At 36.3% G+C, this 57,671-nt stretch carries 57 protein-coding genes and 1 pseudogene (1 of these 58 only partly in view); 20 read left to right on the top strand and 38 right to left on the bottom strand.

What is annotated here, in order from left to right; translation table 11 throughout:
* Positions 1 to 68: 68 nt before the first annotated feature.
* Both ABH966_RS09705 and psiE read left to right on the top strand, forming a co-directional pair.
* Positions 69 to 293 (top strand): hypothetical protein, encoded by a 225-nt coding sequence (locus ABH966_RS09705; protein ID WP_370077845.1) that lies wholly within the window; start codon positions 69 to 71, stop codon positions 291 to 293.
* Between the two features lie 104 nt (positions 294 to 397).
* Positions 398 to 853: a phosphate-starvation-inducible protein PsiE gene (gene psiE, locus ABH966_RS09710; RefSeq protein ID WP_370077847.1), complete on the top strand. Its 456-nt coding sequence runs from the start codon at positions 398 to 400 to the stop codon at positions 851 to 853.
* Between the two features lie 19 nt (positions 854 to 872).
* Here the strand turns inward: psiE and ABH966_RS09715 are convergent, their stop codons facing one another.
* Complete coding sequence (locus ABH966_RS09715) at positions 873 to 2,129, bottom strand: GNAT family N-acetyltransferase (RefSeq protein ID WP_370077849.1); 1,257 nt, start codon at positions 2,127 to 2,129, stop codon at positions 873 to 875.
* A 399-nt stretch (positions 2,130 to 2,528) separates the two neighbouring features.
* Between ABH966_RS09715 and ABH966_RS09720 the strand changes: the two genes are divergently transcribed.
* Together ABH966_RS09720 and ABH966_RS09725 are read left to right on the top strand one after the other, a co-directional pair.
* Positions 2,529 to 3,536 carry a hypothetical protein gene (locus tag ABH966_RS09720; RefSeq protein ID WP_370077851.1) on the top strand — a complete coding sequence of 336 codons (1,008 nt, stop codon included), beginning with the start codon at positions 2,529 to 2,531 and terminating at the stop codon, positions 3,534 to 3,536.
* A gap of 162 nt (positions 3,537 to 3,698) precedes the next feature.
* Complete coding sequence (locus ABH966_RS09725; protein WP_370077853.1) at positions 3,699 to 4,835, top strand: SpoIIE family protein phosphatase; 1,137 nt, start codon at positions 3,699 to 3,701, stop codon at positions 4,833 to 4,835.
* A gap of 70 nt (positions 4,836 to 4,905) precedes the next feature.
* Here ABH966_RS09725 and ABH966_RS09730 read toward each other — a convergent pair whose 3' ends face one another.
* The gene (locus ABH966_RS09730; RefSeq protein WP_370077855.1) at positions 4,906 to 5,745 is read right to left on the bottom strand and encodes a CheR family methyltransferase; all 840 of its coding nucleotides are present in this window, start codon (positions 5,743 to 5,745) and stop codon (positions 4,906 to 4,908) included.
* Position 5,746: 1 nt separating this feature from the next.
* The gene (locus tag ABH966_RS09735) at positions 5,747 to 8,485 is read right to left on the bottom strand and encodes an ATP-binding protein (RefSeq protein WP_370077857.1); all 2,739 of its coding nucleotides are present in this window, start codon (positions 8,483 to 8,485) and stop codon (positions 5,747 to 5,749) included.
* Between the two features lie 206 nt (positions 8,486 to 8,691).
* Here ABH966_RS09735 and ABH966_RS09740 point away from each other — a divergent pair, with 206 nt between their 5' ends.
* The 8 genes from ABH966_RS09740 (at position 8,692) to ABH966_RS09775 (ending at position 14,665) form a co-directional block, all read left to right on the top strand.
* Entirely contained in the window at positions 8,692 to 9,882 is a 1,191-nt protein-coding gene (locus ABH966_RS09740) for a M14 family metallopeptidase (protein WP_370077859.1), read from the top strand.
* A gap of 619 nt (positions 9,883 to 10,501) precedes the next feature.
* Entirely contained in the window at positions 10,502 to 10,831 is a 330-nt protein-coding gene (locus tag ABH966_RS09745) for a PadR family transcriptional regulator (RefSeq protein ID WP_053482886.1), read from the top strand.
* The gene (locus tag ABH966_RS09750; RefSeq protein ID WP_370077861.1) at positions 10,828 to 11,235 is read left to right on the top strand and encodes a permease prefix domain 1-containing protein; all 408 of its coding nucleotides are present in this window, start codon (positions 10,828 to 10,830) and stop codon (positions 11,233 to 11,235) included. Before ABH966_RS09745 ends, ABH966_RS09750 begins: the two co-directional genes overlap by 4 nt.
* Before the next feature lie 3 nt (positions 11,236 to 11,238).
* Complete coding sequence (locus ABH966_RS09755; protein WP_370077863.1) at positions 11,239 to 11,898, top strand: hypothetical protein; 660 nt, start codon at positions 11,239 to 11,241, stop codon at positions 11,896 to 11,898.
* Positions 11,899 to 11,936: 38 nt separating this feature from the next.
* Complete coding sequence (locus tag ABH966_RS09760) at positions 11,937 to 12,968, top strand: alpha/beta fold hydrolase (protein ID WP_370077865.1); 1,032 nt, start codon at positions 11,937 to 11,939, stop codon at positions 12,966 to 12,968.
* Between the two features lie 186 nt (positions 12,969 to 13,154).
* Positions 13,155 to 13,568 (top strand): MarR family transcriptional regulator, encoded by a 414-nt coding sequence (locus ABH966_RS09765; protein WP_370077867.1) that lies wholly within the window; start codon positions 13,155 to 13,157, stop codon positions 13,566 to 13,568.
* 162 nt (positions 13,569 to 13,730) lie between these two features.
* Positions 13,731 to 14,387: a hypothetical protein gene (locus ABH966_RS09770; protein ID WP_370077869.1), complete on the top strand. Its 657-nt coding sequence runs from the start codon at positions 13,731 to 13,733 to the stop codon at positions 14,385 to 14,387.
* Positions 14,384 to 14,665 (top strand): hypothetical protein, encoded by a 282-nt coding sequence (locus ABH966_RS09775; protein ID WP_370077871.1) that lies wholly within the window; start codon positions 14,384 to 14,386, stop codon positions 14,663 to 14,665. The genes ABH966_RS09770 and ABH966_RS09775 overlap by 4 nt, the downstream gene beginning before the upstream one ends.
* Here ABH966_RS09775 and ABH966_RS09780 read toward each other — a convergent pair.
* The 6 genes from ABH966_RS09780 to ABH966_RS09805 form a co-directional block, all read right to left on the bottom strand.
* Positions 14,662 to 14,865 (bottom strand): hypothetical protein, encoded by a 204-nt coding sequence (locus ABH966_RS09780; protein ID WP_370077873.1) that lies wholly within the window; start codon positions 14,863 to 14,865, stop codon positions 14,662 to 14,664. The two genes, ABH966_RS09775 and ABH966_RS09780, sit on opposite strands and share 4 nt — an antisense overlap.
* Positions 14,866 to 15,089: 224 nt before the next feature.
* Positions 15,090 to 16,571, bottom strand: a complete 1,482-nt coding sequence (locus ABH966_RS09785; RefSeq protein ID WP_370077875.1) for a malate:quinone oxidoreductase — start codon at positions 16,569 to 16,571, stop codon at positions 15,090 to 15,092.
* A 468-nt stretch (positions 16,572 to 17,039) separates the two neighbouring features.
* Positions 17,040 to 17,807, bottom strand: a complete 768-nt coding sequence (locus ABH966_RS09790; RefSeq protein WP_370077877.1) for a nucleotidyltransferase domain-containing protein — start codon at positions 17,805 to 17,807, stop codon at positions 17,040 to 17,042.
* Between the two features lie 262 nt (positions 17,808 to 18,069).
* Positions 18,070 to 18,465, bottom strand: coding sequence for a MerR family transcriptional regulator (locus ABH966_RS09795; RefSeq protein ID WP_370077879.1), 396 nt, complete (start codon positions 18,463 to 18,465; stop codon positions 18,070 to 18,072).
* 6 nt (positions 18,466 to 18,471) lie between these two features.
* Positions 18,472 to 18,789: a hypothetical protein gene (locus tag ABH966_RS09800; RefSeq protein WP_370077881.1), complete on the bottom strand. Its 318-nt coding sequence runs from the start codon at positions 18,787 to 18,789 to the stop codon at positions 18,472 to 18,474.
* 202 nt (positions 18,790 to 18,991) lie between these two features.
* Positions 18,992 to 19,141 (bottom strand): hypothetical protein, encoded by a 150-nt coding sequence (locus tag ABH966_RS09805; RefSeq protein ID WP_370077883.1) that lies wholly within the window; start codon positions 19,139 to 19,141, stop codon positions 18,992 to 18,994.
* Positions 19,142 to 19,411: 270 nt separating this feature from the next.
* On the opposite strand from ABH966_RS09805, the gene ABH966_RS09810 reads away from it, so the two are divergent.
* A complete protein-coding gene (locus ABH966_RS09810) occupies positions 19,412 to 19,903 on the top strand; it encodes a hypothetical protein (RefSeq protein ID WP_370077885.1) in 492 nt (163 codons plus the stop codon).
* Between the two features lie 254 nt (positions 19,904 to 20,157).
* Here ABH966_RS09810 and ABH966_RS09815 read toward each other — a convergent pair whose 3' ends face one another.
* A complete protein-coding gene (locus ABH966_RS09815; protein ID WP_370077887.1) occupies positions 20,158 to 20,427 on the bottom strand; it encodes a hypothetical protein in 270 nt (89 codons plus the stop codon).
* 602 nt (positions 20,428 to 21,029) lie between these two features.
* Here ABH966_RS09815 and ABH966_RS09820 point away from each other — a divergent pair.
* Together ABH966_RS09820 and ABH966_RS09825 are read left to right on the top strand one after the other, a co-directional pair.
* Positions 21,030 to 21,347, top strand: coding sequence for a BRCT domain-containing protein (locus ABH966_RS09820; RefSeq protein ID WP_370077889.1), 318 nt, complete (start codon positions 21,030 to 21,032; stop codon positions 21,345 to 21,347).
* Positions 21,348 to 21,655: 308 nt separating this feature from the next.
* A complete protein-coding gene (locus ABH966_RS09825) occupies positions 21,656 to 22,078 on the top strand; it encodes an exosporium protein C (protein ID WP_370077891.1) in 423 nt (140 codons plus the stop codon).
* A gap of 203 nt (positions 22,079 to 22,281) precedes the next feature.
* Here the strand turns inward: ABH966_RS09825 and ABH966_RS09830 are convergent.
* The 3 genes and pseudogenes from ABH966_RS09830 to ABH966_RS09840 all read right to left on the bottom strand — a co-directional run.
* Positions 22,282 to 22,401: pseudogene (locus ABH966_RS09830) on the bottom strand (LysR family transcriptional regulator); the annotation flags it as partial.
* A 207-nt stretch (positions 22,402 to 22,608) separates the two neighbouring features.
* Positions 22,609 to 23,334 carry a Fic family protein gene (locus ABH966_RS09835; protein ID WP_370077893.1) on the bottom strand — a complete coding sequence of 242 codons (726 nt, stop codon included), beginning with the start codon at positions 23,332 to 23,334 and terminating at the stop codon, positions 22,609 to 22,611.
* A gap of 301 nt (positions 23,335 to 23,635) precedes the next feature.
* Positions 23,636 to 24,367, bottom strand: a complete 732-nt coding sequence (locus tag ABH966_RS09840) for a response regulator transcription factor (protein WP_370077895.1) — start codon at positions 24,365 to 24,367, stop codon at positions 23,636 to 23,638.
* Positions 24,368 to 24,502: 135 nt separating this feature from the next.
* Here ABH966_RS09840 and ABH966_RS09845 point away from each other — a divergent pair, with 135 nt between their 5' ends.
* Together ABH966_RS09845 and ABH966_RS09850 are read left to right on the top strand one after the other, a co-directional pair.
* Entirely contained in the window at positions 24,503 to 25,969 is a 1,467-nt protein-coding gene (locus tag ABH966_RS09845) for an amidase (protein WP_370077897.1), read from the top strand.
* A gap of 346 nt (positions 25,970 to 26,315) precedes the next feature.
* On the top strand, positions 26,316 to 30,029 hold the full coding sequence (locus ABH966_RS09850; protein ID WP_370077899.1) for a S8 family serine peptidase: 3,714 nt from the start codon (positions 26,316 to 26,318) through the stop codon (positions 30,027 to 30,029).
* A 119-nt stretch (positions 30,030 to 30,148) separates the two neighbouring features.
* Here the strand turns inward: ABH966_RS09850 and rlmH are convergent, their stop codons facing one another.
* The 8 genes from rlmH to yycF all read right to left on the bottom strand — a co-directional run bounded on the left by rlmH (position 30,149) and on the right by yycF (position 38,462).
* Entirely contained in the window at positions 30,149 to 30,628 is a 480-nt protein-coding gene (gene rlmH, locus ABH966_RS09855) for a 23S rRNA (pseudouridine(1915)-N(3))-methyltransferase RlmH (RefSeq protein WP_370077901.1), read from the bottom strand.
* Between the two features lie 90 nt (positions 30,629 to 30,718).
* The gene (locus tag ABH966_RS09860) at positions 30,719 to 30,883 is read right to left on the bottom strand and encodes a CxxH/CxxC protein (protein WP_049662644.1); all 165 of its coding nucleotides are present in this window, start codon (positions 30,881 to 30,883) and stop codon (positions 30,719 to 30,721) included.
* 590 nt (positions 30,884 to 31,473) lie between these two features.
* Entirely contained in the window at positions 31,474 to 32,781 is a 1,308-nt protein-coding gene (locus ABH966_RS09865; protein ID WP_370077903.1) for a S1C family serine protease, read from the bottom strand.
* A gap of 177 nt (positions 32,782 to 32,958) precedes the next feature.
* Positions 32,959 to 33,747, bottom strand: a complete 789-nt coding sequence (locus ABH966_RS09870; RefSeq protein WP_100542654.1) for an MBL fold metallo-hydrolase — start codon at positions 33,745 to 33,747, stop codon at positions 32,959 to 32,961.
* The gene (locus ABH966_RS09875) at positions 33,747 to 34,574 is read right to left on the bottom strand and encodes a two-component system regulatory protein YycI (RefSeq protein WP_370077905.1); all 828 of its coding nucleotides are present in this window, start codon (positions 34,572 to 34,574) and stop codon (positions 33,747 to 33,749) included. The genes ABH966_RS09870 and ABH966_RS09875 overlap by 1 nt, the downstream gene beginning before the upstream one ends.
* Positions 34,561 to 35,880: a YycH family regulatory protein gene (locus ABH966_RS09880; RefSeq protein ID WP_370077907.1), complete on the bottom strand. Its 1,320-nt coding sequence runs from the start codon at positions 35,878 to 35,880 to the stop codon at positions 34,561 to 34,563. Before ABH966_RS09880 ends, ABH966_RS09875 begins: the two co-directional genes overlap by 14 nt.
* Positions 35,877 to 37,742, bottom strand: a complete 1,866-nt coding sequence (gene walK / locus ABH966_RS09885) for a cell wall metabolism sensor histidine kinase WalK (protein ID WP_370077909.1) — start codon at positions 37,740 to 37,742, stop codon at positions 35,877 to 35,879. Before walK ends, ABH966_RS09880 begins: the two co-directional genes overlap by 4 nt.
* A 6-nt stretch (positions 37,743 to 37,748) precedes the next feature.
* Positions 37,749 to 38,462 (bottom strand): response regulator YycF, encoded by a 714-nt coding sequence (yycF, locus tag ABH966_RS09890; protein WP_049662630.1) that lies wholly within the window; start codon positions 38,460 to 38,462, stop codon positions 37,749 to 37,751.
* Between the two features lie 1,073 nt (positions 38,463 to 39,535).
* On the opposite strand from yycF, the gene ABH966_RS09895 reads away from it, so the two are divergent.
* Complete coding sequence (locus ABH966_RS09895; RefSeq protein ID WP_483308138.1) at positions 39,536 to 40,348, top strand: YitT family protein; 813 nt, start codon at positions 39,536 to 39,538, stop codon at positions 40,346 to 40,348.
* Between the two features lie 537 nt (positions 40,349 to 40,885).
* Here the strand turns inward: ABH966_RS09895 and ABH966_RS09900 are convergent.
* The 8 genes from ABH966_RS09900 to rpsF all read right to left on the bottom strand — a co-directional run bounded on the left by ABH966_RS09900 (position 40,886) and on the right by rpsF (position 49,288).
* Positions 40,886 to 42,178, bottom strand: coding sequence for an adenylosuccinate synthase (locus tag ABH966_RS09900; RefSeq protein WP_370077914.1), 1,293 nt, complete (start codon positions 42,176 to 42,178; stop codon positions 40,886 to 40,888).
* Positions 42,179 to 42,429: 251 nt separating this feature from the next.
* On the bottom strand, positions 42,430 to 43,791 hold the full coding sequence (dnaB, locus tag ABH966_RS09905) for a replicative DNA helicase (protein ID WP_370077916.1): 1,362 nt from the start codon (positions 43,789 to 43,791) through the stop codon (positions 42,430 to 42,432).
* A 13-nt stretch (positions 43,792 to 43,804) separates the two neighbouring features.
* Positions 43,805 to 44,251 (bottom strand): 50S ribosomal protein L9, encoded by a 447-nt coding sequence (rplI, locus tag ABH966_RS09910; protein WP_053482928.1) that lies wholly within the window; start codon positions 44,249 to 44,251, stop codon positions 43,805 to 43,807.
* Positions 44,248 to 46,221 carry a DHH family phosphoesterase gene (locus tag ABH966_RS09915; protein ID WP_370077918.1) on the bottom strand — a complete coding sequence of 658 codons (1,974 nt, stop codon included), beginning with the start codon at positions 46,219 to 46,221 and terminating at the stop codon, positions 44,248 to 44,250. The genes rplI and ABH966_RS09915 overlap by 4 nt, the downstream gene beginning before the upstream one ends.
* Before the next feature lie 12 nt (positions 46,222 to 46,233).
* Positions 46,234 to 47,175, bottom strand: coding sequence for a YybS family protein (locus ABH966_RS09920; RefSeq protein ID WP_370077920.1), 942 nt, complete (start codon positions 47,173 to 47,175; stop codon positions 46,234 to 46,236).
* 937 nt (positions 47,176 to 48,112) lie between these two features.
* Positions 48,113 to 48,349: a 30S ribosomal protein S18 gene (gene rpsR, locus ABH966_RS09925; RefSeq protein ID WP_004233359.1), complete on the bottom strand. Its 237-nt coding sequence runs from the start codon at positions 48,347 to 48,349 to the stop codon at positions 48,113 to 48,115.
* A gap of 38 nt (positions 48,350 to 48,387) precedes the next feature.
* Entirely contained in the window at positions 48,388 to 48,960 is a 573-nt protein-coding gene (ssb, locus tag ABH966_RS09930) for a single-stranded DNA-binding protein (protein WP_079563368.1), read from the bottom strand.
* 40 nt (positions 48,961 to 49,000) lie between these two features.
* Complete coding sequence (rpsF, locus tag ABH966_RS09935) at positions 49,001 to 49,288, bottom strand: 30S ribosomal protein S6 (RefSeq protein ID WP_053482932.1); 288 nt, start codon at positions 49,286 to 49,288, stop codon at positions 49,001 to 49,003.
* A 172-nt stretch (positions 49,289 to 49,460) separates the two neighbouring features.
* Between rpsF and ABH966_RS09940 the strand changes: the two genes are divergently transcribed.
* A complete protein-coding gene (locus tag ABH966_RS09940) occupies positions 49,461 to 50,021 on the top strand; it encodes a DUF3267 domain-containing protein (RefSeq protein ID WP_370077923.1) in 561 nt (186 codons plus the stop codon).
* 65 nt (positions 50,022 to 50,086) lie between these two features.
* Here ABH966_RS09940 and ABH966_RS09945 read toward each other — a convergent pair whose 3' ends face one another.
* The 4 genes from ABH966_RS09945 to ABH966_RS09960 form a co-directional block, all read right to left on the bottom strand.
* On the bottom strand, positions 50,087 to 51,127 hold the full coding sequence (locus ABH966_RS09945; RefSeq protein WP_370077925.1) for an acyl-CoA dehydrogenase family protein: 1,041 nt from the start codon (positions 51,125 to 51,127) through the stop codon (positions 50,087 to 50,089).
* An 83-nt stretch (positions 51,128 to 51,210) separates the two neighbouring features.
* Entirely contained in the window at positions 51,211 to 52,311 is a 1,101-nt protein-coding gene (gene ychF, locus ABH966_RS09950; protein ID WP_370077927.1) for a redox-regulated ATPase YchF, read from the bottom strand.
* Between the two features lie 228 nt (positions 52,312 to 52,539).
* Positions 52,540 to 52,740: a DUF951 domain-containing protein gene (locus tag ABH966_RS09955; RefSeq protein ID WP_370077973.1), complete on the bottom strand. Its 201-nt coding sequence runs from the start codon at positions 52,738 to 52,740 to the stop codon at positions 52,540 to 52,542.
* A gap of 1 nt (position 52,741) precedes the next feature.
* Entirely contained in the window at positions 52,742 to 53,626 is an 885-nt protein-coding gene (locus tag ABH966_RS09960) for a mechanosensitive ion channel family protein (RefSeq protein WP_370077929.1), read from the bottom strand.
* Between the two features lie 93 nt (positions 53,627 to 53,719).
* Between ABH966_RS09960 and yyaC the strand changes: the two genes are divergently transcribed.
* On the top strand, positions 53,720 to 54,352 hold the full coding sequence (yyaC, locus tag ABH966_RS09965; RefSeq protein WP_370077931.1) for a spore protease YyaC: 633 nt from the start codon (positions 53,720 to 53,722) through the stop codon (positions 54,350 to 54,352).
* On the opposite strand, the gene ABH966_RS09970 is transcribed toward yyaC, so the two are convergent.
* From ABH966_RS09970 to noc, 5 genes are all read right to left on the bottom strand, one after another.
* Complete coding sequence (locus ABH966_RS09970) at positions 54,269 to 54,985, bottom strand: DUF554 domain-containing protein (protein WP_370077933.1); 717 nt, start codon at positions 54,983 to 54,985, stop codon at positions 54,269 to 54,271. The two genes, yyaC and ABH966_RS09970, sit on opposite strands and share 84 nt — an antisense overlap.
* Positions 54,986 to 55,063: 78 nt before the next feature.
* The gene (locus tag ABH966_RS09975) at positions 55,064 to 55,918 is read right to left on the bottom strand and encodes a ParB/RepB/Spo0J family partition protein (protein ID WP_370077935.1); all 855 of its coding nucleotides are present in this window, start codon (positions 55,916 to 55,918) and stop codon (positions 55,064 to 55,066) included.
* Complete coding sequence (locus ABH966_RS09980; RefSeq protein ID WP_142510024.1) at positions 55,911 to 56,672, bottom strand: ParA family protein; 762 nt, start codon at positions 56,670 to 56,672, stop codon at positions 55,911 to 55,913. Before ABH966_RS09980 ends, ABH966_RS09975 begins: the two co-directional genes overlap by 8 nt.
* 732 nt (positions 56,673 to 57,404) lie before the next feature.
* Complete coding sequence (locus ABH966_RS09985) at positions 57,405 to 57,548, bottom strand: hypothetical protein (RefSeq protein ID WP_370077937.1); 144 nt, start codon at positions 57,546 to 57,548, stop codon at positions 57,405 to 57,407.
* 114 nt (positions 57,549 to 57,662) lie between these two features.
* Positions 57,663 to 57,671, bottom strand: the final stretch of a protein-coding gene (gene noc / locus ABH966_RS09990; protein ID WP_370077939.1) for a nucleoid occlusion protein. It continues 891 nt past the right edge of the window; only the last 9 of its 900 coding nucleotides appear in the window; the start codon falls outside the window, past its right edge — the gene reads right to left on this strand; the stop codon is at positions 57,663 to 57,665.

Consider the following 57,671-nt stretch of genomic DNA (forward strand, 5'->3'; position numbering starts at 1 on the left):
CGCACAGATAAAACATTTGCCGCTGACGCTTCACTTTCGCGCAGAGCAGAGCTTCCTGGGGGCGTCCGATGAGCCGCTTGGGCCAACATGATGTTGGTCACGAAGGCGTTATCACAGGACGTGATGTTTTTAGCCTTCGTTCCTCTATTGCTGATCCCCAAGGCGTCGCCCAGCCTTCACTCCAATCAACCTATATACATAACATACGTTTTAACAAATATCATCCACAGCTTTTGGCGATAATTCAATATATACCAAAACTTTACAAATCAAACCTAATACATTTACGATAAAATGTTATATTCAAATCATAAAACGAAGACGCTCAAACATATGATTATGTGTTATTTAGTTATTCATATTCACTTAGAACGATTTATAAGATTGGAGGAATTCGATGAACCATAAGGACTCGACTTATTTACAATTAATAAAGGCTATACCGAAAACTTTACAATTGTTTCTAAATGTTTGCCTTGTACTTCTAGCGCTCATTTTATCCTTCTTACTTTGCAAAGAACTCATCCAATTTCTTAAAATTCTAATATTCAACAACGATGGCGGAGACTATAAGCTTTTCCTCGCTAATATTCTTATTTTCTTTTTGTATTTTGAATTTATCACTATGATTATTAAATATTTTAAAGAGAATTATCATTTTCCACTAAGGTACTTTATATATATAGGGATTACAGCTATGATTCGATTAATTATCGTGGAACATGATCATCCCATTAACACCTTAATTTATTCACTTATTATTTTAATATTAATTGTAAGCTATTTTATTATTAATATTACGCCGCTGGAACGACCTGTACGCTCATCACTCTTTATGAAAAAAGAACAATAGCTTTATACTATTAATCTTCCTAAAAAGCTGTGATGCAAGTTGGTTTATCAAGGACAAAGAAGAAATGATGCAATGACTGTACGTATTGTTCATCACTAATCTTCACCTTGCTAAGCATAAATAATTCTTGTACTGTCACAACTCCCATGACAAGAGAAGAAAGCTCTGCGATATCAATCACCATTTCCACATCATAGTTAGTACTATTAGAAATGTTTATATTACCATCGATAGCCTCAATAACAATTTGATGATTATTTTCAGCTAATAACGAATCTTTTACAATTAACTTAAAAGTTAATGTTTGACCATTAAAATTATTTGTTGTGAGTTCCTCAAAAAAACCTTGAACATTAATAATGCGATACATTAAGCCAACACCTGATACAGCACTTGCATGGTAGACACTTGGGATTAAATGATTTGTTCCATTTCGTACATCTCCTAAAAAGAAGTGAATATTTTCTTCCTGTGTGTTCCATTCTATACGGTTCACTTGATCCACCTGACTATTTAAAAATGTACTGAACTCTAATAGAGCCTCTGGTGTTTCATAGATCCATTCTTTAATGACTAGATTATTAAGTAAAAAATTCGTTTCACTTTGCTTATTAAAGGAGAATACCATATAACCTTGTATTGAATCTCCCTTTTCAACAGCAATAATATAGTTTTGCGGGTTTTTAAAAATTGATGAAAGCTCCGATTCTGTTTTTAAAAACATACCATGCTTCCTCGATGCAACTCTTCTATAGCAATCTGCTAATTTTTGCTGATCTTGCGCTGTTAAAAAAGTAAGATGTTTTTTTGTTGGCCCCTTCGGAAAGCTTGATGGTTCCACTGAATATTGATGCATTTTCGGTCCGTATCCAAAGCCCATTTTTTTATAAAAGTCAGGTCTAAACGGATATAACGCAACAAAATGAACATTTTTCTCTAAAAAAACCTTGAAAAAATGATCTATTAATTCTTTGGCAACCTTTTCTTTTTTACGGAGTAAGTCAACTGCAACTAGTCCTACTCCCCCTATTGGAATCATTTTAGAGAAGAAATTCATTTCAAAATCATGGAGTCGCATGCCACCAATTAGTTTGTTATCTTCCCATAGCCCATAATAATGAATAGCTGCGTCATTGTTTTGATTGCGTATAAAAAGTGCCTTTAGCTGCTCTTTTGTTAGCTGTAAACTCCCCATCCTTCCTGGATAAGCACCAACCACAATATCAACAAAATGTATAAAATCCTCTTCCTTCAATAATTTCTCAACGACTTTCATATACATCCCCATCCTACACTAAATTATTTTAAGGCACGCTCTTTTTATAATTTTTTTCACATTAATTCCAGCCCTTGATAATAACATATATTACCACATACAAATAGTACGCGGTGAGCTCCTTATTAGATGTATACAGAAAGGAAGTATGAAGCGGAACATTTAGTGCTTGTTGTTTTTGCATACAATGCTTTATAACTACACCCTTATTCAGCTTCTCAAGCAAGTCGGCAGTAACTGAATACATTATTCTCGTTGGCTCGCTGATTAGGGCATCAGGAAGTGATTATAAGTGGGATAGGACTAAAGGTAAAGCTCAGAAATACGATGTGTTGCGCACACATATGACTCAACTAAAAAGGAATGGACTGCATGAATTATTGAAGGGAGACGGAAAGAGTGAATCTGATTGATGCATATATTCATGAAGTAACTAAAAGGATAAGCAAAGATAAGCGTGATAAAACCAGTCTAGAACTAAAATCTACTATTGAAGATATGTTACCTGAAGATTATTCAGAATCAGATATAAAGGACGTTCTTAAAAAGCTTGGAAATCCCATAGAAGTTGCAGCAAAATATCAAGATACACCACGATTTTTAATCAGCCCAATAGTGTTTGACGCTTATATTAGAACAATAAAATTAGTTATTCCTTGGGCAATATTAATTACAATTATTGTACAGATGATAGAAAGTATTGTGCTTTATAACGGAGAAGGTGCACTCCTGACTGCTATTATTAACACTATTTCTATAACTATCTCTCATATTATTTCAGTAATCATTTACGTACTGTTCTGGATTACAGTTGCTTTCATTGTCATCGAACGATCTGAAGGAAAAAACGTTCGAATCCCTCTTATAAAGAATCATCCAGAATGGACACCGGATGATTTAGCAAAAGTTAAAATAATCCCTAAAGAAAAAACTATTTCACTTAATGATAATATTTTAAGTTTCTTAGGCATTGCTATTTTCTCCTTTGCCTTTTTCAATGCTAATCACCTTTTAGGAATCTATACTTCTCACAATAAAGGCGGGTTGAAATTTGTTATGCCTATATTCAATCAGGATGTCTTACTGACCTTCGCTCCAATCGTTTTATGTTGTATCGTTTTAAGTGTCGCTTTAACATTATGGAAATTGAAGGCTGGTCAATGGACAATGTTAATCGCCGTAACTAATGCACTTCTTCAATGTACAGGAGTCATTGTTTTTATCCTCATGGCTATTCACCCTGATCTTATACACAGTCCAGCCGTACCTTATATCGCTGCAATTATGGGGACGACCTCTGCTAAGATTTTGTTTGCTATAGATCGAATATTATTCATAAGCATTGCAATTGCCATCATCGCAAATGCATTTGATATTTATAATGGCTTTAAAAAAGCTAGAATTTGAAAAGAACTATAAGTTTTTGAGAGCTGACTCTTTTTTGTTGGCTCTTTACTTATTCATATTCTCCTTCAAAATACCGTTATTCTCTAATGTTTTGTATAATAATAAAGTTAATACATTCATAAATAATCTGCACTAATTCAAACAGAATAAGGGGAAATAACTATGACCATTCTTCTTGTAGATGACAATCAGGTCAATCTATTTGTAATTGAAAAAGTATTAAAAAATGCAGGTTATGATAACTGTGTTTCTCTAACATCTGCCTATGAGCTTTTTGATTATTTACAGTTAGATGCACCAAATTCAACAGGAAATTCGGTGGATTTGATTTTATTAGATATTATGATGCCTGAAATCGATGGCATTGAAGCTTGTAAACGTATTAAGCAAAATGAACGATTAAAAGATATTCAAATTATCTTTGTCACAGCTCTAGAAGATAAAAACACGCTCGCCGAAGCACTTGATATCGGTGGAGTAGATTATATTACGAAGCCCATTAATAAAACCGAGCTTCTTGCTAGAATTCGAGTTGCTTTACGATTGAAAGCTGAATTAGATTGGCATACTCAGCAAGAAAAAAAAATACAATACGAATTAGATTTAGCCACACACGTACAAAGAAGCCTTTTGAGCGCCCCTTTAAATGAGGCTACTATTCAAATAGAGGTCTCTTATCTTCCTTCTTCTAATTTAGCAGGGGATATGTATTATTGGCATAAAATAAATGATCATCGATATGCTATCATTTTGCTTGATATGATGGGACATGGGATCCCTGCAGCGCTTGTTTGTATGTTTATCTCCTCTGTCCTAAGAGAAGCTGTTAAACAATTAGAAGATCCTGAATTAGTTATAAAAGAGTTAAACCGTTATATGACACTTTTACAAAACGGAAAAGAGGACAATCTTTTTTATTTCACAGCTATTTATTTAGTGATAGATACAGAACAAAAAACCATTGAATATGTGAACGCTGGTCATCCTTCTGGCTATGCTCTAGTTGACGAAAAGACGCTCGTACATTTAAATCAAGGAAGCTGTGCAGTCGGCTTTTTCGATGAGATCAACGTACAAAAGCAATGCATTCAATACAATGAGGAAGTACAAATTATTTTATATACGGATGGTGTGTTAGAGGCAATGGGACCATGTGAAATGGAATCCGAGAAGCATTTACAAACACTAATATCTACGAAATGGGATAATTCTCGACGTCTGATTGACCATTTACTACCCATGGAAAAACAAGGGAATCAACCAGATGATATGTGTGTATTAATGATACAGGCACGTTAAACTACATAAAAAGTGGCTGTTGCCTAAGTCTCTACTGTGGAGAGACTTGGACAACAGCCTATTTTTTATCTTACTTTATCTTCTGATATATTTTTTCATTGCCTACGATTTCTTTATATTTTGAAATAATATCTTCAAATCGGAGTGTCTCTTTATCTCCTAAGCATAAAAATCCAGTATCACTTAGACTTTCGGAAAACAAATGATGCACCTGGTTTTGTAACTCAGGTGAAAAATAAATTAAAACATTTCGGCACATAATGACATGAAATTCATTAAACGATTGATCTGTTACTAAATTATGCTGTGCAAATATAATGTTTTTTAACAGTGACGGATGGAAATAAGCATTTTGATAATCTGTTTTATAGTATTCAGAAAAAGCATGGATGCCGCCTGCAAGCATATAGTTTTTCGTATATGCCTGCATTTTGTTAATCGGAAATACTCCTTTTTTTGCCTCTTCCAATACTTGTTCGTTCATATCCGTAGCGTAAATAACGGCTTGATCCATTAACCCTTCTTCCTGTAGCAAAATAGCCATGGAGTATACTTCCTCACCCGTGGCACATCCTGCATGCCATATCCGAATTTCAGGGTAATCTCTTAGATACGGTACAACTTCTTGGCGAAAAGCCTTAAAAAAACTAGGGTTACGGAACATTTCAGTCACATTTATAGAAAAATCATTCAATAGTTGCTCTAAAAAATCATTTTCGTGTATTACTTTTTCAAGTACATGAGAAATGGTTGGAATATTACTCATCCTCATCCTACTATAAACCCTTCGTAATATAGAAGAACGATTATATTGTCGAAAATCAAATCCCGATAAACGATAAATAGCCTCAAGTAACAAATCAATTTCTAAATCTGTATGCTTTTTTTGCTGCAAAGGAAATCGGTCCATTTTATAAACTCCCTTTAGAAACTAGCCATACTCTTAAAACGGATATTAATTGCTCTAAATTTAATGGCTTACTTATATAATCTGAAGCACCAGCCTCTAATGTTTTATCTCGGTCATTTTTCATGGCCTTCGCTGTTAAAGCGATAATCGGTAAATCCGTAATCTTCATTTGTTTGCGTATAATCGACATCGTTTCATAGCCATCCAAATTCGGCATCATAATATCCATCAGAATAAGATCAATTTCATCATTAGCTTGCATAATATCTAAACACTCTATCCCATCTTTGGCAACTAAGATATTCATACCTCGTTTTTCGAGTGCGTTTTTTAATGCATATATATTACGGTAATCATCGTCTACAATTAAAATATTTTTTCCTTGAAAAACTTCTACCTCTTGTTGAGAGAAGTCCTGAGTTTCCGATAGTACTTCCATTAGCTCTTCTAATTCATTAGTAGCCCCTACTTCATGAATAGCAAATTCATTACGTTTTTGCTCTTCGATGCCATTTGGCAAGCTTGGGATTGTTAGTGTGAATGTACTACCTTGCCCTTCACTACTTTGTAAAGAAATCCAGCCGCCAAGTAATCCCGCAAGCTCTTTACAAATGGACAAGCCAAGACCTGTTCCACCGTATTTACGTACTGTTGCCCCATCAGCCTGTTGGAATGATTCAAAAATAAGTTGATGCTTGTCCTTCGGAATCCCTATTCCTGTATCGGAAACTATGATCTCTAACCAGTCAGCACTAACATCCTGCATATTATTTGTTAACTGTTCTTCACTAAGCTGTTTAATGTCAAGATGAACTGAGCCTTGTTTTGTAAATTTAAAGGCATTTGATAATAAATTTTTCAATATTTGCTGGAATCTTTGTTCGTCAGTATAGAAAATATCGACTACATTTTCGTCTTTCGAAATATAGAATTGTAGATTTTTTTTCGTTGCTACAGGCGCAAAGGTTTGCTCGATTTGTACAGGAACCTCACTCATATTCATTTCATCAAAACTAATATCCAGCTTGCCTGCCTCTACTTTTGATAAATCTAAAATATCATTAATTAATGCCAGCAGATCTTCCCCTGAAGAATGGATAACCTTTGCAAATTCAGCTTCCTCTTCTGATAAAGTATTTTGGCTATTTTCAGCTAACATTTCAGATAAAATTAATATGCTATTCAGTGGCGTTCGTAATTCATGTGACATATTGGCTAAAAACTCAGATTTATAATTTGAATTTAGTAACAGCTGTTCCGCACTTTCCTCTAATTCTTTTTTAGCTTGTTCTAATTCTCTCGACTTTAACTCTGCCTCTTTTGTTCTTTCTTCCAATTGGTCATTAATCATTGTCAGTTCCTCTGTTTGCATCTGCAATTCTTCTGATTGTGTCTGAAGCTCTTCAGATTGTGCCTGTAATTCCTCTGTCATAGCTCTTGACTCGTTCAATAAACGGACAACTTCCATACGCCCTAGGACACTATTGATCGTTAATCCGAAGGTTTCGATAACTTGCTTCACTAATTCCTGCTGCAGTTCATTAAAGCTAGTTATTGTAGCTAATTCAACGACAGCGATTACGTTATTTTCAAATATAATAGGGACGATAAAAATACCCTTTGGTGGTATTTTCCCTAAACCAGTGCCTACTAAACGGAAATCTTCTGGAATATCGTTATAAATTAAAATCTTTTTTTCTAAAGCACATTGTCCAATTAAGCCTTGTCCCAGTTTAAAGCTCTCAATTCCAACGTTATCCGTTGCTTCCGCAAAAGCAGCCTTTTTTACAAACTGTATATGATTATCAGTAGTTTCACGAACATAAAATGCGCCAAGGGAAGACTGCGTTTTTTGCGCTATTTCTGAAAGGAAGGTTTCAGCTAATTTTGTTATAGCAGAAATACCTTGATATTTTGTGACAATTTCTGCGATATTCAACTGTAGCCATTCTCTTCTCTCAAGCGCATCCAACAACTCATTTGTAGCAGCTGCAAGAGCATTGATTTCATCATTTGTTCTAACATGAATTCGTCCTTTTTGATTACTCTTGGAAGCAGTGATTTCTTGGATTGTTCGAGTAACCTCTGTTAACGTTTTTACGATTGAACGAGAAATACCACTTGCAATGATAATCGCAACAACTGAGATAAATACAAGTATGCCAAGCAGTGTAAGTGTTACTATACTATTTTTTTTGTCCAACTCGTTTACTTTGGCTTGCATCGTTGCAATTACCTCTGAACGAAGTGATTCAAACTGATCTCGTACTGTTTCTATGTCTCTAGGACCTGTACCTACCTTATAGAGTTCCCCTAATGCCCCCACATTTTTTTCTTTTTTAAATTTAATGGAAGGTTCACCAAATGTTGTAATCCAATGCTCTATCGTTGCCTTTATCTCATTTAACTTCTGTTTTGTTGGTTTATTTTTTACAATCTGATAAAGTTCATTAAAATCAGATTCCCATTTTTCATCAGATTCATTATAAGACTCTAAATAGCTTGATTCACCTGAGATAACAAAACTCCTCTGGCTCGATTCCATATCTAAAATGTGCTTTTCAATGCGATTGGTTAAAGCATGTATATTTGAATCATTCTTGATAATATAATTTCTTTCTTTTTGTAGAGAGGTAATTTGATTATTTAAGATAATCACTGATGCAAGTAAACAAAGTATGATAACAATATAGCCTAACGTAATTTTAGTTCGTATACCTATTTTTAATTTATTTAACATTTGTTTTCCTACCTTTATCTGTCATAAACTCTATAACTAGTATCATTGTACATCAAAAAGTAACAAAGTTTCTTCCTCTTAAATTTAGACAATAATATCCTTCCGAGAAATACTTAACAAAATTTACTCATTTAAAGTTAATAAGTCCCCTATTTTTTTCATATACATTTTATATTGAACTACTTTAAATTAAGGAGAGAACAATTGTGGACATTTACGTAAGACTAGGGGATTCTCTTTGGCGTTTCAGTGAAGTGTTTAAAATACCTCTTCAACTAATTATAGATTCGAACCGAAATATCAATTCTCAACTTTTAAGGGTTGGACAGCGCATTCGAATTCCAGGGTTTGTTGCAGTCAATTATCAAGTAAAACAAGGAGATAGTTTTTGGCAAATAGCCCAAAGCAGAAATCTCCCATTAGGAGCCATTTTGCTTGTCAACCCTGATCTTAATCCAAATCAATTACACATTGGACAGACAATTCGCATTCCCCAACGAATCACATGGAGGCTCGTCAATGGTAAACAAAATTATTCTTATGCGATTATGATGAATGATATCAAAAAGCTACTCGATGCTTATCCATTTCTACAAAGCTCTACGATAGGACATTCTGTTTTACAGCATGAAATTCCAGAACTTCTTATCGGGAACGGAGCTAAGCGTGTCCATTATAACGGCTCCTTTCATGCGAATGAATGGATTACGACTCCAATTATTTTAACTTTTATAAACGACTATCTACTTTCTCTCACCAATCAAAGTACAATTCGCGGTTTATCTCCATTACCACTTTACCAGCAAACAACCCTTTCTATAGTTCCGATGGTCAATCCCGATGGTGTCGATTTAGTATTACAAGGGCCACCTAATGACGACGCATTAAGAAATCAGCTCATTACTTGGAATAACGGTAGCACCGATTTCTCAGGTTGGAAGGCTAATATAAATGGTGTCGATTTGAACGATCAGTTTCCTGCAAAATGGGAACTCGAACGTGCACGAAATCCAAAAACACCTGGACCAAGAGATTTTGGCGGACAACGACCTTTGTCCGAGCCTGAGGCCATTGCTATGGCTGACTTAACAAAGAAACGCGATTTTGCCAGAGTTCTCGCGTTTCATACACAAGGAAGAGTGATTTATTGGGGTTTCGAAAATCTCGAACCGCCAGAGTCAGAAATCCTTGTTAATGAGTTTAGCCGGGTCAGTGGCTATGAGCCTATTAATTCGGCAGGCAGTTATGCGGGCTATAAAGATTGGTTTATTCAGGATTGGCGTAGACCTGGCTTTACAGTTGAGTTAGGTAGTGGTACAAATCCACTTCCACTCAGCCAATTCGACGACATCTATGAAGAAACATTAGGTATATTCCTTGCAGCATTGTATATGTAATAAAAAGAGCCTAGAATTTGTGAAGTCGAAGTAACCATCACAATTCAATGCTAAATAAATATCCCCAATCCCCTTTTACTTCTGAAGTGAAAGGGGATTTTTTACCCTCTGATTGATTGCTTCTTGATAGTTCATCACCAAAAGTTGTGGATGACTTTTGTTAAAACGTCTACTATGTCAATAAGTTGATTGGAGTGGAGGCTGGGCGACTCCTTGGGGATTAGCGATAGAGGAACGAAGGCTAAAACCATCCTGTGATAACGCCTTCGTGACCAACCTCGGTGCTGCTGCCGCTACGTTAGCACTACGCTTTCGCGCAAAAAACATCTGTTGGCCCGAGACCCTGGAGCGAGCATCGCGAGTGAAGCGGCTCATCGGACGCCCCCAGGAAGCTCTGCTCTGCGCGAAAGCGAAGCGTCAGCGGCAAATGTTTTATCTGTGCGAAAGCGAAGCGTCAGCGGCAAAGCGCCCAGCCGGAACGGAAATCAACCACACGTTTTGATGATGATCCTTCTTAGCAGAAATATGGACGTATTTGGAAAAATTACTTTGACAGGTAGAGTAATGTTTGCTAATATTACTCTAACAGATAGAGCAATAAAAATTAAGTAGGTGACTTATGGTTCGAAGTGACATCATCCGCGGACACTTGGATTCCATTATTTTAAGGTTAATTTTAGAGAAAGACCGCTATGGTTATGAAATTTCTCAGGAAATAAGTATCCGCACAAATAATCGATTTCAAATTAAAGAAGCAACTTTATACGCAGTTTTTCAACGTCTAGAGAAAAAGGAAATTATTGAAGCCTATTATGGTGATGTTTCACATGGAGGCAAAAGAAAGTATTACCGTATTACCCCGTTAGGTAAAGCTTATTTAAATGAGCTAGTAAAAGAGTGGTCGGAAGTAAAAGAAATTATCGACTTATTTATGGAGGGCTTAGAATGAAAAAGATAAAAAATCATATTGATGAGCTTTTTAAAGACATTCCTCGTAATAAAGAAACAGAGATGGTGAAACAAGAAATCATTCAAAACCTTGAAGAAAAAGTATTTTATTTAATGGATCAAGGGAAAGAACAAGAGGATGCCATCAACAAAGCCATCGTGGAGTTTGGAGATATTGAGGATTTAAAAAAGGAATTAGGTGTTAAGGAGCCCGAAAAGAAAAACATGTCTAAATTAAATTTAGAATTCTCTATATGGGGTAGTGGTTTAATTATTGCATTTTTTATTTTTATTAATCTTTACTATACACCAAATACAATTTGGGCAATCTATCCAATCTTTGCAATATTATGGTGGCCATTATCTATGTACTTCGTTTGGTCACGTAAGAAATGGAGTGAATAAAACATGAAGAACTTTATTAGCTTTTCGATTGTAGGTAGTTTGATGACAATGATTTTTTTAGGAATCGTCAATTATACGACGTCACCTCAGGAGCTTTGGTTTATTTACCCGTGCTTACTTGTATTGCTATGGCCAATAACGTTATTCTTTATGTCTAAAAGAATGTATAAACAATATTCTCTTGTTTGTAGTGCCATGATTATTGCTTTTCTTATCATTGAAAATTACTTATATTCACCCGATTATATATGGTTCATTTATGCGATCTATCCAATCATCTGGTGGCCAATTCTTATGTATTTAGATGAAAAAGCAAAAACATTAAAAATTGCACTAATAGGCTGTGCAAGTACCATTATCTATTACTCCTTATTAAATATTATTTTATCCCATCCATACCCTTGGGCGATCTATCCATCATTTTTAGTAATTTGGTGGCCATTAGCTTTATACCACGCACAAAGAAAAACATTTGTAGCATTCTCTGTTACCGCTACAATTCTTATCAGTATCTTTTTTATTACAGTAAATATTGTCTCTTCACCAGGAGTAATATGGGCGTTTTATCCAATCTTTGTAGTCCTATGGTGGCCCCTTAGCATGTACTTTTATGTTTATAAAAGAAAAATGTACAATTCAACAACTACTCCTGAAAAAATCTAAAAATTTCGACTATATTTCACTTCCACAGAGGTAATTAGATGAAAAAGATAATGAAATTTATAAAATATACTGTAATAATTACAATCGTATTACTCATAACAGCGCTTTTATTCCCTACATGGACTTCCCATATTAAAGGTAATAACAGTGTAAGTGTATTAGAGCAAGTAAAGATAAATGGAAGTAATCATGAAGTTATGATACGTGGCAAAGATAAGGATAATCCCGTTATTATTTTTGTCCATGGAGGGCCTGGATGTTCAGAAATACCGTATGCCAGTAAGTATCAAAACTTATTGGAAAACAATTTTACGGTCGTGAATTACGACCAAAGAGCAAGCGGAAAATCATATCATTTTTTTGAGGATTATTCTAATCTTTCATCAGACTTACTCGTAGATGACTTATTGGCCTTGACGGATTATATATCAGATCGTCTTGGCAAAGAAAAAGTAATATTAATTGGACACTCTTATGGTACGTATATTGCAACGCAAGCTGCCTCTAAAGCTCCTGAAAAATTCACAGCATATGTTGGAATTGGACAGATGAGTGATCAAGCAGGAAGCGAGATTGACGGTTTGAATTACGTTATTCAGCAAGCTGAATACGATGGCAATGTAGAGGATGTTCTATATTTACAAGGGTTAACTGAACAAGTAGAAAATGGCGAGACGTTTATTCCACGGAAGTATATTGCAAAATATGGTGGAGCTTCAAGACTTATTGATAACCCTGATGGGAATATCATAAGTATGTTATTCAGTCGTGAGTATAACTTATTAGATGTGATTCGTTACAACTATGGGCTATCCTATTCTCAAAAAGCTCTATTAGATGAAGTAATGAAAAACCCATTACCTACTAAAGTAAAAAAACTTGAATTACCATGCTATTTTGTTATGGGTAAATATGATTATCAAACTTCATCTAACACAGCAAAAAAATACTTTGATACGATTGAAGCCGATAAAAAAGAATTTATTGCTTTTGAACAATCAGCTCATTATCCACAATTTGAAGAGAAGGAAAAATTTTATGAATGGATGTGCGATACGTTTGTGAAATAATTGGCTCTTCACCAAAACATGGGGTTGATTTCCTTCCAACTGAGTGCTTTCATGGGAGCGCCCGATGAGTCGCTTCTGTGTTTTACAATGACAAGAAATCAATTCTCTTAAGGATATCGATAGTAGCTCACATTATTTATTTACTATATAATTTAGTTATTAAATATTTTAATGGGCTGTGATACTATGTCAAAAAATGATCAATTGCACAATGTGGAAATCATTATGAAAGAGATGTTTGAAATACAGCATACATCGAAAATGTTTGTAAATCTTTTATCTGAGGGAGAATCATTATCTCAAAATCAACTAATCCTCCTACTTCAGCTAAAGATTAATGGTGGTATGAAAGCAACAGAAATTGCTGAATTCTTTAGTGTGACACCAGGAGCCGTTACATCGATGTGCGATAAGCTGGAAAAATTAGAATTGGTAGAGCGAATTAGAGAGCAAGAAGATCGTCGTGTTGTAAAAATGATTTTAACTAATAACGGCGAATTGAAGGTTCAAGATTTATTTTTAAAGTTTCCACAGGAAAAACTGATAGACATGGCAAAAATATTGCGTGAGGTTAATCAGTTAATGAAAAAAATTTTTTAGGATTTCATAAAATTGAAGTCCTTTTTTTATTGCCCAGAAAATACATAAAAAGCTCATGGCAAATTTTTTGTTCTTGACAAAACAAAGTGACATATACTTTAATTAATATATATTTTAATTATTAAAATATATATTAATTAAATTAACATGAGGTGATTATCCGTGATTCAAAAACTACGTACAGTAACCCTTACTAATGGCAATATTACAGATTTAGCAGCGGATTGTGAGCAATTAAATATCCGTGGATTCGTTACTTTACATCAAGAGGTACGCGTAAAAAAAATCTCTACTCATGGTCATAGTTCTTTTCATTCCCACGTTGAAGCACAAATTTTAAATAGTACAGGATCATGCTCTATAAAAGATTTTTGTGAAATTAATGAGATTAAAAATGCCGGGAGCTTAAATATGCGCAATGGGCGAGTAACAAAATTGAATAGTTCTGGGAAGTTGACCATTGAACAAAACTTACAAGCAGAACAGTTTCATGCAATCGGTCTTGTTCAAGCGAATGAAATAGAGGCTAAACATTTTCAATTAAAAATGTCTGGTGGAAATGAGATTGGAAAGCTTATTGCAGATGTGATACATGTAGAAAAAGACACGTTATCTATATCTTTTCTAAAGAAAAAGCTGAATTGTAAATATATTAAAGGTGAACAAATACATCTTTCCTATACAGATGCAGAAATCGTTGATGGAGATATTGTAGCAGTAGGCGATAATTGTCATATACAAACACTTTATTATACAAAAAGCTATTCGATTGCTAAAAACGCCAAGGTGCAGCAAATTATACGGAGGGAAAAGGAATGACATTCATAAAAATCATTCAAGGCTTTTTTTGCTCATTAGCCCTTCTCGTATTATCTATCCTCTATGCAGGGCTAGTCTTAAGCGCATTACTATCAATAGTAGCCGGCATTTTGCGAACATTCGGCTTGGAACAAATACAAATGAGCATTTGGAACGGTGTTGAGCTTCCGATCGCTTTCAGCATTCCTCTAGCACTCTTGGTTTCTTTGTTGCTGTTCTTTTGTTCAATGTATATCAAACACTCTATCCAATTTTGTTTTTCCAAGCTTAAATTTTAAAATAAGAAACACACCTTTTGTTTGATAATAAAAGGTGTGTTTCTTATTTGTTTAATAATCATTAATTGTACGCGAGGGTCTAATTCATCTCCCAAAAATGGAGCTCCCTCAAACTTTTCAAATTCCTCAATTGCTATCTCTTCAACAATTGCTTGTTGTTGTTCTTCATTAAGAGTCGAATATTCGCGGATATACTTCATTAGTATTTCTCATCATGCTGTCCATTCAACTATTTTCATTCAATCCTCGTGTATTTGTCATTAATTAATGCCTATTTTAATATATTAGTTAATATGGATGAAAATTCCCACTGCAACTCCATTTGTGAAATAAAAAAATAGAACCTTCCATCCAAAATTAGAATGAAGGTTCTATTTTATTTTGTAGAAACAAACGCTTAAATCCTTTGTTTCTACATCTAATTTTATTTTAAACGAAGCGCTTCGTCTGTTGTTTCGTTAATTTCTTTAAGAAGCTCTGGATTTTCTACTAATGATTTGCCGTATGATGGGATCATTTCTTTAAGTTTTGACTCCCACTCGTTAACATGTTGAGGGAAGCATTTATTGATTACCTCAAGCATAACGTGAACGGCAGTAGAAGCACCAGGAGAAGCTCCAAGTAATGCAGCAATTGAGCCATCAGAAGCACTTACAACTTCCGTACCAAATTGAAGCGTTCCTTTACCACCAGCTTCAGTATCTTTAATAACTTGTACACGTTGACCAGCTACAATAATATCCCAATCATCGCTCTTAGCATTCGGGATGAAATCACGTAGCTCTTCCATACGTTGTTCTTTAGATAACATAAGTTGTTGGATTAAATATTTTGTTAATCCCATCTCTTTAACCCCTGCCGCTAATAACGTTGTAATATTATGCGGTTTTACAGAAGCAAATAAATCCATATTTGAACCTGTTTTTAAGAACTTAGGTGAGAAACCTGCGAACGGTCCAAATAATAAAGATTTTTTGTTATCAATATAGCGTGTATCAAGATGCGGAACAGACATTGGTGGAGCACCAACTTTAGCTTTTCCGTATACTTTCGCATGATGTTGTTCAGCAACTTCTTGGTTTTTACATACTAAGAATAATCCACTGATTGGGAATCCACCAATATGTTTTCCTTCAGGAATACCTGATTTTTGTAGTAATTCTAGGCTTCCTCCACCAGCTCCAAGGAAGACAAATTTTGCTGTATGGTATTCCATTTTACAGCCATTTTTGTCGTGCACTCGTACTTCCCATGAACCATCGCTAGTACGTTTCATGCTTTCAACACTATGATTGTAGTTGATATCAACGTCTTGAGTTTTTAAGTGGTCGAATAACATACGTGTTAATGCACCAAAGTTAACGTCTGTACCAGTGTCAATTTTTGTCGCAGCGATAGCTTCATCTGCTGGACGATCTTGCATAATAAGAGGAATCCATTCCTTTAGTTTTTCTGGGTTATCAGAAAATTCCATACCTTGGAATAAAGGATTTTTTGTCATCGTTTCATGACGTTTTTTTAGAAACTCTACATTGTCTGCACCTTGTACTAAACTCATATGAGGTAAAGGCATAATAAAGTCTTGTGGATTACTGATCAGTTGGTTGTTCACAAGATAAGACCAAAACTGTTTTGAAAGTTGGAACTGCTCATTAACTTTAATCGCTTTGCTAATATCGATTGATCCATCTTTTTTCTCTGAAGTGTAGTTAAGTTCACAAAGTGCCGCATGCCCAGTTCCCGCATTATTTAATTCGTGAGAACTTTCTTCACCAGCTTTATCGAGCTGCTCAAACACTGTAATTTTCCAATCTGGCGCTAATTCTTTGAGCATTGTTCCCAAAGTAGCACTCATGATTCCGGCACCAATTAAGATAACATCTGATTTAATTTGTCTGTTACTCATTTTTACCTTCCTTATATATTAAGATTTGCAGAAAGGATGTAAAGCTCTCCTGCTTAGATGTCTCAGTAAGCCTAGGAGTAACCTAGGAGTACACCTTTTCTGTATCAATTATTACCTTATTGCAGTGTATCATAATTACATAAAGATTAAAATATCAACTATCTATATGAGAGTTATGTGCATTTTTCGAGCCTTTCCCTTAATAAATCAAGAGAAAAACCTCCTATTCCACCACAAAGAAACCTAACCTTTATTTAAGTTTTATGGAATAATTGACCTAAAATTGGCTAGCATTTTCATATAATAATGAGGATTTTTTTAATATTATATCTATATAATAACATAAAAATATGGAACCAGTCTTGTTTTTGCACCAGCTCCACTACATATAAAAACACACCGAATTTTCTTAATACTTTCTAGCGTAAACTTATTTCTTTTATTCTAACCAAAAAACCGAATCTCATCCTATTTTTCGACAGGGCTTTTTATTTTCCAACCATCTATTTTGAAACCACCCATCTGATTAAATACATGGTTTACTACCTCTTCATATGCCTCCATCATCTTTTGTTTGTCCGTTTCAAGTAATGCTTTTAAAAACATTTCTTTAAATATCGAATCAGGAAAAACATTTTTTAGATATTTTTTAATAAATGCTGGCTCTATAAGATAAGAATGTACTTGATAGTATGGAATGCTTTCTAACTTTAAGAACTGACAGTACTCAGAAAATAAATTAGCTAATGAGTTAAAATACACAAAAGGGAAATCCACTCTTTGTTGTTCAAAACAATCCTTTAAATTATCTAGTGAATCCCATAGTGTATATTTTTTTATTTCTAAAACTGTTTTATTTAGTTCATCATAGTCATTGTTTATCCAATGTTCCGCTTCGATTTTTAACTCATTAAGTATTCCCGTGTTATCAAATAGAATCTTTCCTGTAATGAATTGAACCATGGACATTGTTCTATGGATTTGAAAATCTTCTTGAAAGTATTTGCGAATTTGTTTTGGTGGATTAGCGAAATATTCTATAAGAAAACCTTTAACAATTCTATTCCCTCTCTCTCGCCAATCAACATCTTCAGATAAAATAATATGTACATCTATATCAGAAAGCTTTGAAGGATCTCCCGTTATATAGCTCCCACATACGAGTGCCCCTACAACATCATTTCGGTTCTTCCAATCTTTTAAAAACTCTTCAAGTGCCATTTGCCATTCTTCCATAAAACTATCATCACCTTTCTTAAAAATTGAGCTTTGGAATATCTCATATATTCAATATTTATCAAAAAAAACCTTTAACTTTGTAAATGAAAAAAACACAGCATTATTAGCTGTGTTAAATTATAAAAAACATTATCTTTTTTATTGATGTTCCCTTTAGTTATAAAGAAATATATCCGTCGTTTTCAGGATCTTTTGTTCAATTAGATGATTATCTCAATTGTTTTTAAAATGATGCCGTTATTCTAATTAGAACACCCATCTAACCTTTATTTTTTTCTAGTAGTTGCTCTATTTTATGATCAGCACGTAGTAAGACTTGCTTTATTTGTTTAATCTCATTTTCTCTTTGAAGCATTTGCTTATACTTATTTTGAAATAATATTTTCAGCTGTTGAACGTTCTGAATTTCCGCTTCTGTCAATTCATCATTTTCATCAGTATTTTGCGACCATTCAAAAAGCATTTTAATTTCTTGAAGTGAAAAACCACATTGCTTTAGTTTAAGAATTGCACTAATGATTTCAATATGTTCCTCGTTATACTCACGATGTTTGTTTTTTATTTCCGGATGTAATAGACCCATTTTTTCGTAATAACGAATCGTATCTTTACTAAGATCCGTACATGTAGCAAATTCACCAATTTTTATGATCATCACCTACTACACTATAAATTTATAAACCAATAATAGCAGTATACAATGGAATATGAAGCGAACGATATGGTGACTATATCTTAGTTGTTTATTTGTCAATAGCCCTTCCGCAACTGCGAATACATGTAACAATACAAATTCAAGGATTAGCAACACCAGTACCAGAGCTTTGTTTGGTATAAATATCGTTACAAGAATACCGATAGATAAAAGTACAAATAAGAATGTTCGTATTTGATATCCGTGCTCTTTCCATTGATACAAGCCTGCAATCCCTGTTAATAATGCGTATACCCCTATCAATACATAAACAATAATATCCATTTACATCACCCCATTCTTTTAATACTTTCACTTTAAAAGATGGAGTTAACTCCATGTCAACAGATTTTAATCAAAAGAGCCACAATCAATCTTCTGGATCTACTACCTATCGTTAGTACAAGAAATATACTGCTGTTGCTAATGAAGTTATAAAGCCAATTCCAACTATGAATAAAAGAGTTTTATAGCTAGCCTCTGTGTCCTAGAAAATGTCAGCTAAACGGTTTTGAATAGACTCTGGTAATAGTTGAAAGAACAATCCTTCATATTTGATATCGAGTATCCCAGCAATGACAATAATAATAATGATGAATAGTAAAAGGGGTTTCTTATTTTTAGAAATCCACTTCAATAGGCTCCCCTCCTTTGAAAAAAGAACATTATAGTTTGTAAATTAAGTATATATTGATTCATGTCATATAGAAACCTAACCTTTGATAAATAAAATCATTATCTGTCACCCAAATTAGAGATGTTACATAAATTAAAATGACGCTGTACTATATTATAAAATTGGTTTTCTTTTAGTAATTGAATTCAAATCAGTTCCTTTGGGTAAACAATAATCAAAGCTTTTGTCTCACCAATGATCGATTTAGATTTTATAAAGAAAGGAATAGCAATGGTAAACTTTAAATCATTTCGTGGGGTCGTTACACAGATTGATGATTTTCCGATCGGGCAAAACGGAGAAAAGGAAGGTTGTTATAAACTTATGACGGTAGAAGATAGTACTCAGGGCATCGTTAATTTTGTCGTCTCACCTTCTACTTATTTTGTAAACCAAGAAATTGTAACAATCGGTGATCAGATTACTGGATATTATGATGGGAATGCACCTGTTCCTTTGATATATCCACCTCAATATCGAGCCCTCGTTGTCGTAAAGGAAAATAGCTTTCAAAATGTCAAAGTCGACTTTTTTAATAACCAATTAGTGAGTAGTGATGGCCAATTACAACTAAATCTTTCTGCTTATACACTTATCTTGCTCAAAAATGGGCAACCTTTTTCAAAAAGCCCCGCAAATCGAAACTTAATTGTTATTTATGGCCCTACTACAAGAAGTATTCCTGCACAAACTACACCATATACAATAATTGTTTGGTGTTAACTAAAAACAAAAGAAAATATTTCCCAGGAAAGAGTTCGATCTTCCGCGTTACGCTCTCTACTAACTATACTTTTTCAAATCGACGGATTACATTCTGTTACTCAAAACATTATGTTTCCTCATCTGTACAACATTTCACATAAAGACCAACAGCGCATTATATACAAGCAAACAAAATGAATAAAAATAAGCGGCTTAAGTCCTTTAGATTATAGGGCTTAAACCGCTTAAAGCATTATTTTTATTTCTTCTATCTACTGGTTGCCATGCATTTCGTGTAATTGCTGCTTGATTTGCTCTAAGTATTCTTTATTTTGTTGGACTGTATCCAAATGCTCACCAAATTGCTTTGCATTCATGAATGCATTTTCTGCATGTTCGATTTGATTGAAAGCATGCTCAAGCGCTATCTCCTCCGGATGTGACTTTGCATGCTTCAACAAACGCTCTGCCTTTTGGACAGAGTTCCCAAACAAAGTGCTTGGATGATCCTGTTTCCAGCTCATATCTGAGTGCTTAGCCAATTTTGCCTCTTCCCTTCGTGCAAATTTGATAAATAATCTAGATATAGTATTGGAAAATGTGCAGAAAATATGTACGGAAAAGTTAGTGAATATCTATGCATTAATGAGTGAAGAACAAGTTTAAGAAAAAGGAGACCGTCTAAAATGATCGGTTTCCTTTAGCAAAGCTTTTTACTTCACTTTCTAGAATTAATCGCACTCGATACGGTCCTTCAAGTACATTTCCTCTAAAGCGTATCGACTACAAATTTTCTTTAGCCATCTTTTTATTGGCAGTATGATTGCTTTCTATCCTTTTGCCCTTATTTTTCCTTTGCTAATAGGCTAGCTTTTTGGACAAGAACTTTTTTTCTCTCTCTATTCCTTAGTACGGGCAATATTTATAAAATCCTTATTTTGGAAAAAAGTGTGCGAAATCAATTTAAATTCACATACCTTTTTTATCTATTGGTACAAATATTCATGAAGAACGGATCTATATGATACTATTCTTCATGAATAGTTTAAATGTAGAGAGACATTCCTTTGTTACCTACATCCTATCAATCAATCTCACCTAGAATTCAGGTAAAAATCTTTCATTTCAATTAAGGAGAGTAAACATGAACAACAATAAGGACAACACAGAAGTCATCTTACTTTCTGACCCATCCGAATGCTTGATGCATCCGTTTTATAATAAACAAATCGTCTTTACTGGTGCCCTTTCCACTATGACACGTTCAGAAGCTGCGAAAAAAGTACGAGCTTATGGAGGGATTATGCAAGGGGCAGTTACGCAAGATACAGATTTCCTTATTCTTGGGGACAAACGTCGCGGTATAAGTACGAAACAATTAAAAGCTGAGAAATTGATTAGCCTTGGTCTAGACATTCAGATTATTATTGAGGATGATTTTATTTGGCTCATTTCAATGTAAAAAGAATATCTACCACATCTTTCAAAGAAGATTTGCCTCAAATATAAATTCATCTCATCTAAAAAGGTATGCAAAACAACTATGTTCACATACCTTTTCACATATTTTATTCCTCAAACTTATGAAAAACTTCTCCCTAATAAATCTACATGAGTTTAATTTGAGAGCTTACACACAACATATTTCAGTAGGGCTAAAACGGATTAACTAAACAAAGTTTAAAAAAATAGCACGGCTTAGTTTACTACACAATCGGAGCTCTAATATAGAACATATCTTATAGTATCCTAGCAAAAGGAGGTGATAAAATGGCGCAAGTTCTTGATTACCAAGCAACTGAACCTCTAAGTACGTTTAACCCAGAAACTGCTTTTCCAATTCCACAGGCTCCATTTAGAGTTCTTTTAGCTTCGATTCAAATAAACATCCCAGGCACCGCTTCAAGAAATAATAACGTTGAGCTACTTGCAAGCGTTGGTGTGACGGGAGTTACAAATATTTCTCAACTTGTATTTAGAATCTTCCGTAACGGGAAAGAAATCTATAATACTCAAAATGGCGCAGAATCAGCTGGTTCAGAACAAAACTATATCTTTACATTCCAAGCTATTGATTCCAACTTACCAGCTGGCACTAGCTTCTATCAGGTTTTTGTTGAGAACATTACACCTAACACACAAGCAAATATTGTTGGACCGATTTCTTTTAGTGGCTTAGCAATAAAAAGTTAACGATAATAGCTCTTACCATGCATCTTGATTATGTTTATGCCCAGTACAAGTTTGTGGCATACACGATCATTTTTTTAGCGTGTTGATCGATGAATGAGATGCATGTTTTATATAAAGATTTAAAAAAATAAGCTGTATAGAAGTTATTAAAAATCAAACTTTCTATACAGCTTATTTTTTCTTTTATATTAGAGGTCATTTCATCAATTTTGAGAAATTGTTAAAAAGTATTCTACAACAAATTGGCGAAACTGCTTAGCAATTGGTGTAAAGTAGCGTTTTTCGGACCAGGTTAACCCAATAGTTCGTTGACAAGCTGGTTCCCTTGGGGCTGGTCAAACTTAGCCGCACAAGGATTGTTTTTACTCATTTACCTTTTACTCGCTCTCATCGTCGGCTGGATTTCAAGTCATATCCAGCATAAAGATCCATCTGTCTAATAAGTACATACTTTTTAGAAAGACTCCTTTCTTATTTCCGTGTTTTTTTGTATAACATCGTCTACTCTATAAAATGAAAGTGCTCTATTTTTATACTGCGCTTAGATATAGGTTTAATGAAGATTCTACTTCCGTAGCTACTAGTTCAATAAAATCACGATAATCTTTAGTCGTATGTGCTTTATCTAAAGCATTATAATAAGCTAGTCGGTTTTCTACTTTAATAATAATTGGCGGATATCCTGATTTCATTAACTCTAGGTTTAACAACAATCTAGAAGTTCGACCGTTACCATCAATAAATGGATGGATACCGACAAAAATCGCATGCAGCATCGCACCACGTTCTATTGGATGTAAACTTTGCGCATCCCCTTCATACCATTTCATTAATTGATCCATCTGTTCTTGAATCTTAATCGCCTCTGGTGGTGTATGGACTGCCCCCGAAGTAAATACTTGCTGATTTCGGTACACGCCCGCATACTCATCATCAATTCTCTTTAACACTAATCGATGTAAATTTTTTATTTGCCACTCTGAAAATGGCTCTTCTTTTCGCACAATATCCTCAACATACGATATTGCATCTCGATGGTTAATTACTTCTAAATGCTCTCGCATCGTTTTGCCTCCGACAGTAATTCCCTCAAGCACTACCTTAGTTTCGTTTATCGTTAGCGTATTACCCTCGATTGCATTCGAGTTATACGTCCATTCTAAAAACAACTTTTCACGCAAACTTTGCACCGTATATTTCGGTAATGGTCGCTTAGCATCCAATGCCGCCTTCTTTTCATCTATTCTTTCAAACACAAGCTCACCACCTTTTCTTGTTAATTAAATCTTACTTGAAAAGTTAAATTTATTATAGTTTAAACCCTATTTACAGTTTCACTTCTTTTAAGTAAACGGTCGGTTAAATGACGTTAAAGGAGATAAATAAATTGAACGGGCTGAACAATCTTTCGTGTAATTCGATAGTATATCAGGATAGGGCTATAAATAATCATTTTAAATTTTTCTAACATAGGATGCGAAAAATCTGCTAAATAAAGTGGTGGATTGTTCGGGTTAAAATAGCACTTGGTTTTTATCGATTGGCAACATCTTATTTTTATGCTCGAAAGCTTTCTGTGTATTTTAATGCAAGCTGCGTTCGGGAAGTTACTTGAAATTTTCGATACAAATTTTGCAAATGCTTCTTTACTGTATTTTCGCTGACATATAAATAATTGGCGATTTCTGCATTTTTAAATCCTTTACATAAATACATTAACAACTCTTTTTCACGTTGTGTAGTTTGCAATGACTCGTCTGGCTGAACATATTGATGTAATAAATATACATTTTCAATTGTCCGTTTTACATACAATAGCTTTTGACTATCCTGCTCTGTAAATGGTGTTTCCCCTTTTTTTCGCAAAAAGCCAATAGCCGCTGTTGGCTTTTGCTGATTGTACAGATACATAACCATTTCATCTATAAAATCATTTAATTGTAAAAAGCGTTCAACATAATACCGCTTTTTCTTCATCGATATTACTTCATTTCGTTGCATTAATTGAATATCGGGTTGGTTTCGCATATTCACTGGGTGTAAAGGATCATAATATTTATATTCATGTAGATAATTTTGTACCGTATCTGTTTCTACATTGAAACAGATAGGCTGTTCATTTAACTCCCCATCCGTAACTTCCCAAAATACCGTATGCTCATATTGAAAACATTCACTCAATACTTGCAACATATTCAATTTAAAGTCTTCACTTGTTTGTTGCATATTCATATTCGAAATCTTAAACGTTGCTTCTAATAAATACTTCACCTCTTTTTGCTCACACAATATCAATCCCCCCCAATTCCCTATTTTAAATCCATATATTCTCGTTAAAAACAAATTATCCTTTCGGGTAATATCAATTCTTTTCATCTCAATTTAAAATGAATTTGTAAGTCAAAACTATAATGAGGTGATCAGATGAAATTACAAGAATATGCTTCATATGACGGTCTTGGATTAGCGGAGTTAGTAAAAACAAAGCAAGTGACACCACAAGAACTTACAAAATTAGCGCTACAAGGTATTGATAAGGTTAACCCTTCGATTAATGCCGTTGTTAGCGTGTTAGAGGAACAAGCTGAAAAAGCAGTTTCAACTTTAAATGATAATCAACCATTTGCAGGTGTCCCATTTTTAATTAAAGAAGTTGTACTCCATGCAGAAGGTGTGCCACATAGTATGGGCAGTCGTGTTGCAGAAAATGCTGTAATGTCTGTCGATAGTGAATTAATGAAACGTTTTAAAAACGCTGGTTTTGTGTTAAGCGGTACTACCACAACACCAGAGTTCGGCTATAATGCAGCAACGGAAGCTGTCATTTATGGTCCAACACGTAACCCATGGAATCTAAACCATAGCCCTGGTGGTTCAAGTGGCGGTGCAGGTGCTTCTGTCGCAAGTGGTATCGTCCCAATCGCACATGGTAATGATGGAGGCGGATCCATTCGAATTCCTGCATCATGCAGTGGTGTCGTTGGCTTAAAGCCTTCACGTGGTCGCGTGCCAATGGGGCCTTATAATAGTGAGGCATTAAATGGACTAGCCATTGAATTTGCGTTGACAAAAACCATTCGTGATACCGCTACATTACTGGACCAAGTAGCTGGACCAGACTTAGGATGCTACTCGATTATTCAAAGTCCAAAAATGCCGTACAGTAAAGCCATTCAGCAAAAGGTACTTCCACTGAAGATCGCCTGGACAACAGAAACAAATTCTGGTGCATTCGTTGATCCGGAATGTATCGAGGCCGTACATAAGGCCGTAAAATTATTAGAAGAATTAGGGCATGAAGTAGTCGAAGCTCGACCAGTTTACGACCAAGCACCATTTTCACGTGCAACGGTAGATATTTGGACAGCGAATATTTATAAAATGATTGTGGGGGCAGCGGAATTAACAGGTAAAACACCTTCACGCGATAATATCGAAGCAGCCATTTGGCAATGCTATGAATATGGCAAAGACTTAAAAGCTAGCGCACTTTTAGAAGCCATTAATACGAATGCACTTGTATCACGTCAAGTAGCGACATTCTTTGCAGATTATGATGTGCTTTTAAGTCCAACAATCGGCACATTACCAGCGAAAATTGGTGAGCTAAATGCGGATAATCCAAACATCTCGGCGATTGAATGGACAGAGCAACTATTCACATACGCGCCGTTTACCAATTTGTTTAACGCAACAGGTCAACCATCGTTATCGTTGCCACTTGCGATGAGTGCGTCTGGCTTACCTATCGGGCTACAATTTACAGGACGCTTCGCAGATGAGTTAACCCTTCTACAGCTTGGGAAACAATTAGAAGAATCTGCTCCATGGAAAGATCGTAAACCACCCGTACATGTGGGTGCAGAAATTGCGGAAATCGCGACAACATAAAAAAAGAAGGTACAAGATTTTTTCTTGTACCTTCTTTTTTGCTAGTTTACGGACATGAATTTTCTATAAGCAACTACACCACCGACTATGCCTACAACTGTTGCCTTGATAGGATTAATTGAAAAAAATAATGAATTACTGTAGTCATTTCTCATTTGAAAGTTCTACTTTTTTATTAAATTACTAGGAAGATAGATTTAATCTATCTTTGATAATCTGATACTAATTATCAATAATTCAGAATATTTAAATATTAGGATATTCGGATTGGTCCCCTTGTGATAAATTGGAAATATCACACTAAATCGCAAAGTGTGACAACTAAAAGCAGAGGGGGAAATGAGATTTGAAAAAGTTTAAGTTTACGAAGTTCTTAAGTAGTATTCTAACTTTCGTTATGGTGCTTTCTCTATTGGTTCCATTGTCGAGTGCTAGTGCTGAAGAATCGAAACCATTCAAGCAGGATAGTCAAAGTGAAAGTATAATTCAACTAAAGGCTGCTATCGCTGAACAGCTAAGCTTGTCTAAAGATGGTCCAACTCTACACGAAAGCTTACAAAATGTATCAGGCAATCAAGATGTTGCAGTCATCATTCATTTATCTGAAAAGCCTGTGGCACTAGAGCAAGGAATGAGCCAAGTCAAAGGCCAAAAATTCTCTAATGCCCGAGCAAATGAAGTTCGTTCAAATGTAAAAGCACAACAAGCAAAAGTTAAAAAAGAGTTAGCTACTAAAAAAGTTCAGATGACTCAAGGATACACATTTGATACTGTTTTAAACGGTTTTGCGGCAACTATGAAAGCAAGTGATCTCCCGAAACTGCTTACAGTAGAAGGAATTACATTAATCGAACCTGATGCAATTGTTTATGCATCAGAAGATAATAAGATGAAATCATCGGAACTTATTAAGGAAGATCAATTAGAAGCTCAAATGAATACAAGTAATTCTTTCCTTGGCATCGAACAGCTTTGGAAGGAAGGAATTGAAGGACAAGGAATAAAAGTAGCAGTATTAGATACTGGTATTGATGCAGATCACCCTGAGTTTGCTGGGGTTTACAAGGGTGGGAAAAACTTCATTCCATATTCAGCAACTTACACGAAGCCTCGGGCAGATAACGATGCATCGGAAACATTGCCCTCGGAGCGTCCAGTAGGGACACCTGAATTTAATGAAAAGGGAAGCTCGTTCTATACTTCTCACGGTACACATGTTGCTGGAATAATTGCAGCAATCGGAGCTAACGAATTCGGTATTAAAGGAATAGCTCCAAAAGTAGACCTTTATGCTTACCGTGTTCTTGGGGCGTACGGAAGTGGAGCTACATCTGGTATTGTTAAAGCAATTGAAACTGCTGTAATAGAAAAAATGGACGTTATCAACCTTTCACTTGGCGGGGGAGCTAACTCTGAAACGGATGCCGGTTCATTTGCTATTAATAATGCAATGATGGCTGGAACAATCGGAGTAATTGCAACAGGGAACGATGGTCCAAATCGCGGAACAATGGGCACGCCTGCAACCGCTCGTTTAGGAATTGCTGTTGGTAACACATCAAATCCTGAAACAATGTATAACGGGGAAGTGAATGTTACAGTTGGCAACTACAACTTAACAAAACAGCTTCCATTAATGGGAACCACTTTTGCGAAAAATTTAGCAACACAGCTTCAAGGAGAATTTGACCTAGTTGCTGTTCCTGGAAACGGGGAAATAAAAGACTTTGAAGGAATTGATGTAAAAGGTAAAGTGGCATTGATTTCTCGTGGCAGTATCGCATTCGTTGATAAAATTGCGAATGCAAAGGCAAATGGAGCAGTCGCAACAATTATTCATAACTTTGCTGGTGGAACGAGTGCACCGAACATTTCAGGCACATTCCTTGGTGATTCATTTGATTTTCTGCCAACATTTGATATGTCCCAAACAGATGGCGATGCAATTCGCGCTGCATTAGCAGGCGGAACCGGAAAAGTAAGCTTTAGTAAATTTGCTTCCACAAAGACACTAGGAGATGATGTAAACTCTTCAAGTTCACGTGGACCATCTACACCAAACTTTGATATTAAACCAGATGTAAGTGCACCTGGAACAAACATTATGTCAACGATTCCAATGTATAAAAAAGATTTCCCTGATGCAGATTATGGGGAAGCATATGATCGTAAAACAGGAACTTCTATGGCAACACCACATATTACAGGTATTGCTGCATTAATTAAACAAGCAAACCCTGATTGGAACGCGTTCGATGTAAAAGTGGCGCTTTCTAACACCGCAAAGGTTTTAGATAAAACAACATACGATGTGTTTTCTCAGGGGGCAGGGCGTGTAAATGCTTATGCAGCAGTTCATCCGGAAATTCTTGCCTATGCACTTGATAGCGCAATTTTAGATGGAACTGGTGCAGTTACAGAAAACTTGAAAGGTACAGTTACTTTCGGTCCACAATCACTTAAAGACCGGGATATTTCTGTAACGAAACAAGTTTTAGTAAAAGATATTAAAGGGAACGGCGGCAATTATAACGTATCAATTGATGTGACAAAAACATTTGGTGATGCAACTGTTACAGTAGATCAGCCGACATTCAATCTAGTTGGTGAGCAAGTTTTAAATATTACATTAACTGCTTCACAAGCTACGGCACCAAAAGGCTCTGAAATACTAGGGTATATTTACATCAGCGGTGGAGATACAGAAATCTCATTGCCATTTGCAGCTGACTTTGGGGGCGCGGCAGTAACTGAACTTAAAGATTTTAAGATTACAGAAACAGACCTATCCTTTAACGGAGATGGAGTGAAAGACTCAGCTGTACTTTCATTCACCTTAACTGGAGATGTAACAACTAACTATATCGAGCTTTGGGATATTATGAATCCTGAAGGTGGCGAATACGGAGACGGCTACATTGGTTATCTACATGCAGGTACTGCGCTAGGAAAAGGCTCTTATACGCTGAATGTTGGTGGGCAGTACAAACCATGGGGATCAGAACCTGCCACAACGATTCCAGATGGCCTGTATACAATTGACTTCACCGGTCTTGCAGCATCAGGAGTAGTTTCCGGTTATGTTGGACCAATTTTCGTGAAAACGACTAAACCAGAAATTACTGGTTCAGTAGCTGAAGGTGTCGCTACAGGACAGGTAACAGATAAGTATATCGACTACAATGAAGAGTTATATTTATACGGTTTAAATTACAATTTAAATGATAAATTAAAAGCTTCCTATATTTCGACGGTAAATGGCGAAGTACAAGCGCCAGTTGCTTTTGAATTAAATCAAGACGGTAGCTTCACATTCCCAGTAACAGCAGAAACTAATGCTGTATCAGTAATAATTAATGACGCAGCCGGGAATGTTGGTGAAGCATTGATATATGAAAAAGAAGTAGTAGAACCAGTAGTAGCACTTTCTGTAAATCCAACTAAGCTAGACCTAACAGCTGGAGAAACTGCACAACTTACGGTAACAGAAACGTCAACGCCTGCAGAAGGTGAGGCAACAGAGGAAGACGTAACTTCAAAAGCTACTTATGTTGTTGGAGATGAAAATATTGCAACAATAGTAAATGGCTTAGTAACTGCAGTAGGTGAGGGCACGACTACAATTACTATTTCATACGGTGATAATAAAGTTACTGTAAATGTGACAGTTAAAGCATCTGTTGTAAAAGAACCAATAGTAACACTAGAAATTGACCAAGCTCAGGTTGAAACTAGAATAGGTAAAGAAGTTACAGTTAAGATTACTGAAGTAACTACTTTTGATGGTAAAACAACAGAAAAAGATGTTACAAAGCTTGCAACCTACGAAGTAGCGAATGATAAAATAGCTACTGTAAAAGCAGGGGCTGTAAAAGGAAAAGGTCAAGGTAAAACGACGATTACGGTAACGTATGGTGAGCATACACTAACATTTGATGTGTTGGTTGTAAAGCCAGGGAATGGCAATGGCAATGGCAACGGCAACGGCAATGGCAATGGCAATGGCAATGGCAATGGTAATGGTAATGGCAACGGTCATAATGAAATTACCGAGTTATAATTTAATTTCAGTTCAAGCAAAAAGAGAAATTGCACAGCGCAATTTCTCTTTTTGGTATTTATTATAAAGCAATCCCTTTAAAAAGATTATCTCCTACTAGATGCATAATAAAACCGCACTTACTTATGATACGGTTCTCCCTTCATAATCCTAAAACTTCTATAAATCTGCTCCACCAAAACAAGCTTCATTAGCTGATGCGGTAATGTCATTTTTCCAAAGGATTGTTGTTCATCAGCACGTTTCAACACATCATCATGTAAACCAAGGGAGCCGCCAATGACGAACGCGATTTTACTTTTGCCGTAGGTCATGAGGGATTCGAGATCTGCCGACATTTGTTCAGAGGTTTTCATTTTGCCGTTAATGGCTAGGGCGATAACGTATGTATCTGGGCTGATTTTAGATAGAATACGTTCACCCTCTTTTTTCTTTACAATTTCCATCTCTGCTTCGCTTAGCTGCTCGGGTGCTTTTTCATCTGGTACTTCAATTAAATCCATTTTTGCGTAGCCACCGAGACGTTTTACGTATTCATCTATTCCCATTTTTAAGTACTTTTCTTTTAGTTTTCCGACTGATACAATCGTTATATTCACACGTTATCCACCTTTACATTTCATTTACAAACAAATTATCCACAAAAGTTATCAACATATCCACAAGTGATTCCTATATCTTGTGTAAAGTTATTTACTTGATACAAGATATTCTGCAGGTCGTTCACAGTAGCTACATTTTGTGGATAACTTTTTATCCTCTTCGATTTTATCCATAATTGGGAACTCTTTTTGCTCAGCCACAAACATGTCTAAAGCGTGTTCTATATGGTTTTCACAGCTGTATTTTTCCATTTTTGCACCTCTTCTTATTTTCCGAAATTTCCACAAACTTATTCACAATTCAGTCTATGTTATCCACAATCTATTGTAACAAAGGTCAGGCGAGTATGGAAGAATGGCTTTCTACCGCCACTCGCAGTGTATATGTTATTATTCACAATTTTCTAGTTATCCACAATATTTTCTAAATCATCCTTAATAATTCATTCGATGCCTTCGAATATTTTTAACGCATCATTAATAATGTGGGGTTGATTTCCCGTTCCGGATGGGTGCTTTCCTACGGGCGTCCTATGAGCTGCTTCACTCGCGATGCTCGCTCCAGGGCCTCGGGCCAACAGATGTTTTTTGCGCGAAAGCGTAGTGCAACGAAGCGACAGCACCTAGGTTGGTCACGAAGGCGTTATCACAGGACGTGATGGCTTTAGCCTTCGTTCCTCTATTGCTGATCCCCAAGGAGTCACCCAGCCTCCACTCCAATCAACTTATAAAAATGGCATACATGATAACAAATATTAGTATCAACTTTTGATGATAAATAATATCTTTAAATTCACAAAAAAAAATCAGTGGAGATCTTATAATCTCCACTGATTTCTAATTTACAATGAATCGCTATTTGTTAATGTTAGTGATAGATCCACTAATTTACCTTGGCGGTATACTTTCATCGTCAATTTATCACCAATTTTTTTGTTAATATATAAATGCTTGCGCAAATCGATTGATGTTTCGATTTTTTCGCCATCCATTTCAACTATTACATCGTATTGTTGAATGCCTGCTTTTGCAGCTGGAGAGTTAGGCACAACATTATCAATAACAACACCTTTTGTAACATCATTTGGCAATTTTAAATTTTGTTGATAGAATGACGGAATATCCGTTAAGTCTGCTAATATTTTAATACCCATTGTTGGACGTTTCATTTCACCATTTTTCTCTAATTCCTCGATAATAGGAATTGCTGAGTTAATCGGAATGGAGAAGCCTAAACCCTCAACAGAGGATTGTGCAATTTTCATGGAGTTAATGCCGACTAATTCACCAGCAATGTTTACAAGTGCACCACCACTATTACCAGGATTGATTGCTGCGTCTGTTTGTAATACTTCTTGTTGCCAATCTATAGTGCCATCATTGTTTATGTCAACTGGTACAGAACGATCCTTACCAGAAACAACACCTGTAGTAACAGAACCATAGAATTCTAAGCCCAGTGGGTTACCAATCGCAATTACTGTTTCACCTTGTTTTAATACATCAGAGTTACCAAATGTCGCTACTGTCTTAACATCTTTAGAGCTGATTGAAATGACTGCTAAGTCTGTCCAAACATCGCGACCAACTAATTGTGCCACTTCTTTCGAACCATCTGGCATTGTTACTTCTAACTGCTTTGCACCTTCAATAACATGGTTATTTGTCACGATAAATGCTTTATCGCCTTGAACTTTGTAAATAACACCTGAACCACTCCCTGCAGCCTCTTCTGACGTGGTTGTCGGGTTCCAGAATCCTCCACTTTTCACTTCTTGAATATTTGTAATCCCTACAACGGCCCCTGAAGCCTTATCAACTGCTTTCGTAACATCAGTTGTCACTTCTGTTGCAACTTGATTAATGGTTGTTTCATTTTTATTACCATTACCTGCGCTACTTGTTGTTGTACCAGGCATTTGATTAACAAGTCCAGGCATCATGAGCCAAACGAGTAAAGCCCCAATGATGACGCCGATAAAACCGGTAAATAAATAACCACCTTTACCTCCGCCACCGCCTTTCTTTTTATGACGTTTCTCTTGCGTTTCTCGCTCCTCTTGTTCGAGTCGCTCCTGAAGAGGTGACTTCTGTATTTCATCATTTTTTAATAAATCATTATTTTTATCATCATCTTGAAAATAGCCCATTTTCCTCATCCTTTCCCTTATTAGTATTTGCTAGTTGTTACCCTAATATTACAATTCAAACATTAAAATCAGATGAAAAATAAATAAAATGGACATAAAAATGGCTGTTCAATACATTTTCTATAAAATGTGATTGAACAGCCTCATTAAAGCTTCTTTTTTATTGTTTACTAATCATTAAACGGTTACTAATTTCGTCGGCTCTTCTGCATCTGTATCAAGTAAATTTAAATACTCCCCGACAATAATGCCGCAAGATTGCAACGTTTGTGTAACACTCATGCGTGCAAGCTCTTTCATATTATTATCTTTACTTAAATGTGATAAATATATATTTGTTGGTTTTTCAAATACTACGTCACTCATTGCGATAGCTGCATCCTCATTTGAAACGTGCCCTACATCACTTAAAATACGACGTTTTATAGACCATGGATAACGCCCCATTTGCAGCATATTCACATCGTGGTTACTTTCAAATACAAAGGAATCAGCACCACGAATAATCCCTTTCATACGGTCACTGACATAACCTGTATCCGTAATAACAACAAGCTTGCGCCCATCTTCATGAAAGCTATAAAACATTGGATCTGCTGCATCATGGGATACAGCAAAAGATTCAACAGCCAATGAACCAAAATGCTTTACAGTATCCATTTCAAATTCAAAACGTTGCTCTAAAGGTATATCACCGACTAGCCCGTCCATCGCCTGCCACGTTTTGGCGTTAGCATAAACAGGTACATTATATTTTCGTGCCAATACACCTATTCCTTTAATATGATCACTATGCTCATGTGTAACAAAAATGCCACTTAGCTGTTTCATATTGCGGTCGACTTTTGTAAATAGTTGCTCCATCTTTTTGCCACTAAGACCCGCATCGACAATAAATGCATGATCATCATTCTCTACATAAATCGAATTTCCTGTACTACCACTTGCTAAAACACTAAATCGCATTATTCAACTCCCCAGTCTTCCTCTTCAGCCTTTTGCTTGTCTCCTTGGATTTCAATAATTTTCCCATCAATAGCATCAACGAAGTACTCATCTATTTCTCCGTCCGGTAATTCCACTTGTACTTCCCATGTTGGTATCAACACTTGCGTTTGTGTTAAATTACTAAATGTTGAGTAACCTAGCTTCACTTGCTTAATACGCGATTCTGATTTTAATAGCCCTTTATTATAAAGTGTCTGGAAAATTTGAAGTGGTGGTATGACCGTTTCTTGTTCCTCCATCTCTTCGATATTATCAATCATTGTCTGCTCATACATTACCACTTCGTTATCTAAATTCCACTGTACTTTTAATACGGCACTATCATTGTAATAGAACATTCGATTATTTTTCTTCTGGAAGAAGACTGCGACTCTTTCCTCATGATCTACCTTCCATAGTGCATAAGAATCTCCATCTTTAACGTTTGTATGGACAAAATCAGTAAAGCTTGTATCATCGCTAATATTTCGTAATTTCACAGGGTTAATAAAATTAACACGTATATGTGCATGTGTCTCATCAGTGAAACTTACTCGCTGATTGTCATCGTTAACAATATTTTTAAAATTATGCACTTTGCCTGTAATGTAAGTAGCAGATTCATTACTATTCGGCAGTGGTCCATACGTTATATTATCATCTTTTAAACGGGCTTCTATTGTTTTTTCACCTAGTATTTCAACGCTCTGCGCTTCATTATAGCGATTTAAATACAACCAATACAAGAAGATATTTAAGATTAAAAAAACGAATATAAAAATAGATTTTGTTCTATTCCAATCCATTTATGACACCCCCTAATATGTCAGGCGTCAGTTTCGTCGATATACCGTTACGAATAACAAACCAGCATGGCTCTAATGTCACTATTGTACTTTGGTCATAGGTTAAATAGAAACCCACAACAATATCATCTATATCTGATAAAGCAATGTTATTTAGCTTTTTAATCTTTTCAACGATTTCAGATCCTGACGGAAGTTCCTTCATCTCTTTTTCGGATGGAATATCTTTCTCAAAAGAAAAGTATGGACGTTTGTAGCGGAAAATACGATTATCTCCCCAAACGGTTGTAATTCGGTTTATAGCCTGATCACTATAAATCGGTAGTCCATGTAAATAAAGCTGATAATCTAATTGATTATTGCTTGTACTTGTTGAGGCTAAGCGATAATCATCTGTAAAACCGCCGTGTTCATTGATAAATTCAAAGCTATCCGTAAAGAGCTTGGAAGGCTCTATTCTTACACTACTTTCTGCAGCTGGATATACATAGGTTAATGATTTCACTTTCGAATCAATCACCATCCGTGACATTCCATCGTGATATTTTTCAGTAGTTGCACTTTCATCAGTGCGCACGACATTGTTTAGATTTGTAAATACCACATTTTTAAATAATTCAGGTTTCTCTTCGATTAAATACGTATATTTTGCAGATTCAATTTTATCATTTGCAATATATAGTGAGGTAAAGCCATCTCGCTCCACTTCTTTAAAAGTGCCGTATGTTTTCGCTGGTTCAATAATATTTCTTACAAATTGATTAGCATTTTCTAGACTTACACGTGAACCCATCAATAATTCATTGTTGCCACTAATGAAAAATACCTGTAACACTTTGTTATTATAATTGCCCCAATCTATAATCATACGATTGAAGGTTGTTTCAGGTAGATCCTTATCAGCGAACTGAAAAATCGTGTTAAAGGCAGAGTAAGGAATCTCACCAGGAAAAAAGACGGTCATATAATTGTTAGAACGAATCATGTCGTTTACAGAGTCCGCCTTAAGATTATTGTCAATGGGCGTTAAATCTAGGACATTCCATCCCCGAAATGCGTCCATAATATCTATCATTGCACCATTAGATACTGTTCCGGTAAATTCCTTATCAAAACGGTAAATAGCTTTATAAGGACGAATTACATCATCCATTTTTTTTTGTGGTCCGATTAGAATTTCTTTTCCTTCAGTCTGTTCAATAACTTTATAATCTGGCGTGTATGTCCAAATCATAAAGGTTAAAACTACACTTAGCATAACGAGTAGGAATAGAACAACTGATTTAACTGGTTCTATATATTTCATTCCCACTCACCTGCCTCATCAAAATCATCTAAATTAAGTGGTAAAGTGAAGAAAACCGTTGTTCCATGCCCTTCTTCACTTTCAGCCCATATTTTACCGCCATGAGCTTCAATCATTTCCCTCGCAATAGCTAGCCCTAGACCAGTGCCTCCCATAGAACGAGCTCGAGCCCGATCTACTCGATAGAAACGCTCAAAAATACGTCCTACATTTTCCTTAGGAATTCCCATACCATCATCGGAAATCATAACCTTTAGCATATCTCCTTGCGCTGTAAAGCCAAAGCGAATATTACCTCCATCGGGTGAATACTTAATAGCATTAGAAATGATATTATCGATAACTTGTGTCACCTTATCCGTATCGATTTCTACATAATAAGATGCCTCTGGGAATAAACGTTCAAACATCACTTTATCTGACTTAGACATTTCAAAACGATCGATAATACGGTTAAAGAATGAATTAAATAGAACAATGTCTTGATTCAATTCATAATCTGAACTATCCATTCGTGATAACTGCAATAAGTCATTCACTAAGCGGATCATACGCTCTGTCTCTGTTTGTGTGACATTCAAAAATGTTGGAGCAATATTTTCATCTTTCCATGCACCATCTGCTAACGCCTCTAAATAACTCCGCATCGTCGTTAATGGTGTCCTTAATTCATGTGACACATTTGATACAAATTCCCTGCGATCCATCTCTATTTTTTCCTGTTCCGTAATATCGTGCAGTACGGTAATTAGACCATTAATAAAGCCCGTTTCTTTTTGAATAACAGAGAAATTCGCACGTAAAATATACGGTGCGTCTGCTGTACTGAAATTTAAATTCACCGCATCATTCATGTGAATTAAATCCTCAAAACTATACTCTTGATCAATACCTAAAACAGATGCAATCGGACGGCCTAATGTAATATCTCTTGAAATATGCAGCAGCTCTAGTGCGGGGTCATTAATAAGAATGATGCGTCCTTTTCGATCTGTTGCAATAACACCATCCGTCATATTACTAAGGACCGAATCGAGCTTTCGCCGCTCTGCCTCAGTAGTAGATTGCGCCTCCTGCAAGCGATTTGTTAAATGATTAAAGGTTATAGCCAGCTGCCCTATCTCATCTGTACCATAAACCCGTACTTTTCGAGAATAGTTCCCCTTTGCCATCGCCTGTGCTTGCTTACGCATATCTGAAATCGGCTGTGTAATTGTTCGTGCCACTAAGATTCCTAAAAAGATAGTAATCACTAAGGACACTGCTGTACCACCAAGGAAAATACGGTTAATGTCATTCACTTGTTCAAAAACAGATTCAATATTAGCTTCAATGTAGAGTACCCCTACGATTTCATCATCAGGACCTACACCATCTCGAATTGGCGAAGCTAACACCCACACTCGATTTCTTGTTTTATTATCAAGTTTAATGTTTTCAAATAATGTTTCTGCAGAGATAGCACGGCGTACGAGATCATTATTCGAACGCTGTCCTATCAAACTTTGATTGTCTACCTCAGATGTGGCACGAATACGCTGTCTATTATCGATGACACGGATTTCTAAAATATCTCCATTAGAAACTTCTTTCAGCCCCGTGGAAAACTCCATTACAATCGTTTCCAAGCCTTCTTCAAGAGATGGCATACTCTCATCGCGTTCTTTTAACATTTCTTCACGAATGCTATATTGCATCAAATCAACACGTTGAAAAATAGATTGTCGGAAATTTTCTTTTAAATTTTGCTCTAATTCACGCGCAAAATAAATTCCTATTATTTGCAAAGCAAGAAGTATCAACAAAATGTAAATTAATACCAGTTTGACATGAATTGATTTAAAGAAGCTTACTTTCTGCATTCCTTTTTACTCCTGTTCAGGATTTCGTAGATAATAACCTACACCACGGCGTGTTACAATCCATGCTGGATGACTAGGATTGTCCTCTATTTTTTCTCGTAAACGACGAATTGTTACGTCTACTGTTCGTACATCACCGAAATAGTCATAGCCCCACACAGTTTGTAGCAAATGTTCACGCGTCATTACTTGACCGATATGCTTCCCTAAGTAATGTAATAGTTCAAACTCTCTGTGTGTTAGTTCAATTGCCTCATCACGTTTCAATACTAAGTAAGCATCTGGCTGAATAACAAGAGAGCCTACTACAATTTCATTGGATTCTTCTTCAACCTCTTCGGCAGTAGGGGCTACTACCTGTAAACGACGCATATTTGCCTTTACACGCGCAATAAGCTCACGTGTACTAAATGGCTTTGTCACATAATCATCTGCGCCCATTTCTAGTCCTAATACTTTATCAATCTCTGACCCTTTTGCAGTTAGCATAATGATAGGGAAATCATATTTTTTTCGTACTTCTCGACAAACTTCCATTCCATCACGCTTAGGTAACATTATATCTAAAAGCATTAAATCTGGTTGCTCTTCCTCAACCTTCTCTAGTGCTTCATCTCCATCATAAGCACAAATAACTTTGTAGCCTTCTTTTATTAAATTAAACTGTAAAATATCTGCGATTGGTTTTTCATCGTCAACAACTAAAATGGTCTTGTCCATATTTTTTCTCCCTTTCGCTATTTATCTATTTTTAAACGATTGTATTTATCAATTATGCCTCGGTATAATTGCGTCTGGATTCGGCTTTGTGCTTGCACAAAGCACTCCTTTCCGAATCCATGACATCCGCCGGAGGCTTTAACTTATTTCAGCGGACATCCACTGAAAAATAACTTCAACTCGCATTAACTCACCACCTAAAAGGATGGGAGACTTTTGCTGAAAGAAGTTAAAGTCACTACTCTAACTCTACCATGCTTTTAGCTTCTATGCATTATACTAAATCCTAAGACACTTTACGATATTATTTTAAACTACATTTCGACAAATATTTCTCGGGAAATAACATAGATTTATATACAAGGTATATAAAAAGACAGCCCTATTTTGGACTGCCTCCTATTCGAATTGATTAACGCCCTACATATGATAATGGGTTTTCTAACAAACCCTTTTTCTTAACTTCAAAAGTGTAGATGTGTAGATATATACCTGTTGGGTTTCTAGCAGATCCTATATTTCCCATAACAGAACTTTTTCCTACTACTTACTTGTCCTAACTTGCACTTTTATTGATGATAGGTGTCCGTAAAGCACCTTCTAACTTTTCTATAGCAGTATTAATTACCCACAAATAATTTTTGCACCAATATACTGTACCATAAAGAAAATACAGTTTAACTGTTTTCATCTTTTTGTAATGTAAATGTATTAATTCTCTACTAATTGTTACATCATTCCTATTTTTATAACTATTAATAAATATATTTTAAACATGGATTTTTATTCCAGTATAGTGCTTTCCATGAGGTATCTAGACCCTAAGCCGCTCAACCTCTACTCCAAGCGATTGGTTAAGTTCTTTAAATACAGCGGTAGTATTCCATTTATTTTTAGTATAATTTTAGACTTACCCCCTTTTTGCTTTTTAAATATTCTGATAAAATAGCAATAAGATACACTAGTTGAATGGAGCGATTAATTTGAATGTTTTACAAACCTCTGGAATAACCCCTAAAGTAAGGAAGCCCCAAAGTAAGAATCCCGTTCGTAAACTTATAATTAGGACCATTATGGTAGCATTAGGTGCATTCATTATGGCACTGGGGCTTGAGCTATTTTTAGTACCAAACCACATTATGGATGGTGGAATCGTAGGTGTTTCCATTATCACTTCTCATTTATTAAATTTACCTCTTGGTATTTTCATCTTCATTTTAAACTTACCTTTCATCTTTTTAGGCTATAAACAAATCGGTAAAACCTTTGCACTTTCCACAGGGCTCGGAATTACTGTACTCTCATTAACAACACTCTTCTTACATAATCTAAACCCGTTTACTCAAGATACGCTATTGGCCACAGTTTTTGGAGGTATGATTTTAGGTATTGGTGTCGGCATCGTCATTCGTTATGGTGGTTCATTAGATGGGACAGAAATTTTAGCTATTTTATTTAATAGTAAAACACCGTTCTCCGTTGGTGAAATTATTATGTTCTGCAATTTACTCATCTTTGCGGTAGCGGGATTTGTGTTCACATGGGAACAAGCCATGTACTCTATCCTGGCATACTATATCGCCTATAAAATGATCGACATCGTCATTCAAGGGATGGAGGAATCAAAATCTGTTTATATCATAAGTGACGACATTGATGAAATAGGGCAGACGATTATGGACCGACTAGGTCGAGGTGTAACCTTCCTTCATGGTGAGGGGGCTTATACAGGTAACGATAAAAAAGTTATTTTTACTGTCATTACACGATTAGAGGAATCCAAGCTTAAATCAATCGTCTCTGAAATTGATGATAATGCATTCCTAGCAATTGGTAATATTGCAGAGGTTAGAGGTGGCCGTTTCAAGAAGAGAGATATTCACTAATAGCAAAAAGGAAGTACCGTATATGGTACGTCCTTTTTAATATTGTTTGAAAAACATCTATGGAAGTGAACACTTTGCAATAAGCATATGTTGCTGCCACTATATTTTCGCATATCATCACTATAAATTAGAGTAATATGCCAGAAGATACATGCTATGTGAATTGGTTGATTGGAGTGGAGACTGAGCGACTCCTTGGGGATCAGCGATAGAGGAACGAAGGCTAAAACCATCACATCCTGTGATAACGCCTTCGTGACCAACCTCGTGTTGGCCCGAGACCCTGGAGCGAGCGGCGCGAGTGAAGCGGCTCATCGGACGCCCCCAGGAAGCTTTGCTCTGTGCGAAAGCGAAGCGTCAGCAACAAAGCGCTCAGTCGGAACGGAAATCAACCCCTCGTTTTGCAGAAGAGTCATACTTATTTTTGATATATCCTGCATTAACGGACAATAATTCTCACCTCATCTCAAATTAGTGTAAGTAAAGAGGTATAAAAAAGGACGTACCGCATATGGTACGCCCTTTTATGATTTATAATTATTTTGCTTCCCAAACGTCCACTAAAACGTTCGTTTGTTCACGTGCAGGACCAACAGAGAAAGTAGCAATTTCAATACCAGTTAATTCACTCACGCGTTCTACATAGCGTCGTGCATTCTCAGGTAGCTCTTCTAATGTTTTGCAGCCTGTAACATCTTCTGACCAGCCTGGAAGCTCTTCATAAATTGGTTCACATTGTTCAATAATATGAAGATTTGCTGGATACTCAGTAATCGTTTCATCTTTATATTTATACGCAGTACAAATTTTAACTGTTTCTAAACCAGATAAAACATCGATTGAGTTAAGCGCAAGATGCGTAATACCACTTACTCGGCGTGAGTGGCGTACAACTACCGTATCGAACCAACCTACACGACGTGGGCGGCCAGTTGTTGTACCGTATTCACGACCAACTTCACGAATTTGTTGACCTACTTCATCAAATAATTCAGTTGGGAACGGTCCATCGCCAACACGAGATGTATAGGCTTTAGATACACCAATAACACTTGTAACTCGTGATGGACCAACGCCAGCACCGATTGCTACTCCGCCTGCAACAGGATTTGAAGATGTTACAAATGGGTACGTACCTTGATCGACATCAAGTAAAATACCTTGTGCTCCTTCAAATAACACTTTGCCGCCTTCATCTAGTACATCATTTAAGATTTTCGATGTGTCTGTTACATATTTTGCGATTTCTTGTCCATAGTTGTAATATTCCTCGAAAATTTCTTCGAATGTTACGCCTTCAACTTCGTAAAATTTCTCAAATAACTTATTCTTAATTGCTAAATTTTGACGTAGTTTTTCTTCAAATACATCCTTGTCTAGTAAATCAGCCATACGGATACCGATACGTGCTACTTTATCCTGATAACATGGTCCAATCCCTTTACAAGTCGTACCAATTTTATTATCGCCACGGCTTTCCTCATCAGCGATATCTTGCTTTATATGATATGGCAAAATAACATGCGCACGATTAGAAATTCGTAAATTATCTGTATCAACGCCACGCTCTTGTAAGCCTCTAAGCTCAGTAACTAATGACTTTGGATTAACAACCAGACCATTTCCGATTACTGAAGTTTTTTCTTTATAGAAAATCCCTGATGGAATTAAATGTAACTTATAAGTTTCACCATCAAATTTAATAGTATGTCCTGCATTATCACCGCCTGCAAAACGAGCGATTGCATCGGCTTTTTGTGAAAGGAAATCCGTAATTTTACCTTTTCCTTCGTCTCCCCACTGTGTTCCTACAACTACAACTGATGTCATAGTCAGCACCTCCGTTAGATACGATTTGTATCTCAATTTTTAAGCCGTTAATTATTGTAACAATGATAGAAACGCCTAGTCAACAAAAATACTTAAAAACACGAACGTAAAATCAAAAAATATGATTCAACGTTCGTGTTTAATAACAGAATGATATGAATATTATCTAACATTCAGATTAATTCCGTATTTGCGTAATCTCCAACGTTGAGTTCTTCTAAAAGAAGGTTCTTATGAATGAAGATAAATTTTTAATCACGTGGAGGTGGTGGCGGCATTTGCGACCAATCCACATTAATGAATTTATTGAATTCCTTTTTAAAAGCGAGTGTAACTGTACCCGTTGGACCGTTACGCTGTTTAGCAATAATAATTTCAATCATATTTTTACTCTCAGACTCTTTATCGTAATAATCATCACGATATAAGAAGGCAACAATATCAGCATCTTGCTCAATACTTCCCGATTCACGTAAGTCACTCATCATAGGTCGTTTATCTTGACGTTGCTCAACGCCACGAGATAGCTGTGATAATGCAATGACCGGAACCTTTAATTCACGCGCTAGACCTTTTAAAGAACGCGAAATCTCAGATACCTCTTGCTGACGGTTCTCCCCTGGCTTACCACTACCTTGAATGAGCTGTAAATAATCGATCAAAATCATACCGAGACCGTGCTCCTGTGCTAAACGTCGACATTTTGCTCGAATTTCATTGATACGTACACCTGGTGTATCATCAATAAAAATTCCAGAATTCGATAAACTCCCCATTGCCATAGTTAGTTTACCCCAATCTTCCGTTGTTAAAGCACCTGTACGTAAAACTTGTGCATCTATATTTCCCTCCGCACAAAGCATACGCATAACTAGCTGCTCAGCACCCATCTCTAAGGAGAAAATTGCAACATTTTCACGTGCTTGAACGGCAACACTTTGCGCAACATTCAATGCAAAGGCTGTTTTACCTACAGAAGGACGTGCCGCTACAATAATTAAATCGTTGCGCTGGAAGCCAGCTGTTATATGGTCTAAATCACGGAAGCCTGTCGGGATACCTGTAACATCACCTTTTTGTGATTGCATCTTTTCGATGTTATCAAAGGTTTCCACCAATACGTCTTTGACATGCTTAAAGTCACCCGCATTTTTACGATTGGCTACCTCCATCATTTTCTTCTCTGCTTCGCCTAGTAATGCCTCTACCTCATCCTCACGAGTATAGCCATCTTCTACTATTTTAGTAGCTACACGAATTAAACGACGTAATAGAGCCTTTTCTTCGACAATTTTCGCATAGTGTGCGACGTTAGCAGCCGTAGGGACAGCATTGGCGAGCTCTAGTAAATACGATAGCCCGCCAACATCCTCAATTTCTTTTTTAGCTGATAATTCTTCAGTAACTGTTACAACATCTATCGCTTTTCCTTGATCACTTAAACGTAGCATCGTTTCAAAAATTGTCTTATGTGCATTATGATAAAAATCATCTGCTAGCAAAATTTCAGATGCAGTGATTAACGATTGAGGATCGAGGAAAATTGCACCGATAACCGATTGCTCTGCTTCCCGGTTATGCGGTGGAACGCGATCCATCATCGGTTCGTTCATGGATCGTCGCCCCTTATTCTTCCGTTACATGAACTTTTAATGCTGCAGATACTTCATGATGTAGTTTTACAGGTACATTTGTAAAGCCTAGCGCACGAATTCCATCGCTTAAAGTCATTTTACGTTTATCAATTTTTATGCCATGCGTTTTTTGAAGTGCATCAGCAATTTGCTTTGTAGATACTGAGCCAAATAGGCGACCACCTTCACCTGATTTTGCTTTTAATTCTACTGTTAAAGCTTCTAATTTTTCTTTTAATGCTTTCGCTTCAGCTAATTCTGCAGCAGCATTTTTAGCTTCTAAATTCTTTTGACCTTCTAATTGGCTTAATGCTTGTGCATTTGCTTCAGCAGCATAGCCATTTTTAATTAAGAAGTTTTGTGCGTAGCCGTCTGCTACATTTTTAACTTCCCCTTTTTTCCCTTTTCCTTTAACGTCTTTTAAAAATACTACTTTCATGATTCCGAACTCCCTTCGAGTACCTCATTTATGACCTCTTCTAAATATTTTCTTACTCCAGCAATGGAATTTGCTTCGACTTGGCAAGCTGCATTTGTTAAATGTCCGCCGCCGCCTAGCTTTTCCATAACAAGCTGTACGTTTACCTCACCAAGTGATCTTGCACTTATGCCGATTTTGCCATCTGAACGATGCGCAATGACAAAGGAAGCACCAACATCCTTCATTGTTAGTAAAATGTCTGCTGTTTGCGCAATTAGTACAGAATCATACACTTTCGCTTCCTCACCTACAGCAATAGCAATACCCGGCTTCACGAACTTAACTGTTTGCACTATTTTAGAACGCTCGATATACGTATCGACGTCTTCTTTTAATAATCGCTGTACTAGCACTGTATCGGCACCATTTGTCCGTAAATAAGAAGCCGCTTCGAACGTACGGGCTCCTGTACGCAATGTAAAACTCTTCGTATCAACAATAATTCCCGCCAGCAATGCCGTAGCCTCTAACATATTAATCTTTGCACGTTTTGGTTGATACTCGAGTAACTCTGTTATAAGCTCTGCTGTAGATGATGCATATGGCTCCATATAAACAAGCGTTGGATTTTCTATAAAATCCTCACTTCGACGATGATGATCAATCACCACAACTTTTTCAGCCAGCTTCAATAGCTGTGATTCGATGACTAAATCCGGTTTATGCGTATCGACTATAACGAGCAAAGATTTCTCTGTCATTCTTGATGCAGCTTCCTCTGGCGTTAGGAAACTTTCATAGAAATCCGATTTACTCTCTATTTCATTCATTAAACGTGTTACACTTCCGTTTAATTCCTCAAAATTTACGATCACATAGCCCTTCACATCATTCATTTGTGCCATTTTACGTACACCAACAGAGGCACCAATAGAGTCCATATCAGGGTTTTTATGTCCCATAACAAATACTTGGTCACTATCCTGAATTAAATCACGTAGTGCATGGGAAATAACACGTGCTCTAACGCGCGTACGTTTCTCAACAGGGTTCGTTTTCCCGCCATAGAATTTTAGTTTTCCTGTAGGTTGCTTGATAGCAACCTGATCACCACCACGGCCTAAAACAAGATCTAAACTTGATTGTGCTAGTTCACCAAGCTCTACTAATGAAGATGATCCTGCACCAACCCCAATACTTAATGTTAATGACATATTTTTTTGCGCTGTTTTTTCTCGAATTGTATCTAGAATGGCAAATTTTTTCTTCTCAAGCTCCATTAAAATGGATTCGTTTAATACAGCTAAAAAACGATCGGATGATATTCTTTTGACAAATATCCCTTGTTCAGCCGCCCAATCATTAACAATGGATGTCACCATCGTATTCGTTAAACTACGTGGTTGGTCATCCATTGCTTGCGTAATTTCGTCATAGTTATCAACAAATAAAATCGCAATAACTGTACGATCTGCATAGTATTGCTTTTCAATAGCTATCTGCTCAGTGATATCAAAGAAATATAGTAAATTCTCTTCTTTTTTATAATAAACTCGATATTTACGATCACGGAGCGTAATCGTATCTTCGTTTGTCTCTTCGCTCTTCATTAGCACGTAAATATCGTCAGATATATTAACGATACCTTCACCTACTAAATTCTCCATATTTAAAACGCCTTGCATATATGGATTCGACCATTCTATTTCATATTGATCATTGACAAGTAAAATCCCGATTGGCATTTCAAGCAATGCCTCTTCCCCAACTTTTTTCATGCGGAAAGAGATAGATTCAATATGCTTTTCTGTTTCATCAAAGGTAATCTTTTCTACCTTCCACGTATAAGCCATTAATAGAACAAAACCTACTCCATAACCGATACCTATCCCGATATTCCAAATACATAGAAGCATGAACGTCACAATGCCAAAAATGGAAAGAACAAAAAGCGGATAGCGGATTGGTCGTTTTCTAAAAGTCCCCATTACATCAGCCCCTTATTCTTTAGTTTTCCCTTTCACAAGTGAACGTACGTCGAAACCTAAATCTACGATGCCTAGCAATATCATAAAGGATGCTAGTGGTAAGGCTAACAAAGTTGCTATCCATTTTACAACATTCGGCATTCCCTTTTTAGAAATAAAATAATGTATAAAGGAAATCCCCTGCAGGAGTAATAACACCCATAATATATAAGAAAAATTTAAAATAATAATATCTAATGTAGATCCAGATTCTGGACGCATAAATAAATTAATGCATAAAATAATCATGTAATACCATAAAATAGATCGTGGTAGACGCATATGTTGGAACGGTGCAAATTTTGGTACATTCAAACCTAATCTCTTTAATACAGATAAATTCACTGTCACTAATACAAATGCAACTAAAAATGCGCCCAAAGTTACTGTTGATGGAACAGTAGATTCCATCATCTTTGTTACTGCTTCTATCTGTTCAGGAGTCACAGCTGATTGTCCAGGAATATTTTGAGATAGTGCTGTAGTTTGTTCATAATTTTTTCTTGCTTCTTCTATACCAATCTCAATCATATTAATGCCTGCTAAACGCACATATGCTAAAAATACAACTGCAGTTGATAACAATATGGCAAGTCCTGATGACATAAATAAATATAATTTACTTTTTTGTCGGCGTATTGCATCGCCTATAATTATTCCGACAATCGCGAAAATAAACGCGAATGGAAGCATGATTAATCCACTTGTTAAAAACGTTAGGATACAACCGACAATTGCTATAAATATTGATGTGGAACGCTTATATTTTGCGCTATACCAAGAAAACGGTAGCGGTGCAAATAAAAATACTAACATGAGAGCAAATGGAATATACGCAGATAGTATCATCATCAAGGTGAAAATTGCCACCATTGCAGCACCTTGTACAAGCGCCTTCGTTTGATTATTCGGCATTGAAAACCTTCCTTTTTTCAGCTAAACTTACTGACCTTTATTGTACCATTTTTTCAGGTTATTGAACAAAAAACGCTAAGAACAACTGATTGCTTTGCCATTAATTTTGTAGAACCAATGACTAAAGCGTGAAATACATAGCTATATAGAAGATTTTTTACCGAAAAAGAACAAATTCATTCATTGATTATATATATGTGTTTCTCAAATTTTTTCAACAATAAAAAAAGCAACTTACGACAGTTACTAATACATGAAAAAAGGCTTTTAATCGAAATGATTATAAGCCGTTTTGTTTTAAAAAATGTTACTTAGTCGATTGTTTCTCAATCTCTAAAATTTCATCTTTTCTTTATTCATGTCTACTAAGAGTGTAATAAATTCTTATGATAATAGCAAATGGTAATATATAGAGCAATTACTGAGATCAACTAAGCTCGTCGCCATAGCGTGGGAGTTGATTTCCGTTCCGACCGGGCGCTTTGTTGTTGCTGTCGCTACGCTTTCGCACAGATAAAACAATTGCTGACGCTTCGCTTTCGCACAGAGCAAAGCTTCCTGGGGGCGTCCGATGAGCCGCTTCGCTTCGCTGCAGGGTCTCGGGCCAACACGATGTTGGTCACGAAGGCGTTATCACAGGATGTGATGGTTTTAGCCTTCGTTCCTCTATCGCTGATCCCCAAGGAGTCGCCCGGTCTCCACTCCAATCAACATGACATGCATTTTAACCATCCTCATCTTTTGGTGATGTGCTATAAAATAAACGATATTACCAGAATCGGGATATTCATTCTCGATTTCCCTACCCTATGTGATTATTCACATGTTAACCTTCTAAAATTTCTATACTGGCGGTTACAAGATTAGCAACTCCATTTTCACAAATAAAAAAAGCACAATCAAAGCGATTAAACCTTGTTGTGCCTTTATTTATATCTTATTTATCTTCTGCTACGAATGGAAGTAATCCCATGATACGAGATACTTTGATAGCTGAAGTTAATTTACGTTGGTACTTTGCACTTGTGCCAGTTACGCGACGTGGTAAAATTTTACCGCGCTCAGAGATGAATTTTTTTAATAAATCTACATCTTTGTAGTCGATGTGCGTAATATTGTTTGAAGTGAAGTAGCAAACTTTACGGCGTTTGCGGCCTCCGCGACGTGGTGCCATAGTGTGTCTCCTCCTTATCATTTTTTATTTTAGAAGTATTAGAACGGTAAGTCATCCTCAGATACTTCTATCGGTCCTTTGCTATTAGCAAATGGATCCTCATCTACACGTGTATAATTCGGCTGATTCACAGGTGGTTGATTTTGCTGATAAGCATCGCCGCCAAATGAACCCTGCCCTGGCATAGCACCACCAAACTGTTGTTGTGGTTGACCACCGCCATATGACGGTTGGTTATTACCGTAAGTCTGTCCACCACCGTATTGAGGAGATGCAGGAGCACCACCACCATTACGAGGTTCTAAAAACTGTACGCTATCGGCCACTACATCTGTTGTGTATACTCGCTTACCATCTTGTCCTTCGTAACTGCCTGTTTGAATGCGACCTTCCACTCCAATTAAACTTCCTTTTCGCATGAAGTTCGCTAGGTTTTCGGCCTGTTTGCGCCAAGCAACACAGCTAATGAAATCAGCTTCGCGGTCACCTTGTTGGTTTGAGAATGTTCGATTTACAGCAACTGTAAATCTTGTAGACGCAACACCATTAGGCGTATAGCGTAGCTCAGGATCTTTTGTTAGTCTTCCAACTAATACGACACGGTTTATCATCAGAAATGCAACCTCCTTTTTTCAGCATTTTGTTAAATGATTATGCTTCTTGGCGAACCGCAATGTGACGAATGATATCTTCGCTAATGTTAGCAAGACGTGTGTATTCGTTAATTGCTTCTGAAGTAGCGTTTACTTTCACGATTTGGTAGAAACCTTCGCGGAAGTCTTGAATTTCATAAGCTAAGCGGCGTTTGCCCCACTCTTTTGATTCGATGACTTCTGCACCGTTAGAAGTTAAGATTTCGTTGAAACGTTCAACTAAAGCTTTCTTCGCTTCGTCTTCAATGTTCGGACGTACGATGTACATTAATTCGTATTTTCTCATCTGTTTACACCTCCTTATGGACTTAGGCTCTCCTATAAAAGGGAGCAAGGAGCAAGTAATAATTATTACTCACATCAATGAATTGTAACATATATATACATGTCTTTCAAGTCGCAACCAAACAATTCTTTCTATATAATGAACTTAATTCATGAATGAACGGAGGATCTTCATGCAACCAGATAAAGAACCTATCGTAATAGAGTTGGATATAAAAAAACTAATGATGGACAATATTGTTGTCACAAGTGGTCTCGTCATATTGTTTGTAGCTATTCAATATATTTGCTTTAAAGATTTTGATTTTTCATTTTGGACTATGATGATTGGATCTATCCTTTTCGTTATTCTGTATATTGTTTTCATTGTCTTACATGAAGCCTTTCATTTAATTGGCTTTATGGTCTTTGGAGGCGTACCCTTTAAATCATTAAAATATGGCCTGAATTTAGAGCTTGGCATAGCGTACGCAACAACTGAACAACCGTTACCGAATCATGCAATGAAAAAATCTTTATTACTTCCATTTTGGACAACTGGCGTCCTCCCGACAATTGCTGGTTTTTATTTTAACAGTACTGTTTTAGTATTAGTCGGAGCTTTTTTAATAGCTGGGGCAGTAGGTGATTTTTCCATGTATAAAGAACTGCGCAAATATCCAAAAAATGCATTAATAGAGGATGATCCTCATTTACCAAAGCTTTACGTATATATGCCTGAGGAAAAGAAATAAACTTTCATGCAAGTCACGTTACAAATAGAATCTGCTTGGCTATAAGTAGATTCTATTTGTGACTGCTATTGTGTTAAAAAACCATGCTGGGCAGCTGTATATAAATTTCTCCAAATACGATTAATTGAAGATGTCTCCGTAATTGCATTCATACCAAGCCTGCGTATTAAGCTATTGGCAATGTCTATACAAGCCGCTGCAGTATCTTTACTTATTCGTGAAAATTGTTGTAGTTCTTCTTCAGTCAACTTATGACCTTCTTTATGTTTTTGCCAGTGTTCATTCAACTTTGAGTAAAATTTCTCTTCAAGCTGTCTAAAGTTCTTCTGTTGCTGCATCAATAGAAATTGTATTGCGCCCATACGTTCAGTACCGCTTGGATCATGCTTTCTTTGCTTTACTAAAATAGACGCCTCTTCTAAGAAATTTTCTGTTATCCCAAGACAAACGCTTATAAAAGAGGCTTCTGCAAATGCACCAAACGGAAAACTATGTACCGCACTTCCATACTTGTTTTTAATTGTGCCTAATTGGAATGTTTCCTCTTGTGGTACCCAAACATTTTGCACACGAATCGTATGACTAGCTGTCGCTTTTAAGCCCATTGCTCGCCAATCATCAAGAACCTCTACATGATCACTATTTATTGAGCAACTAATTATTTCATCTGTTCTAATACCCTCATTCTCGACAAAGCAATTCATCGTAAAAATTGTAGCATAATCTGCTCCACTACAATACTTCCATTGACCTGTTACTCTATAACCATCATCTATTTTTACTGCTGTACCCGTAGGATAGCCACTACCTGCTACGACTCCATTTCTTGGTGAAAATATTTTTTCACAAACTTCTTTATTTAATGCTGGAATAAACGCGTTACCCCCTGTCCCTATTGTGACAAGCCAGCCAAAGTTGCCATCAAGTGTAGACATCTGCTGGAATAGTTTAATGCCCTCTAGTAGATCTAAATCTTTACCGCCTAATTCCTTTACAGTGAATAGCTTAAACAATTGATGCTCATAAATAAGCTCTAGTATATCTTCTGGTAATCTTCCTAGCTGTTCAATTTCTAAACCACGTTCTTTTATTTGTAATATGTCCATACTAACCTCCTATAGGATTGAAAATTCAGATAATTATATAAACAAAAAAGGCAATCCATTGAAAGATTGCCCCTGTTTGTATTTTACACATTGAAACGGAATAACATAATATCGCCGTCTTGTACTACATATTCTTTACCTTCAAGACGTACTTTACCAGCTTCTTTAGCAGCAGGTTGAGAACCAGCTTCTACTAAATCATCGAAAGCAACTGTTTCTGCACGAATAAATCCACGTTCAAAGTCTGTATGAATGACTCCTGCACATTGTGGTGCCTTCATACCTTTACGGAACGTCCATGCACGTACCTCTTGTACCCCAGCAGTGAAGTATGTTGCTAGTCCTAGTAAATCATATGAAGTACGGATTAATTGGTCTAAACCAGATTCTTTAATGCCTAGTTCTTCTAAGAACATTGCTTTTTCTTCATCATCAAGCTCAGAAATTTCTTCCTCGATTTTTGCACAAATTGTGATAACTTGAGCACCTTCAGCAGCTGCATACTCACGTACCTTTTGCACGTATTCATTATTATCTGTGTCAGCTACTTCATCTTCTGAAACGTTCGCCACATAAAGCATAGGTTTAATTGTTAAAAGATGAAGCCCTTTAATAACCTTTAACTCGTCTTCTGAAAGCTCTGCAGCGCGTGCTGGTCGACCGTTTTCTAATTGTTCTTTAATTTTCATAAGAACTGGTTCTTCAATCATTGCTTCTTTGTCTTTTTGCTTTGCCATTTTGCTAACACGTTGTAATCGCTTATCAACAGATTCTAAATCTGCAAGTGCAAGCTCTAAATTAATAACTTCAATATCGTCAATCGGATCAACTGCACCTGATACGTGTGTAATATTTTCATCTACAAAGCAACGTACTACCTGGCAAATTGCATCTACTTCACGAATATGAGCAAGGAATTTGTTCCCTAAACCTTCACCCTTTGAAGCACCTTTTACGATCCCAGCAATATCTGTGAACTCAAATGCTGTTGGTACTGTTTTTTTAGGTATTACTAATTCTGTTAATTTATCTAAACGTGCATCTGGTACTTCAACAATACCGACGTTTGGATCGATTGTTGCGAATGGATAGTTTGCAGCCAATGCGCCCGCTTTTGTAATTGCGTTAAATAATGTTGATTTTCCAACGTTAGGTAAACCAACGATTCCAGCTGTTAATGCCATGTATGGACACAACCTTTCTATGATCTGTTCAAATTTGCTCTTATCTCCCGTACTAACGGATACTGTGAGGTTACAGAAGTCCTCACTGATTAATCACTGTATAACCCTATCTATTATATTGATTCACTCATAAAAAGTCTAATATACATCAATTTCGCATTGGCGTAATTGCATAGGTTTTATCTTCAATCAGTGGGTGTCAAAACACATACTGATTAAAGATACAAACTATTCTTCACTAGCGGAAATTAAAACCTTTTTCATTTTTTTCTCAAATTCGCGGCGCGGAATCATGACACTATGCTGACAGCCTTCACATTTAATGCGGACATCCGCACCCATCCGAATAATTTTCCACATATTAGTGCCACATGGATGCTGCTTTTTCATTTCAACAATATCGTTTAAACCAAATTTCTTCGCTTCCATATTACTCATTTCTCCCCTCTTCATTTCCATTTACACCATAGAACATCATTTTCGGATGAGCCATTGGTATATTATTTTCTTCAAAGAGTTTTGTAACATCGCGACGAATAGTACGAGCCACCCCGTATTGTTGTTGTGGTAATGTTTCTGCGGCTATACGAATCGTTACCTCTGTACCCTTAACATTTTGTACACCTAAAAAGACAGGTACTGCTACAAGTTCCTTATGAATTTCAGGTAAAGTATCTAAATACTTTTTAATAATAGCCTCAGCTTTTTCAAACTTGGCATCGGTCGTCATTTGTAAATCTATATAAATTTTAGAGTTGTTGACAGAGTAATTGACAACATCACCAATCGAACCATTCGGAATAATAAACTGCTCCCCTGTAGAACCATTAACCTTTGTCGTACGTAAACCGATTTCTACAACAGTTCCTTCAGCTGAATTTATTTTTATATAATCACCAACACCAAATTGGTCTTCAAAAATAATAAAGAATCCAGTAATGACATCCTTCACTAAACTTTGCGCACCAAAACCAATGGCTAAACCGACAATCCCTGCTCCAGCCAATAACCCCGCTATCTTAATCTCCAAGATAGAGAGAATAGCAACGATTGCTGAAAAATAAACAACATAGGAAATGACACTTTGTAATAATCTTGAAATTGTTGTTTGTCGACGTTCTGAATGGTCTAAAGGTGAACGCATACGCATTAAAAACACTTTTTTAATAAACTTTTTTCCTAATCGTACAGCTAGCCACGATGCAATCAAGATAATAGTAATCTTAACCGAAACTTTTGTTATATTTATCCAAAGATCCTCTGACATCAGCTTGTCCCAACCGTTTTTTATTACCCTTTCGTTAAACCAATCCATTATTACCACCTCTTGAATAACTTGCTAAAAATTTGCGTATACTGCATAAAAATCGAGCACTTCTTACAAATAAAAAGGAAAGTGAGTTTTTTTATGAATACTATACCAAAATTGTTACTCCCTTATTCTCTTCATCATGAAAGTAAAAATATCGTTTGGCAGTTGAGTACATTATTTTTAGAACATATACCCTTTCATCATGAACGCCTTATTTTCTGTTGTATTGGAAGTGACCGTTGTACAGGTGATACACTTGGGCCATTAACAGGTAGCTTCTTAAAAAAGTCTGTTAGTTTTCCATATGAAATTGTAGGCTCTTTAGACAATCCTTTGCATGCTCTTAATTTAGACACTACTATGCAACAGCTACACAATCATACTATAAAACCATTCATTATTGCGATTGATGCATGTCTTGGAAGTGAACAAAACGTTGGACATATTTCTGTACAGAATGGACCTATTTTTCCGGGAAAAGCTGTAAAAAAAGAATTACCTCCCATCGGCGATATTTCCATTAAAGGAATAGTCAATGTTGGAGGCTTTATGGAAATGCTTGTTTTACAAAATACAAGACTTCATATTTCTTATGCAATGGCGGAAAAACTTTCAAGAGCTCTGTTGCTCGCTGCACATCGTTACTCACTGAAAAATATAGAAGATAGCAACCACAATGCCGACAATGATGAGACCTGGCAACAAGTTAGCAGCCTTGATCTTAGTTAAGCCTGCTATATTTAAACCAATGGCAAAAATCATAACACCACCTACAGCAGTCATTTCTTGAATAAACATTTGTAGTGCAGCATCTGGTATAAAAGAGCTGATAACACCTGCAAAAAGTGCAATTAATCCTTGATAGACGAATACAGGTACTGCAGATAATAGCACTCCAATACCTAATGTAGATGTTAAGATTATCGATATAAATCCATCGATTAATCCTTTCGTAATAAGTATATTATGATCGTTACGCAGACCACTATCGAGTGCACCAATGACGCCCATGGAGCCAACTACAAATATTAAAGATGCCGTTACAAAACCTTCTGCTATGCCAATTTGATTATTATCAGTGCGATTTTTACTAAATAAAGATTCTACCCATTTTCCAAGTCTATTCATTTGCTTATCTAAATCTAACCACTCACCAATTACTGTACCTACCACTAAACTAATCATTAAAATAATAAAATTATCACTTTCAAAGCCCATTTTAATCCCTAAAAGTGCAACTGCTAAACCAATAATCGATAATACAGTAGATTTCATCGATTCAGGAATATTTTTGAAAATACGTCCTACTACTGCACCTACCATAATAAGCAAAGCGTTAATTAATGCCCCTAGTAATACCACGTCCCAACCTTCCTTCTCTCTAGAAAAATAGAGAGCGCCTTGTAGTTCGGCGCTCTGATCACGTTATCGATATTTCTCTTATTCTTCCTCTTCCTGTAAATTTAATATTTCTAAAATACGTTCTAAATCATCTTCAGAGTAAAATTCAATTTCAATTTTCCCTTTATTATTAGCTTTCCTAATTTGTACATTTGTTCCAAAGTAATCACGTAACTGTGATTCCTTTGCTGCCACGAATATATCTTTTTTCTTTGTTTGAGTTGTTTCACGTGAAACTTCTTCATTCAAATTGTGTACTAACATTTCAACTTGCCGTACGTTTAACCCTTGTTTAATGACCTTATTTGCCACTTCTGATATTCTTCTTTTATTTTTCAATCCAAGTAACGCTCGTCCTTGCCCCATCGATAGTGTTCCATCATTCATAAACTCACGAACATCCTCTGGTAATGCAAGTAAACGAACATGATTGGCAATATGCGGTCTACTTTTCCCTAATCTTTTGGATAGCTCCTCCTGTGTTAAATGTAAGCTTTCCATTAAGCTTTGATATGCCTCAGCCTCTTCAATAACTGTCAAATCTTCACGCTGTAGATTTTCTAAAATAGCTAGTTCCATCATTTGCGCATCTGATAGCTCTTTTATAATAGCTGGAATAACCTCTAAACCTGCTAATTGAGTCGCTCTATAACGGCGTTCTCCAGCAACGATTTCATATTTACGCCCTTTTTTACGTACAGCAATTGGCTGTAAAATACCATGTTCCTGTATAGAGTCAGCTAATTCTTGTAAAGTTTCTTCATCAAAAATTTTACGAGGCTGAAATGGGTTCGCGGCGATAAGCTCTAATTGTATTTCTTCCACTTGCCCACTTTGTTCTATAGACTCTCCAGGAAATAATGCACCTATGCCTCTTCCTAAACCTTTAGCCATTTTTAATCACTTCCCTCGCCATCTCTAAATACACTTCTGCACCTCTTGATTTTGCATCATAAATGATAATCGGCTGCCCATGACTTGGAGCCTCACTTAATCGCACATTACGAGGAATAATTGTTTTGTATACTTTATCCTGGAAATACTTTTTCACTTCATCAATAACTTGTAAGCCTAGGTTTGTTCTAGCATCAAGCATCGTCAACAATACACCGTCAATGTATAATTGCTGATTTAAATGTTTTTGCACTAAACGGACAGTTGATAACAACTGACTTAACCCCTCTAATGCGTAATATTCGCATTGTACAGGAATAATAAGCGCATCCGAAGCAGTTAAAGCATTAATTGTTAGTAGCCCTAACGAAGGCGGGCAATCAATAATAATATAATCATAGTTTTCTTTTACATCTTGAAGTGCGTGCTTTAAACGTACTTCTCTGGAAATTGTTGAAACTAATTCAATTTCTGCTCCTGCTAGTGAAATGGTTGCTGGAACGATTGCTAAGTTTTCGACATTTGTTTGTTGAATGACATTTTCAACGTTTTCATCATCAATTAATACATCATAAATGCAGCCTTGAAGTTCTCCTTTATTAACACCAAGTCCACTTGTTGTATTTCCTTGTGGATCAGTATCGATTAAGAGCACTTTCTTCCCTAAGTATGCTAGACAAGCGCTCAAATTGACCGATGTCGTTGTTTTTCCTACGCCACCCTTTTGATTGGCGATTGCTATAATTCTACCCATTTAAAAGCACCTGCTTTCATCTATCAAAGTTCACTTTGATAAATCATTTGTAAAATCACTGATCAATTATGCCTCGGCATAATTGTGTCCGGATTCGGCTTTGTGCTTAGGCCTGCACGATGCAGGTCAGTTAGCCGTTATCGCATGGATGCGATGGTTTTAGGCTAACATCCTCTAAGCACTCCTTTCCGAATCCGTGACATCCGCCGCCGGAGGCTTTAGGCCAACAGATGTTTTTTGCGCGAAAGCGTAGTGCTAACGTAGCGTCAGCAGCACGAAGTTGGTTACTCAGTCGTGTGTTGTTGCTGTCGCTTCGCTTTCGCACAGATAAAACCGTGTTGCTGTCGCTTCGCTTTCGCACAGATAAAACCGTGTTGCTGTCGCTTCGCTTTCGCACAGATAAATTGCCACAGGACGTGGCGTTCTTAGACTGAGCTCCCCTATTTCAGCGGATGTTTGGACACCCGCTGAAAAGTAACTTAAACCCGCATTCATATTACCACTTATAGAGGTGAGAGACTTCTGTACCTGTCGCTACGCTTTCGGTACAAAAAACACTTGTAACTGCCGTTTCACTTTCGTTACAAAAAACACTTACTGAAAGAAGTTAAATATCTCTATCTTACTTTCATTCTATCAAAAAAACAGAAAATAGTTGTATAAAATATTAAGAATATATGCAAAAAAGGAGACATCTCAGAAATATTACTGAGATGCCTCCATAGTAAAGAGCTATAAAAGTGGCTCATCATCATAACGTAGCGTTGATTTCCGTTCCGGCTGGGCGCTTTGTTGCTGTCGCTTCGCTTTCGCACAGTAAACATTTGTTGCTGTCGCTTTGCTTTCGCGTAGAGCAGAGCTTCCTGGGCCGTCCAACTCCCGCTCCTATCAACTTATATACCTGGTATACGTTATACAAATGTCATCCTCAACTTTGATGATGTTATGAAAGTCAATTCTTTATTTTTCTAATATAATTTCAATTACGACTTAAGACTT

This window comes from Lysinibacillus sp. RC46 (assembly GCF_041262385.1).
Taxonomy (GTDB): Bacteria; Bacillota; Bacilli; order Bacillales_A; family Planococcaceae; genus Lysinibacillus.

Bases quoted from the DNA above. Each gene is read 5' to 3' on its own strand.
- ABH966_RS09705 (WP_370077845.1), top strand. From the start codon at position 69: ATGAGCCGCTTGGGCCAACATGATGTTGGTCACGAAGGCGTTATCACA.
- psiE (WP_370077847.1), top strand. From the start codon at position 398: ATGAACCATAAGGACTCGACTTATTTACAATTAATAAAGGCTATACCG.
- ABH966_RS09715 (WP_370077849.1), bottom strand. From the start codon at position 2,129: ATGAAAGTCGTTGAGAAATTATTGAAGGAAGAGGATTTTATACATTTT.
- ABH966_RS09725 (WP_370077853.1), top strand. From the start codon at position 3,699: ATGACCATTCTTCTTGTAGATGACAATCAGGTCAATCTATTTGTAATT.
- ABH966_RS09730 (WP_370077855.1), bottom strand. From the start codon at position 5,745: ATGGACCGATTTCCTTTGCAGCAAAAAAAGCATACAGATTTAGAAATT.
- ABH966_RS09735 (WP_370077857.1), bottom strand. From the start codon at position 8,485: ATGTTAAATAAATTAAAAATAGGTATACGAACTAAAATTACGTTAGGC.
- ABH966_RS09745 (WP_053482886.1), top strand. From the start codon at position 10,502: ATGGTTCGAAGTGACATCATCCGCGGACACTTGGATTCCATTATTTTA.
- ABH966_RS09750 (WP_370077861.1), top strand. From the start codon at position 10,828: ATGAAAAAGATAAAAAATCATATTGATGAGCTTTTTAAAGACATTCCT.
- ABH966_RS09755 (WP_370077863.1), top strand. From the start codon at position 11,239: ATGAAGAACTTTATTAGCTTTTCGATTGTAGGTAGTTTGATGACAATG.
- ABH966_RS09760 (WP_370077865.1), top strand. From the start codon at position 11,937: ATGAAAAAGATAATGAAATTTATAAAATATACTGTAATAATTACAATC.
- ABH966_RS09765 (WP_370077867.1), top strand. From the start codon at position 13,155: ATGTCAAAAAATGATCAATTGCACAATGTGGAAATCATTATGAAAGAG.
- ABH966_RS09775 (WP_370077871.1), top strand. From the start codon at position 14,384: ATGACATTCATAAAAATCATTCAAGGCTTTTTTTGCTCATTAGCCCTT.
- ABH966_RS09780 (WP_370077873.1), bottom strand. From the start codon at position 14,865: ATGAAGTATATCCGCGAATATTCGACTCTTAATGAAGAACAACAACAA.
- ABH966_RS09785 (WP_370077875.1), bottom strand. From the start codon at position 16,571: ATGAGTAACAGACAAATTAAATCAGATGTTATCTTAATTGGTGCCGGA.
- ABH966_RS09790 (WP_370077877.1), bottom strand. From the start codon at position 17,807: ATGGAAGAATGGCAAATGGCACTTGAAGAGTTTTTAAAAGATTGGAAG.
- ABH966_RS09795 (WP_370077879.1), bottom strand. From the start codon at position 18,465: ATGATCATAAAAATTGGTGAATTTGCTACATGTACGGATCTTAGTAAA.
- ABH966_RS09800 (WP_370077881.1), bottom strand. From the start codon at position 18,789: ATGGATATTATTGTTTATGTATTGATAGGGGTATACGCATTATTAACA.
- ABH966_RS09810 (WP_370077885.1), top strand. From the start codon at position 19,412: ATGGTAAACTTTAAATCATTTCGTGGGGTCGTTACACAGATTGATGAT.
- ABH966_RS09820 (WP_370077889.1), top strand. From the start codon at position 21,030: ATGAACAACAATAAGGACAACACAGAAGTCATCTTACTTTCTGACCCA.
- ABH966_RS09825 (WP_370077891.1), top strand. From the start codon at position 21,656: ATGGCGCAAGTTCTTGATTACCAAGCAACTGAACCTCTAAGTACGTTT.
- ABH966_RS09845 (WP_370077897.1), top strand. From the start codon at position 24,503: ATGAAATTACAAGAATATGCTTCATATGACGGTCTTGGATTAGCGGAG.
- ABH966_RS09860 (WP_049662644.1), bottom strand. From the start codon at position 30,883: ATGGAAAAATACAGCTGTGAAAACCATATAGAACACGCTTTAGACATG.
- ABH966_RS09865 (WP_370077903.1), bottom strand. From the start codon at position 32,781: ATGGGCTATTTTCAAGATGATGATAAAAATAATGATTTATTAAAAAAT.
- ABH966_RS09870 (WP_100542654.1), bottom strand. From the start codon at position 33,747: ATGCGATTTAGTGTTTTAGCAAGTGGTAGTACAGGAAATTCGATTTAT.
- ABH966_RS09875 (WP_370077905.1), bottom strand. From the start codon at position 34,574: ATGGATTGGAATAGAACAAAATCTATTTTTATATTCGTTTTTTTAATC.
- ABH966_RS09880 (WP_370077907.1), bottom strand. From the start codon at position 35,880: ATGAAATATATAGAACCAGTTAAATCAGTTGTTCTATTCCTACTCGTT.
- walK (WP_370077909.1), bottom strand. From the start codon at position 37,742: ATGCAGAAAGTAAGCTTCTTTAAATCAATTCATGTCAAACTGGTATTA.
- yycF (WP_049662630.1), bottom strand. From the start codon at position 38,462: ATGGACAAGACCATTTTAGTTGTTGACGATGAAAAACCAATCGCAGAT.
- ABH966_RS09895 (WP_483308138.1), top strand. From the start codon at position 39,536: ATGGTAGCATTAGGTGCATTCATTATGGCACTGGGGCTTGAGCTATTT.
- ABH966_RS09900 (WP_370077914.1), bottom strand. From the start codon at position 42,178: ATGACATCAGTTGTAGTTGTAGGAACACAGTGGGGAGACGAAGGAAAA.
- dnaB (WP_370077916.1), bottom strand. From the start codon at position 43,791: ATGAACGAACCGATGATGGATCGCGTTCCACCGCATAACCGGGAAGCA.
- rplI (WP_053482928.1), bottom strand. From the start codon at position 44,251: ATGAAAGTAGTATTTTTAAAAGACGTTAAAGGAAAAGGGAAAAAAGGG.
- ABH966_RS09915 (WP_370077918.1), bottom strand. From the start codon at position 46,221: ATGGGGACTTTTAGAAAACGACCAATCCGCTATCCGCTTTTTGTTCTT.
- ABH966_RS09920 (WP_370077920.1), bottom strand. From the start codon at position 47,175: ATGCCGAATAATCAAACGAAGGCGCTTGTACAAGGTGCTGCAATGGTG.
- rpsR (WP_004233359.1), bottom strand. From the start codon at position 48,349: ATGGCACCACGTCGCGGAGGCCGCAAACGCCGTAAAGTTTGCTACTTC.
- ssb (WP_079563368.1), bottom strand. From the start codon at position 48,960: ATGATAAACCGTGTCGTATTAGTTGGAAGACTAACAAAAGATCCTGAG.
- rpsF (WP_053482932.1), bottom strand. From the start codon at position 49,288: ATGAGAAAATACGAATTAATGTACATCGTACGTCCGAACATTGAAGAC.
- ABH966_RS09940 (WP_370077923.1), top strand. From the start codon at position 49,461: ATGCAACCAGATAAAGAACCTATCGTAATAGAGTTGGATATAAAAAAA.
- ABH966_RS09945 (WP_370077925.1), bottom strand. From the start codon at position 51,127: ATGGACATATTACAAATAAAAGAACGTGGTTTAGAAATTGAACAGCTA.
- ychF (WP_370077927.1), bottom strand. From the start codon at position 52,311: ATGGCATTAACAGCTGGAATCGTTGGTTTACCTAACGTTGGAAAATCA.
- ABH966_RS09955 (WP_370077973.1), bottom strand. From the start codon at position 52,740: ATGGAAGCGAAGAAATTTGGTTTAAACGATATTGTTGAAATGAAAAAG.
- ABH966_RS09960 (WP_370077929.1), bottom strand. From the start codon at position 53,626: ATGGATTGGTTTAACGAAAGGGTAATAAAAAACGGTTGGGACAAGCTG.
- yyaC (WP_370077931.1), top strand. From the start codon at position 53,720: ATGAATACTATACCAAAATTGTTACTCCCTTATTCTCTTCATCATGAA.
- ABH966_RS09975 (WP_370077935.1), bottom strand. From the start codon at position 55,918: ATGGCTAAAGGTTTAGGAAGAGGCATAGGTGCATTATTTCCTGGAGAG.
- ABH966_RS09980 (WP_142510024.1), bottom strand. From the start codon at position 56,672: ATGGGTAGAATTATAGCAATCGCCAATCAAAAGGGTGGCGTAGGAAAA.